Consider the following 55,020-nt stretch of genomic DNA (forward strand, 5'->3'; position numbering starts at 1 on the left):
GGGCAATACCGATTTACCGATGTGGGTTTGAGTGAATAGCCAAGTTAGACATTCATATCAGGAAATGGACCCGGCCAGGTGCCGGGATGACAGGGAAGGAGAGGGCTGTATGTTCAAGAGACTCGTAATGACTGGCCTGCTGGTGCTGACCGCCACCATGGCCGCCCCGGGTTGGGCCGAAGAGGTGGCTGCACAGGCTGATGTGGTGCAGACAGCGGCGACCGTGACCATCAACAAGGGAGACAATACCTGGCTGATGCTGGCGGCCATCCTGGTGATCCTGATGTCCGTCCCGGGCCTGGCCCTGTTCTACGGTGGCCTGGTGCGTGCCAAGAATATGCTGAGCGTGCTGATGCAGGTGTTCACCCTGTTCTGCCTCATCACCGTGCTCTGGGTGGTCTACGGCTATTCGCTGGCCTTCACCGAAGGGGGAGCCTTCTACGGCTCATTCGACAAGGTGCTGCTGGTCGGGGTCACCCCCGAGTCGATCGCCGCCACCTTCAGCAAAGGGGTGGGGATCAGCGAGCTCATCTATGTGGTGTTCCAGGGCGCCTTCGCGGCCATCACCTGCGGGCTCATCGTCGGTGGCTTTGCCGAGCGGATGAAGTTCTCGGCGGTGCTGCTGTTCGCCGTGATCTGGTTCACCTTCGCCTACATTCCGATGGCGCACATGGTGTGGTACTGGGCCGGTCCTGATGCCTACACCTCGGCCGACACGGCGGCCGCGGCGACGGCCACCGCCGGTTACCTGTTCCAGCATGGCGCGCTCGATTTCGCCGGTGGCACAGTGGTGCACATCAACGCGGCGGTTGCCGGTCTGGTCGGCGCCTACATGACCGGCAAGCGAGTGGGTTACGGTCGTGACCCCATGGCACCGCACAGCCTGACCATGACCATGATAGGGGCCGCCCTGCTCTGGTTCGGCTGGTTCGGCTTCAACGCCGGTTCCGCGCTGGAAGCGAACGGCACAGCCGCACTGGCACTGATCAACACCTGGCTGGCTCCGGCTGCGGCCGCCCTCTCCTGGACCTTTGCCGAATGGCTGATGAAGGGGCGTCCCTCCCTGCTGGGGGCGGTCTCGGGGGCGGTTGCCGGCCTGGTTGCCATCACCCCTGCCGCCGGTTTCGTCGGTGTTGGTGGTGCCCTCATCATCGGGATCCTGAGCGGGGTGGCCGGGCTGTGGGGTGTGCATGGTCTCAAGCGCCTGCTGAGGGCCGATGACAGCCTGGACGTATTCGGTCTGCACGGGGTGTGCGGGATCCTGGGGGCTATCCTGACCGGGGTCTTCGCCAGCCCGGATCTGGGCGGTACCGGGGTGTGGGATTATGTGACCAACCAGGTCGCCGAGGGCTATTCCATCCTGGCGCAGGTGAAGATCCAGATCATCGGCGTACTGGTGACGGTGGCATGGACCGCCGTGGTCTCCGCCGTGGCATACAAGGCGGTGGATCTGCTGATCGGCCTGCGGGTGAAGGAAGATGCGGAGCGGGAAGGGCTGGATGTCACCAGTCATGGCGAGAAGGCCTACAGCCTGTAACCGCATCGGGCTCCCATTAACAAGCTTGCCGCCGGCCCTGTCCGGCGGTTTTTTTATGGCTGCCATAGGTAGCCGGATCGCCATTCAATCTGGCTGGCCTGTTTTAGGCGGCGATTGATGCCTGCAACCTGCAACCGGATCGCCATTCAATCCTGCCGGCCTGTTTTAGGCGGTGATTTATGCCTGCAATTTGGACGGATCTCCGCTAAACTCTGCCACCCTTTATTTGGGGTAGCCGGGTTAGCCCGCTTCCATCCTTTTATCTATGCCTTCGGAGCCGCTCATGCCGTTAGTGGGACACCAACATCAGATCGATATTCTGGAACTGACCGACAAAGGGGACGGCAAGGGTCGCCTGTTCGATCGCCCTCTGTTTGTCGAGGGTCTGCTGCCCGGTGAGCAGGCGCTGGTCGAGCTGACCGAAGTCAAACCGAACTATCTGCACGGCAAGCTGGTCGAGCTGACCCAGGCCTCCGCCGATCGGGTCGCCGATTTCTGCCCGAACACCGAGTGCGGTGGCTGCCAGGTCAGGCCGCTGGCCTATCCGGCCCAGCTCAAGCTGAAGCAGTCCCTGGTGCAGAGCGCGCTGGATCAGGCCGGGCTGGCTACCCAGGTCAACCCCATCCTCGGCATGGATAGCCCCTTCGCCTATCGCAACAAGGCGCAGTATGCGGTGCGTAGCAGCGCGGCTGGTGCCGAGATCGGTTTCTATCGCAAGCACTCCCACGATCTCATCACCGCCGACGACTGCGCGGTGCAGGACTCCCTGCACGTGGAGCTCAATGCCCGGGTACGCAACTGGATGCGCACGCACGAGATCGCGGCCTATGACGAGGTCAACCACAGCGGTTGTGTCCGTAATCTGATGACCCGCAAGGGCTTCAAGAGCGGTGAGCTGATGGTGGTGCTGGTGACCCTGGGTGAAGCACTGCCATTCGAAGCCGAGTTGCTGGCGGCGCTGGCGGATCTGCCCATCACCACCCTGGTACAGAACGTCAACGACGAGCGCACCAACCGCATCCTGGGCGCGAGCAACCGGGTGCTGCTGGGGGAAGGTGTCATCCGCGACAAGATCCACGAACTCGAATTCGAGATCTCGCCGCTCTCCTTCTTCCAGAACAACCCGAGCCAGACCGATGTGCTCTACTCCAAGGCGCTCGAATACAGCGAGCTGACCGGCAACGAGACTGTGTTCGACATCTACTGCGGCATCGGCACCATCTCCCTGTTCCTGGCGGCCAAGGCTGCCAAGGTGGTTGGCATCGAGTCGGTGGAGAGCGCGATCTCGGATGCCCGCCGCAACGCGGCCCTCAATGGCATAGAGCACACCGAATTCCACGTGGGCAAGGCCGAGCAGTTGATGCCCGAGCTGCACGCCCAGGGCGTGAGCGCCGATGTGGTGGTGATGGATCCCCCCCGCAAGGGTTGTGACAAGGCGGTGCTGCAGACCCTGGTCGCCATGGCACCCCGTCGCCTGGTCTATGTCTCCTGCAACCCGCAGACCCTGGCCCGGGATCTGGCCTACCTGGTCAAGCAGGGCTTCGTGCTGGACGAGGTGCAGCCGGTGGACATGTTCCCCCACTCCATGCACGTGGAAGCCGTTGCCCGTCTGAGCCTGCCAGCCAAGGGTTGATCGGCGAGAGGTTGATTGATGTCCTGCCGGGCGCCTCCGTGCCGGGCATGTCCCTCAGGAATAGATGGAATTAGCCAGATGGCTCTGATAAAAACGACTCCAAATGGAGTCGTTTTTTTATGGCCGCCAAGGGGTGGCTGACTGGCAGGGAGCCTGATATGAGCATTCGTTTGGCCGGGGTGGAGGACGCCGCGGCGCTGGATCACTTCTTTCAACAGCTGGATCGGGAGACGCGTTTCATGCTGTTCGAGGCGGGGGAGCGCCCATCCGATATCCAGGGGCAGCGCCAGCGTCTGGCCGCCATGCAGGCCAGTGCCAATCAGCGCATGTGGCTATTGACCCTGGCCGACGAGGTGCAGGGGTTCGCGCTGATGATGGGTGGTGGCTTGCGGCGCAATCGACACTGCGCCCTGATCGTGATGGGGCTGCGCCAGGGCGCGCGGGGCCAGGGCTGGGGTGAGCGTTTGCTACGTACCCTGATCGCCGCCGCGCCGGGTTGTGGCATCAGCCGGCTGGAGTTGGGAGTGATGGCTCATAACGAGGCGGCTCATGGGCTCTATCGCAAGTGCGGCTTTATCGACGAAGGCATCCGGCGCAACGCCTATCGACTGGATGATCGCGATGTCGACGAGATCAGCATGGGCCTGCTGTTGCCGCAGGGGAAATCATGAGGTGGCGGGCCGCTGATGCCGGGTGACCAGTGTTACCGGTGCTGGCGATGATAAGGCCCTTATCGGAACAAGGAGCGGATCATGAAAGGTGTGTTGCTGCGTTGGCTGGCTCGCTACGATGCCTGGTGTCAGGAGTGGGGGCTGGTACCTGAGAACCGGCGCTGCTGCGCGCCGGTGCGTCATGATGAGCGGGAACCCGAGGCATCGGAGGAAGAGCCCTCGTCGCTCAATCGAAGTTGCGGACCACGGCCCCGCTGACGCTGTTGTACTCAAATCCCAACCCGTCCGGATAGGCGGGGAAGCGGCCGATGGAGTCGCGCAGGGTGTAGCGGCAGTTGTCGTGGCGCAGTTGCCCGTCGGTCTGCGCATCGGCCGGGACGAGCTGCGAGATGTAGTCGCTGTCGGCGTCGGTATGCAGCTCATCGGCCGCGGTCTGGTCGGTATCGAGCAGGCCGCCGAACAGGCTCTCGCAATCGTCCCGGCTGCTGACGGAGATCTGATCGCTGTCACCGCCAGGGAAGATGGTGTCGGGACCCTGGCCGCCCTGATCCTCCTTGGTGCCAACCGGCCAGCCATGGGAGTTGATGTCGAGATCCTGCTGCCCCATGCCGCTAAAGTTATAGAGTGCCAGCGGCTCTCCCTTCACCTTGACGGCCCAGCCTGCATGGGCCAGCTGGACGGCGCTGGCAAAGCCGCCGGCGGTCGCGGAGACGCTGCTCTTGAGCGCATCGTCCTGGATGTTGATGAAGCGGGGCATGGCGGTCACCGCCAGGACGGCCAGCACTATGATGACCAGCACCAGCTCTATCAGGGTAAAGCCGTGGGAAGCGCGTTTTAGCATTGAATAGACCCATCAGATACGACAAGCAGGTAAGAGTGATATGCAACTGATCGACACCCACTGCCATCTCGACTTTCCGATCTTCGATCCCGATCGGGAGGTGTTGCTGGCCCAGTGGCGTCAGCTGGGGGTGGGGGAGTATATCATCCCCGCCGTGGGAGAAGAAAACTGGACTCGGGTGATGGCGCTGGCCGACCGCCACCCAGGCATCCGCTATGGTCTTGGCATCCATCCCTGGTATGTGGGGGCCCAGACCGAGGGCGTGCTGGCACGGCTGGAGCGTCTGCTGGCGAGCCGGCCCAAGGGGCTGGTGGCCATCGGCGAGTGCGGGCTGGACTTGCGCAGCCATGTGCCGCAGGAGGGGCAGCTCGAGCTGTTCGAGGCGCAGATCAGGCTGGCCATGAGCTATGAGTTGCCGCTCATAGTCCACTCGGTGCGGGCCAATGACACCGTCGCCAAGACGTTGCGGCGCTTCAAGCCGGCCAGGGGCGGGGTGATCCACGCCTTCGGCGGCTCGCTGCAGCAGGCCAACGCCTTCTGGCAGCTGGGTTTCAGACTGGGGATCGGGGGCGTCATCAGCTATGAGCGAGCCAACAAGACCCGGGAGGCGATCCGCGATATGCCGCTGGAGGCGTTGCTGCTGGAGACGGACTCCCCCGACATGCCACTGCAGGGACAGGAGGGGCCCAATACCCCCGCCAGCCTGCCGCTGATTGCGCAACTCCTGGCCGAGCTGCGAGGAGAGTCGTTAGAGGATGTTATTTCGGTGTTACATGAATCCGCTTTGCAGACATTCCCATTCACCCCGAACGAATTTAACGCTTAGTTAACTATTGATATCGCTGTGATAAAAAATAGGGCGCATAAAAATCGTTTGCGGTCTAATTAAACGACGTCTAACGCGTTTCACACTTATAAAATGTGACCAGCATTCTACTTTGTCGCACCGTAATTAGTATAATGCGCACCCTTGATTAACGGCTTTAAGATACAAAACGTTAACAAGCTGGAAGGTGCTACTAAAGAGGAAGTGTTAATAATGAATCTAATAATGGGTCTGGTAGGGATGGCGACGCTCATCCTTATCGCGGTGCTGTTTTCCAGCAATCGCAAGGCAATCAAAATCCGCACCGTGGGTGGTGCCTTTGCAATTCAAGCCGGTCTGGGTGCATTCGTGCTGTACGTCCCAGTGGGCCGGGACATTCTGGTAGGTGTATCCGATGCCGTTTCCAGCGTCATCGGCTATGGCCAAAACGGTATCGAATTCCTGTTCGGTGGTCTGGTCAGCAACAAGATGTTTGAAGTGTTCGGCGGCGGCGGCTTTATCTTTGCCTTCCGCGTCCTGCCCGTCATCATCTTCTTCTCTTCCCTGATCGCGGTTCTTTATTACCTCGGCATCATGCAGTGGGTGATCAAGCTGCTGGGTGGTGGCCTGCAAAAGGTACTGGGCACTTCCCGTACCGAATCCCTGTCTGCGACTGCCAACATCTTCGTCGGTCAGACTGAAGCCCCGCTGGTGGTGCGTCCCTTCATCTCCAAGATGACAGATTCCGAGCTGTTCGCCGTCATGTGTGGTGGTCTGGCCTCCGTTGCCGGCTCCGTGCTGGCCGGTTATGCCTCCATGGGCGTCAAGATGGAATACCTGATCGCCGCCTCCTTCATGGCTGCCCCGGGTGGTCTGCTGTTCGCCAAGCTGCTGGTTCCGGAAACCGAGACCCCCAGCTATGACGAGAACTCCGCCGACGGCGATCTGGACGACAAGCCTGCCAACGTGATCGACGCCGCCGCCGCCGGTGCCTCCGCCGGTCTGCAACTGGCCCTGAACGTGGGTGCCATGCTGCTGGCGTTCATCGGCCTCATCGCCATGATCAACGGCATCTTCGCCGGTGTGGGTGGCTGGTTCGGTTACCCGCAACTGTCTCTGGAACTGCTGCTGGGCTGGTTGTTCTCCCCGCTGGCCTTCCTCATCGGTGTGCCTTGGAGCGAAGCCGTGGTGGCCGGTTCCTTCATCGGTCAGAAGCTGGTGGTGAACGAGTTCGTGGCTTACCTGAACTTCGCCCCCTACCTGAAAGATGAAGTGCTGATCAACGGCGTGGCCATGTCCGCCCACACCAAGGCCATCATCTCCTTCGCCCTGTGCGGCTTCGCCAACCTGTCCTCCGTTGCCATCCTGCTGGGTGGTCTGGGCTCCATGGCACCGAACCGTCGCGGCACCATAGCGCGCTTCGGTCTGAAGGCCGTACTGGCCGGCTCTCTGTCCAACCTGATGTCTGCCACCATCGCAGGCTTCTTCCTGGCACTGACAGCCATGTAATATTTGCCTGACACTCAGGTAAAGACGAACGCCACAGCGAAAAGCTGTGGCGTTCGCGTTTGGAGCGGTGACAACCGTTTTCCTTTCTAAACTAATAATAAAATTGAGTCGAATCGGAGGTTATATGAATGAAGTGCTACTGGCGATTGCAGCCGGCTTTATCGTTGGCTTGTTGTTTTCTTTCCTCAAATTGCCGATCCCGGCACCTCCCGTCTTGTCCGGGGTGATGGGGATCGTCGGGGTCTATCTGGGGGGGATTGCCTACTCCTGGATCCTGACCCGTTTCTTCTCTTAAGCGCTTTCCAGTGCCGGATTTGTCAGATGTGAGGTACCTCTGAAATTGGCAAATCCGGCTTGCAAACACGGGGTATCTCGGCTGAAATAGGCGATGCCAGCAGGGTGCTGGCATAGACTAATACCCGGACAAGCCGGGTGTTGGCGGTCAAATGGAATTGATTGGGAAGTTGGGTCAGCAGTTGTCGGCCTTTCTCAAGTCTTCATGGAACCAAGTCCGCACTTTTGTAAGAAAGTGACAGGGCTCTTGCCTTATTTGCAGCCGTATTGCCTGTGCATTTGCGCTGTAATTCCATCTCCCGTTTACCCGGGCCATCTTGCCGATCTCATCTCGAACGGCGAGTGCCAGACTCGGGTATTCAGGACTTATCGAGACTTTGGAGACATAGCATGACTGATCTGAAACTGGCCGCCCAACGCGCCCTGAACCTGATGGACCTGACCACCCTGAACGATGACGACACCGATCAGAAGGTGATCGATCTGTGCCGCAAGGCCAAGTCCCCGGCTGGCCTGACCGCCGCCGTCTGCATCTATCCCCGTTTCATCCCCATCGCGCGCAAGACCCTGCGTGAGATCGGCGCCGCCGATGTGCGCATCGCGACCGTGACCAACTTCCCCCATGGCAACGACGACATCGAGATCGCCGTGGCCGAGACCCGTGCCGCCGTCGCCTATGGTGCCGACGAGGTGGATGTGGTGTTCCCCTACCGTGCCTTCATGGCGGGCAATGAACAGGTCGGCTTCGATCTGGTCAAAGCTTGTAAGGAAGCCTGCGGCGCTGACGTACTGCTGAAGGTGATCATCGAGACCGGCGAGCTGAAGGATGCCGCGCTGATCCGTCGCGCCTCCGAGATCTGCATCGATGCCGGTGCCGACTTCATCAAGACCTCCACCGGCAAGGTGCCGGTCAATGCGACCCCGGAAGCGGCGCGCATCATGATGGAAGTGATCAAGGCCAAGAACCCGAAAGTCGGCTTCAAGCCGGCGGGTGGCGTGAAGGATGCGGCCGTAGCCGGTCAGTACCTCGCCATGGCCGAAGAGATCCTGGGCAAAGACTGGGTTTCCCCACGCACCTTCCGCTTCGGCGCTTCCAGCCTGCTGGCCAGCCTGCTGGCGACCCTGGGCCACGGCGACAAGCCGGCCAATACCAGCGGTTACTAAGCGGTGTCAGGGGGCGGCGAGCCGTCCCCTTTCGAGGAATCCTGTTCGGCCTGTATGCGTGCATGACGCGCGGAGGGAATGAAAGATGTTTTTGCCTCAAGAAATTATTCGCAAGAAGCGCAACGGTGAAGCGCTCAGTACCCAAGAGATTCAATTCTTCGTCCAGGGCATTACCAACAACAGCATCGGTGAAGGCCAGATCGCGGCACTCGCCATGGCGGTCTACTTCAAAGACATGACCATGGATGAGCGGGTGGCATTGACCTGTGCCATGCGCGACTCTGGCATGGTGCTGAACTGGGACCACCTCAACCTGGGTGGCCCCATCGTCGACAAGCACTCCACCGGTGGGGTAGGTGATGTCGTCTCCCTGATGCTCGGCCCCATGGTCGCCGCCTGCGGTGGCTTCGTGCCGATGATCTCCGGTCGTGGCCTGGGTCACACCGGCGGCACCCTGGACAAGCTGGACGCCATCCCCGGCTACCAGACCTCGGTCGACAACGATCGCTTCCTGAAAGTGGTGAAAGAAGCCGGCGTGGCCATCATCGGTCAGACCGGCGATCTGGCCCCGGCCGACAAGCGCATCTATGCGGTGCGTGATATCACCGCCACCGTCGAATCCATCGCCATGATCACCGGCTCCATCCTCTCCAAGAAGCTCGCCTCCGGGCTGGAAGCGCTGGTGATGGACGTCAAGGTGGGCTCCGGCGCCTTTATGCCGACGTTTGAAGCATCTGAGGAACTGGCGAAAAGCATAGTGGCGGTGGCCAACGGTGCCGGCTGCCGTACCTCGGCGCTCCTGACCGACATGAACCAGGTGCTGGCCTCCAGCGCAGGCAATGGGGTGGAAGTTCGTGAGGCGGTGCGCTACCTGACCGGTGAGTATCGCAACCCGCGCATCCACGAAGTGACCATGGCGCTCTGTGCCGAGATGCTGATCTCCGCCAACCTGGCGAGCGATGAACAGGACGCCCGTGCCAAGTTGCAGGCGGTGCTGGACAACGGCAAGGCCGCCGAGATCTTCGGTCGCATGGTCACCGGCCTCGGTGGCCCGGCGGACTTCATGGAGCGTTACGACAGCTACCTGCCCAAGGCCGGCATAGTGCGCCCCGTGTATGCGGCGCAGACCGGTTTCGTGACCGCCATGGATACCCGCGAACTGGGCCTGGCCGTGGTCGCCATGGGCGGTGGTCGCCGCGCCGCCGGGGACAAACTCGATTATGCGGTCGGTCTGACCGACTTTATCCGCCTGGGGCAGAGCGTCGAGGCTGACAAGCCGCTCGCGCTGATCCACGCTCAGACAGAAGCTCAATTTGCCGAGGCCGCCCGCATGGTGCAGGCAGCCGTCAAGATCGGTGACACCCGACCAGAGGCACTGCCCGAGGTTTACCGTCGCATCGGTCTGGCCGATTTGTAACAAGGGGAAGACCCATGAAACGTACCTTTATTCTGATGATGGACTCCTTCGGTATTGGCGCCGCCGCCGATGCCGAGAAGTTCGGAGATGTGGGCGCCAACACCCTTGGCCATATCGCCAAGGCCTGCGCCGCCGGTGAGATCGAAGGCCGTGGCGCCCTCCATCTGCCGAACCTCAACAAGCTGGGTCTGGGCCACGCAGGGGAGCAGGCTTCCGGCTACTTCCCGGCCGGCTTGCAGAAAGATATCGAGGTGGTCGGTGCTTACGGCTTCGCCCAGGAGCTCTCCTCCGGCAAGGACACTCCGTCCGGCCACTGGGAGATCGCCGGCGTGCCCGTGCTGTTCGAGTGGGGTTACTTCCACGATCACCACAATAGCTTCCCGCAGGAGCTGTTGGACGCCATCGTCGAGAAGGCGGGCCTGCCGGGCTACCTGGGCAACTGCCACGCCTCCGGCACCCAGGTGCTGGACGATCTGGGCGAGGAGCACATGCGCACCGGCAAGCCGATCCTCTACACCTCTGCCGACTCCGTGTTCCAGATCGCCTGCCACGAAGAGACCTATGGCCTCGAGAAGCTGTACGAGCTGTGCCACATAGTGCGTGAGCTGCTGGAGCCCTACAACATCGGCCGCGTCATCGCCCGTCCGTTCGTGGGCAGCGGCAAGGGCAACTTCAAGCGCACCGGCAACCGTCACGACTACTCGGTACTGCCGCCGGCGCCGACCGTGCTGGACTACATGAAAGAGGCGGGTGGCCAGGTGGTCTCCATCGGCAAGATCGCCGACATCTATGCCAACCAGGGCATCACCAAGCAGGTGAAAGGCACCGGCCTGACCGAGCTGTGGGACAGAACCTTGGAAGAGGTGAAGGCGGCCGGTGACAACACCATCGTCTTCACCAACTTCGTCGACTTCGACTCCTCCTACGGCCACCGTCGTGACGTCAAGGGCTACGCCGATGCACTGGAGTATTTCGACTCCCGTCTGCCGGAGCTGTTCGAGATACTGCAGGATGGCGACGTTGTGGTGCTGACCGCCGACCACGGCTGCGACCCGACCTGGAACGGTACCGATCACACCCGTGAGTACATTCCGGTGCTGTTCTACGGCAAGCCGGTCAAGGCGGGCAGTGTCGGTCGTCGCGAGACCTTTGCCGACATCGGTCAGAGCATCGCGGCCTACCACGGTCTGCCCAAGTTGCAGTACGGCACCAGCTTCCTGTGATGCCGATCCTGGGCAGCGCATCGTGGATACAGGGCCTGCCCAGGTTGCACAGCGGTACTCGCTTCTTGTAATTTACCCGCCCGTCGCCAAGGCGACGGGCAACCCAATAAAGACAATAAAACTCAACCTAGTGTGAAGGAATTAAGAGAATGGCAACTCCTCATATCAATGCAAAAGATGGCGCCTTTGCTGACACAGTGCTGATGCCGGGCGACCCCCTGCGTGCCAAGTACATCGCCGAAACCTTCCTGGAGAACGTCGAGCAGGTGTGTGACGTGCGCAGCATGCTCGGCTTCACCGGCACCTATAAGGGCCGTCGCATCTCCGTCATGGGCCACGGCATGGGCATCCCGTCCTGCTCCATCTACGCCAAAGAGCTGATCACCGACTACGGTGTGAAGACCCTGATCCGCGTGGGCTCCTGCGGTGCCGTGCGTGAAGACGTGAAACTGCGTGACGTGGTGATCGGCATGGGTGCCTGCACCGATTCCAAGGTCAACCGTCTGCGCTTCAAGGATCACGACTTCGCCGCCATCGCCGACTTCGACCTGGTTGCCAATGCCGTGCAAGCCGCCAAGAACAAGGGCGTCGCCGTGCGAGTGGGCAACATCTTCTCCGCCGACCTGTTCTACACCCCGGATCCCTCCATGTTCGACGTCATGGAAAAATACGGCATCCTGGGTGTCGAGATGGAAGCCGCCGGCATCTACGGCGTGGCCGCAGAGTACGGTGCCAAGGCGCTGACCATCTGCACCGTCTCCGACCATATCCGTACCGGTGAGCAGACTACCTCCGAAGAGCGTCAGCTGACCTTCAACGACATGATCGAAATCGCATTGGACTCCGTGCTGCTGGGTGACTGATCCCGCAGCTTCGGCTCCAGACAAAACGGCGACCTCGGGTCGCCGTTTTTTTATGGCCGATGGTCGGCCGTTTCCCCGGTTTTTGTCCCCGGCGGGGGCGTTGGCGAGACGATGATCATGTCGAACGACGATGGGAAGAGGAGCGCCAGATCGCCACCTATGCTCTCACCTAACCCCATATAGAGGTTCAGGTTATGAAAAGAGTGAATCTCCTCATTAAGGCAATACTTTCCCTCGTGCTGGCCGTGCCGATGGCCTGGCAGGAGCTGTTGGCGGCGGATGGCAGGAGGGCGCCGCAACAAACAGCATCACAACCTAGGGGTTGTCGTCATAAGATGGCAGCCCATAACGGTGCGCAACTAAGCGGCACAATTGCCACAAATGAGGCCGCGTTCTTCGCATACCTCGTGGCAATGCCTTGCCATTGCTTCAGGCGCAGAAAGACCTTTTCCACTCGATGCCTTGCCTTATAAATCTCCCTGTCGTGCTCCCGCTGTTCCTTACGATTACGCTTGGACGGGATCACCACCACCATTCTCCGAGACGCTGCCTGCGCTATCAGGGCATTGGTGTCATCACCACGGTCAGCCAGTAAATACGCGGCTTTCAGACCCTCAATCAAGGCCGACGCCTGGGTACAATCTACTGTCGTTCCAGAGGTGACGATGCATCTTGGCATTCCATGCGCATCCACTGCCAAATGGATCTTGCTGTTCAGCCCCCTTTTTGCCCAGCCAAGCAGAGTCCATGCATGGTCGGAGATATAGTGGCGGCGATGAGCAGGAATAGTCATCTGATAGTTGGATGCAGCTGTTAAGAGGGTGGGGTTGTACGCAATTCAACCAGCTAATGACGACAGCCCCTAAGGTGTTCAGGCGCAGCTTGAGACAGAAGCAAATGAATTTTTCACGCCTTTTCAGCCGGTTTTGGGTGTGATCTCGATTAGTGGTTTATGTTTTCGGTATGAGACGCCCGCATTGAATGCAATGAGATAAAACATTTGTGGAAATCATCAGGCAAGAGGTGCATCAGCCACTCCAGCAAAAGGAAGCAAGATCATGAAGCAACCCCTATTTCGCCGTAGCGCGTTGGCGGCCGTGCTCGCCCTCAGCACGGTATTGGCTGCCTGCAAAGAGGAGCCACCTTCCGTCACGCAAAGTGTTCAGCCCAACGTGGCTGCCAGCGTTGCCAGTGCTGCCAGTGCTGCCAGCGCTGCGGTCGCACCTCAAGGGCAGCCTATTAACACACAAGCATCGAAATATACCCCAGAGGCTCTCGAGACCCTGCTTGCCCCCGTAGCGCTTTACCCTGATGCGGTATTGGCTCAGGTGTTGGCCAGTGCCACCAATCCGCAAGAGGTGCTCGATGCCGGCAACTGGCTAGTCGCCCACCCCAATCTCAAAGGGAAAGAGCTGACCGCCGCCATTGCGCCGCTGGGCTTTACGCCGCCAACCATGTCGCTGATGCACTTCCCAACCGTCATGGACATGATGTGCTTGAAGATGGAGTGGACGACCGAGCTGGGCAGTGCCTTCCTGGCCGATGAACCGGGCGTACTGGCAGCCGTTCAGCGCCTGCGCCAACAGGCGATGGAGGTGGGCAACCTGAAAGACTCAGAGCAGATGAAAGTGGCCAAGGATGAACAGAACAATCAGCAGATCGTCACCATTGCACCGGCCAACCCTGACGTCGTTTACGTCCCGCAATACGACCCAACCGCCGTCTATAGCGCGCCAGCTGCCGGGCCAGCCCCAGCAGCGGTGACCACAGGAACCACGACAACGACCGCGCCTGCGACAACGACCACGACAGTGGTAGAAAATGATGATAACGACAACGATGACGAGGATGAATACGACCGCGATGATATGGTCTTGACGGGCTTGCTCGCCTTTGGTGCGGGCATGTTGGTCAACGAGGTCTTCAACGACGATGATGATGAGGGCGATTATTATTACCCGCGGTGGGGATCTGATTATCCCGGCGGTTACGCTCCCTATCGTTATAACCCCAACTATGGCAATGGTTTTCGTCCCGCCAATGGGTACAACCGTCCGGCCAACTATCAGCGGGGCTCTAACAACAATATCTATATCAACGCCAAGGGGGATGATTACTTCAATAAGTTTGAGCGCGGCCCCAATAACTACATGCGCCAAGCCGACAGCCCCATCACGGCGGCGCGCCCCCAGCGTGCTGAGCTGGCTAACCTGGAACAACGCTCGCGAAATAACGAGGCAGGGGGGCGCCAACGAGATGCCACACCGAAAGGGAGTTATGCGGGGGCCAATCGCCAATCTAACAGCGAATACGCCGGTGCACCACGTGCTGTCAATGAGGTGAACAGGGAGGCGCGCGCAACCACGCCGAAGGGGAGCTATGCGGGAGCCAACCGCCAACCCAAAAGCGGCAACGCCAACGCGACACGCGACGCGAGACAGGTGAGTAGGGAGGTGAATGTGGCCCAACGCACGCCGCGCCAGGGCAACTACGCAGGGGACAAGGTCAAGCGGCAGCAAATCACGCCACAGACCGCTGGAACGCGTGATCGCGGCTATGTCCAACCACGCGCCACTCACAGCAAGAGCGCAGCACAGACTGCAACACGCAGAGCACCTGCGGCCTCAACCTCAAAGAGTGCCTTCCAAGGGGTACAGAATACGGGCAGAACCGAGCGCGCCGCCAGCCAACGTGGGCGCGAAAGTGTGGCTAGTAGCGCGCGTACCGGGCGCACAACTCAACCCAGACGGAGTACGCGATAATGAAGCGTTTGTTGAAATGGAGTTGGGCCCCCTCATGGGGTTTGGCCCTGCTAGCCCTGACCTGCGCCAGCGACGCAAGCGCCATGGCACAGCGCACCTTCGCCACCCCGGATGAGGCGGTGCAGGCCCTGATCACGGTCTTGGAGCGAAACGATGTCACCGCACTGACGCTGTTACTCGGCGAAAAGAGTGAAGAGGCCATCACCTCGGGGGATGAGGTGGCCGATGCCAATGATCGCGCCGCCTTCGTCGCGAGCTTCAAGAGCAAGCACCAACTGGTGGCCGAAGGTAAGGATAAAATGATACTGGTCGTGGGGGAGTCGGATTGGCCACTGCCAATCCCCCTCGTGGCCGCAAATGGCAAGTGGTATCTCGATGGCGCCGCAGGTGCCAAAGAGATCGTCTATCGTCGCATCGGCCGAAATGAGTTGGGGGCGATTGCGGTGTGCCGTGGCTTTATCGACGCACAGATAGAATACGCCGCCGCGGGGCATGATGGCCAAACGGCAGGGATCTTTGCGGCAAAACTGCGCAGTGATGCAGGACAACAAAATGGACTCTATTGGCCTGTGGGCAAGGGTGAACCAGCAAGCCCGGCCGGAGAGGAGGTCGTCAGTGCCGCGGCAGAGGGCTACAAGGCCGTGGTCGGTCAACGCACACCCTATCATGGCTACTACTACCGTATCTTGTATGCCCAAGGCGCCGCTGCCAATGGGGGGAGGAAAGAGTACTTTGTCGAAGGGCAATTAAGAGACGGTGTCGCCCTGATCGCTTGGCCAGCCGATTATGCCAACAGTGGGGTGATGACCTTCATGGTGAATCACGAGGGGCGGGTTTATCAAAAGGATCTAGGGGCCGACACGGCAACTGTCGTTGAGGCGATCCAGCTGTTCGATCCCGATAAGAGCTGGTCGCTGGTGGTTAGCAAAGAGGGCGATTAGGGCTCTTTACCTACCATAGAATCTTGGCAAATAGCATGGGCCGAGAGCGGCATGATTGAGATCACAGGAGGTGATGCGGGGCCAGTCGGCCCCGCGTTGCGCTCTGGCGTTTAGGCCAGCCGGTCCCGTCGTCGGCCAACAGAAAAGTGTAGTGGTCAAGCAACAATGGCCGTTACTGCCGTGAGTTCCAGCAGATCGTCACGGTGAACGGCAAGAAAGGGGATGAGTACGGTGCTGCATGTCGAGGCTGGGATGGATCCTGTGAAGTCGTCTCGGACTGACGCTATTCGATCCCGGGCGGCGGGGCGTGCTCGTTGGGCGCCGCCGTCTGGGCGCTCTTTTTCTTGTGCTTGCGGACCCGCATGTAGTTGCGGCGCACCCCATAAGAGATGAGCAGACCCGCCAGCAGCATCACCAGCAGCATCAGGCGCTGTTTCTCCTGGCTCACCTTGAGGCGGATATCCTGCTGGGCCAGGAGTTTCTGCTCCTCCAGCGTGATGCGCAGGTAGCCGAGGGTCAGGTTGTCATCCTGGATCTCCTGCACGAACTGGATGCGGCCCTTGCCCTGCTCCGGCAGTGACTTGTTGTCGGCCCCGATGGGCAACAGGCTCTCCAGCGGTACGGCCTGATCCGACTGGGCGAGGGGAATGCCGCGCGCATCATAGAGGGTGACATCGAGGATCTCGGGCTCGGCGGCCAGATCCTGAGCCAGTCGTTCCAGCTCGCTCTCCTTGTCCTCCTTGATCCAGCGTTTCATGTCGCGGGCGGCGTAGGCCACCAGGGCCTGGGCCCGATCGCGGGCCTCGCTGTGCAGCGCAGCCTGGCTCTCCCCCTGCATGTGAATAAGCAGGCCCAGCACCCAGAGGCCGAGCAGGCTCCCGGCCGCCAGGCTGATAACACGTTTGATGGGGAGATGACGCAAAGCGCTGAGCCTCGTGGTGATGAGCAGTGGCCGGATCTTGGCGCTTGCCTGTACAAAAAGCAATACGCTACTCTGGGCCAGCACCCTAAACCCCCTGCTCTCCAAGGAAGGCGTCACCCCTATGTTGTTGTCCCAGCTTCCCCCCGCCCTGTCCGATTGGTCCGCCGCCCTGTGTGGCGCCCCATGCTGGCAGCTGACCGCCGAAGCCCTGCTGCCCGCGACCCGGTCCCATGATGGCGCCTGGATAGTCCTGTTTGGCCAGGATCTCGGGCCCCGCCATCTGAGTCGCCTGGCGACCTTGCTGGCGAACAAGGGGATCGAGACTAGCCTCTACCCCGCTGGGGAACAGGCCGGCATTCCCTTGCTGCTGCTCGGTACGGATCGTTTCTCCCCCGAGCTGGTACAGGCCCTCAAGGGGCAGGAGTGGGACATCGATCTCTGTCATCTGCCCGCGCTGCCCACCCTGAGCGAGCCGGGTCTGCTGGTGATGGACATGGACTCCACCGCCATCCGGATCGAATGCATCGACGAGATCGCCCGCCTGGCCGGGGTGGGAGAACAGGTCTCCGCCGTGACCGCTGCAGCCATGCAGGGCAAGCTGGAGTTTGCCGACAGCCTGCGCAGCCGGGTCGCCCTGCTCGAGGGTGCCCCGGTCGCCATTCTCGATGAGGTGGCCGCGGCTATGCCCTGGATGCCGGGCCTGCAGCTGATGGTCGACACCCTCAAGCAGGCGGGCTGGAAGGTGGCGATCGCCTCCGGCGGTTTCACCCGCTTCGCCGGCGAATTGCAGCAGGCACTGGGACTGGATGCCATCTTCGCCAACGAGCTGGCCACCGAGGACGATCGTCTGACCGGGCGAGTGAGTGGTCGCATAGTGGACGCCGCCGTCAAGGCCGAGGTGTTGCAACGGCTGGCGACAGATCATGGCATCCGGCCGGCCCAGACGGTGGCCGTCGGCGACGGGGCCAACGATCTCAAGATGATGGCCGTCGCCGGACTCGGCATCGCCATCCACGCCAAGCCGCTGGTGCGGGCCCAGGCGGCCGCCACCCTCAATCATCATGATCTGGAAGGGGTGCTCTGCCTGCTCGGGGCCATTGCCTGTCGCGAGCGCCGCTGGAATTGAACCAGGGTCAAGGAGGACCTGACAACAAGATGGAACTGTTACAACAATCCCTGTTCATCCCCTGCGGCGAGCATCGGCTGCATGTGCGCCACATCCAACCGGGCGTGGCGGTGCATGCCGAGCCCATCCTGATGGTGCACGGCGCCATCGAGAACGGCCGCATCTTCTATACCGAATCGGGCAAGGGGCTGGCCTGTTTCCTGGCCAGGCACGGTTATCAGGTCTATGTGGCCGATCTGCGCGGCCGGGGTCTGAGTACCCCGGCCATCGCCGAGCAGGCAGGGCACGGCCAGCATGAATTGATCACCGAGGATCTGCCCGCGCTGCAGCACTGGGTGGCGGCCCGTCATGCCGGTGCCAGGGTGCACTGGATGGCGCACTCCTGGGGCGGGGTCCTCATGGCCTCGACTCTGGCGCGTTTCCCGGCGCTGGCCGATCAGATCGCCAGCCTGGTGTTCTTTGGCACCAAGCGGGGCGTGTCGGTGCAAAATCCGGAGCGCTGGCTGAAGGTGGATCTGATCTGGAACAGGCTGGCACCCTGGCTGGCGCGTAACACCGGCTTCCTGGCGGCGCGCAAGCTGAAGATGGGGGCGGATGACGAGCCCCTGCGCTACCTGCAGGAGACTATCCCCTGGGTGAAGTGCGGGCCCTGGCAGGATCCCCACGATGGCTTCGCCTATGACGAGGCGGCGAGCCGGGTGCAGTGGCCACCGCTCTGGATGATCTCGGCCCGGGCCGACAAGGTGTTGGGTCACCCGATCGATGTGCGCCGTTTCAGCACCGAGATGGGCTCGGCTACCCGTCACACCCGGCTTGGCCTGGACAATGGCAACCGGCTCGATTATGACCACATCAACATGCTGACGGCCCCCCAGGCACAGGAGGATCACTTCCTGCAGATCCTCGCCTGGCTGAGCAACCCGCAGGCGGCCTGAGATGGGACAGGAACAAAAAGGGCGGCCCTCTGGGGCCGCCCTCTTCTCATCCCGCCGGCGGCGTGATGCCAAGCCGGAACAGGGTGGCCTGACTGGTATCGGTCAGCTCGCCCACCCCCATCACGCTCCACAGCTCCTCTTCCAGCTTCTTGGCCTTGTGAATGGCGAACTTGGCGATGTAGTCCAGTTCGTTGGCGATGAAGCTGGTGTCCGGGCGGCCGGTGCGGGAGATGCCGACCAGCACCGAATAGAACTCCCCCTGCTGCAGCGCCAGCTCGACGAAGCGGTGCTTCTCCTCCGCCGACGGGAAGCTGCTGGCCAGCCGGCTACGAAACAGGGGGGCGCCCCCCTGCGAGCGCAGGCAGGCGATGTAGACTTCCGCCTCCTTTGGCTTGTCTTCCCGCTCGATGGTGCGCAACGGCTCGAGCAGCAGGGTCTTGAGCAGCCCCCCCTGGAACAGGGGATAGAGGTTGGCCTGCTCGTCTTGCTCGGCGCAGGCGTGCAACAGCCTGGACAGGCTGCGTGGCCGGGGTGCCAGGCCCACCGCCGCCGGCCTGGGCGCTCCCTTGAGCTTATTGATATAGACCGGCGTGTCGAAGATGTGGTGGGTGAAGATATTGCGCAGCGCCCGCGCCATGCCGCGGTAGCGCCTGTGCTCCCTGGTGGCCTTGAGTTTGTTCTGGTTGCTCTCGATAAGCAGGCTGAAGAAGTGATGGCCAATGTGGCGCGCCGGCTCCCCTTCGATGCACAGGTGCAGCACGGTGCGGCTCAAATTGAGGCTGACCAGCCGGTAGGGGAGGCGCTGCAGATCCATGCTCTTGGCCAGATCCTGCAGCCGCGGCAGGGCGACCTGGATGATATCCCCCTTCTCCCCGACGAAGGGCGCCTCCAGCTCGACTTGCATGCCATGGGCCGAGATGTCGCGGGTCCAGCCAATCCAGCCCCGCTCCTGGTGGCGGATCACGATCGCCGTCTTGTGGACGTAGCGTGCCTCCTTGCGCAGCTGTACGTAGTGCAGCGTCTCTATCTCGAAGGGCGCGGCGCTGACGTCGTGACCGAAGCGCTGCAGATCGTTGGCGTTGTGGGATTGGCTGGCGTCGTAGCGAAACTCTTCGCGCTGCTGGTCGAGGCCGATCTCCTGCAGCAGGCCAACATGGCCGATCTGCTGGAGCCGCTCGCGCAGCAGCAGATCTTGCAACTGATGCGGCTCCCCGGCCTGCTGGTTGTCGAGATCGGCCTCATGCAGGGCGCACGCCTCCAGGCTGAACTTGTAGACGCGCCAGCTCGGGCGACGTGCCCCGACCTGGAAGAACAGGGTGGTCAGGCCGCTTTGCAGCAGCTCCTCCCGGGTGGCCGAGAAGAAGTAGAGGTGGCTGCGGACCGAATGGGTGAAGCTGTAGATCAGGGTCTCGCGCAGTCCCCCTTTGGCCGGCAACAGCGCCTGCATGCGGGTCGCGCCGAACAGGCTGGCGAGCATGTCGCGGTTCTTGGCATCCCGCCAGTACTCGAGCACGTGCTGGTTGTTCTCGGTGCGCAGGGCTATCTCCAGGGCGGGGCTCTGTCCCGTGCCAAAGAAGAGCGGCATGCCGGTCATACGTGGCAGGTAGAACTGCTCATACCCCTTGATGACGGCAGCCGACAGCAGGTAGTCGACGCTGACCCGGTAACGGCTGCGGTTATGCTCGATGAACTCGCCGAGGAAGCGGTCAAAGGCGGGGTGCTCGCCGCTCTTCACCAGTCGCAGCCAGAACTTGCCCTCCTTTCGCTCCTCCCCCAGGATCTGGTAGCTGATGGGCTGGCGCAGCATGGGGTTGGCATGCTCGCGCTCCAGGCCGGTGAAGAGGACCTCGATCTGCTCGCCGGTCTGGTAGCTGGGTAGATAGGGCACCGAGACCCGGATCCCGCCGAGCGAGATATCCGAGCTCTTGGCGAGCAGCGTCTCTCCGTCGGCCAGCCTGAGCTGCATGGGGGAGCTGAAATGCATCCGCTCCTCCTGCCGGCCGTAGTGGCTGGCAAAGGGGATGGCGCTGACATCGAAGGGACTGAACGGGCTGGCGGGCAGGGCGAGGCTCTCGCCCTTGCCCTGATGATGCTTGTACCAGTCGTGCAGTGTCTCGTAGACCCCCAGGGTATAGCTGTCGCGGTAGAGGTAGCACTGGGACTGAAACAGCTCGATGGCCTCGGCAGGCATGAAGTGGGTGACCCCCTCGAACTCGTACACCACACAGAGTTCGCTCAGCTCATTGCGCATGTCGATCACCCGCCGGCAGGGGGTGCACTTGCGCTTGATCTCCATCTTGAGCAGGAAACGGCTGTTGGTGTTTTCGTTCTGGGTCAGGCGGGTGAAGAGCTCATCGAAGTCCTTTTCTCTGAGCAGGGGGACGAGTTGTTCTATCAGGTGTAGTGGTTGTTCTGAATCCATGTATTCCTGCCGCGGAAAGTCACTTTTCCGATTCTGGGTTTGATCTGTCGGTCGCAAACAAGTATATCAAGCAGGAATTCATCCTGTCCCCGAGTTATCCATGGCCAAAAACAAAACTGCCTATGTTTGTACCGAATGTGGAGCCGACTTCTCTCGCTGGCAAGGTCAGTGTGGCGAGTGCAAGGAGTGGAACACCATCACCGAGGTCCGGCTGGGCGTCACTACCCCTGGCAAGAGTGCCCGCTACACCGGCTATGCCGGCGCCATCGGCAGCCAGGTACAGACCCTGGCCGAGGTCGCGACCACCGAGATCCCCCGCTTCGGCTCGGGCTTCAAGGAGCTGGATCGGGTGCTGGGCGGCGGTGTGGTGCCCGGTTCGGCGATCCTGATCGGCGGCAACCCGGGGGCAGGCAAATCGACGCTGCTGCTGCAGACCATGTGTGGCCTGGCCGAGCGGATGAAGACCCTGTATGTGACCGGGGAGGAGTCCCTGCAGCAGGTGGCGATGCGTGCCAGCCGGCTGGGGTTGCCCACCGACAAGCTGCGCATGCTGTCCGAGACCAGCGTGGAGCAGATCTGCATCATCGCCCAGCAGGAACAGCCGCAGATCATGGTCATCGACTCCATCCAGGTGATGCATGTGGCGGATGTGCAGTCATCCCCCGGCTCCGTCTCCCAGGTGCGGGAGTCGGCGGCCCTGCTCACCCGCTATGCCAAGCAGAACCACGTCGCCATCTTCATGGTGGGCCATGTCACCAAGGACGGCACCCTGGCCGGTCCCAAGGTGCTGGAACACTGCGTCGACTGCTCTGTGCTGCTGGATGGGGCCCATGACTCGCGCTTTCGGACCCTGCGTTCCCACAAGAACCGGTTCGGCGCGGTCAACGAGCTCGGCGTGTTCGCCATGACGGGGCAGGGGATGAAGGAGGTGAGCAACCCCTCCGCCATCTTCCTGAGCCGCGGTGACGAGCAGGCCCCGGGCTCCATCGTCATGGTGATCTGGGAGGGCACCCGCCCGCTGCTGGTGGAGCTGCAGGCGCTGGTGGACTACTCCCAGGTTTCCAACCCGCGGCGGGTGGCGGTGGGGATGGATCACAACCGCCTCGCCATGCTGCTGGCGGTGCTGCACCGTCACGGCGGCCTGCAGATGGCGGATCAGGACGTCTTCATCAACGTGGTCGGCGGGGTCAAGGTCGAGGAGACCAGTGCGGATCTGGCGTTGCTGCTGGCCATGGTCTCCAGCTTCCGGGATCAGGCCCTGCCCAAGGATCTGGTGGTGTTCGGCGAGGTGGGGCTGTCTGGCGAGATCCGGCCGGTACCGTCCGGTCAGGAGCGGCTGCAAGAAGCTGCCAAGCATGGCTTCCGCCGTGCCATAGTCCCCTATGCCAACGCCCCCAAGCATCCCATCGAAGGGATGGAGGTGGTGCCGGTGAAGAAGCTGGCGGATGCGCTGGAAGCCCTCTAGAAAGAGTACGAGCCATCGAGTGGCAAGCAGACAACAAAAAGGAGCGCATCGGCGCTCCTTTTTCATGGCGAATCTCTGGCTAGGGCTGAGCGTGCTCCTGGTGCTCTTCCAGCAGTTGCTCCAGCTCGCGATACAGCAACTGCTCCTCCCCCACGTTCAGCTCTATCATCCGCTTCAGGTGGCTGGCGCTGTCGATGTCGATGTGGTGGCAGTAGAATCCCAGCTTCTTGCTGGCCTCGTGGGTCAGCTCTACCTGCATCCTGATCACTATGTCACTGCCGCTCAGCACGAAGCTGAGCTCATACTCCTTGTCGTCGCTGCCAGACCAGGCTTCGGGTCTGAGCAGCAGGGCGCCTTGCAGGGACACGTCGATCAGCTGGGTCGGCCATTGGCGCTGGCCCTGCACCAGGCTGGCCGCGGTCAAATAGAAGATCCTGGTAAAGTGGCGGCGCTCGGGCATGCTCATCTCCGGTCTGCGTTTGGACGCAGTGCTAACAAATCATGCTCCAAAGTGTAATGCAGCTTGTTCATCAGGACCTTGAGGTGGCTCCGGTATTGAGCATCAGGGTTGCGGGTGGCTGAGGGACTCAACCACTTGCAATGCCTTGACCAGCCGGTCTTCCTGCTTGAACCTGTCCTCCAGCACTGGGCCCAGCTGGTTCAGATCCTCATCGAGCAGCAGTAACTGGGCCTCGTCGGCGTTGCTGTATTTATCGTTGAATTCCAGGGCGAACTCGGTGCAGGCCCGGATGTGGGGATAGATACGCTTGGCCAGCTCCAGTTTGTCGCCGCTGGCCTGCTCGAAGGCGGTGACCACGTGGTTGTAGATCTCGAAGTGACCGGCGCTGACATAGTCGACCAGCTGCTCGCAGAAGCGCTGCAAGTCGACGTGACCGGGGAGGGATCGCTGCTTGGATCTGGCGGGCATGAGCCCGGCCAATCGCATGTACTCGACCAGCAACGCCTGCCTGGCATCCAGCCAGTCATCGATCGCCCTGTGCTTGCCTGCCAACGCGCGCTTGGTTTGTTCCAGTTCAGTTAACATAGTCCCTCCATGGGCATGGACATGCGGCGCGATGGCTGCATGCCTCCGGTCATTCTCATCGACTGACGACACCCCTATAACTAGGGAAAATACGGTTGACCGTCAATAGGAGTGTGGGGATATTGTTACATCAGATGGGGCTTCGGGTACAAGCCCTCATCACTTGCTCGCCGCTTTCTGGTCATGAATGATGATGAGAGGGCGAGATATGTGACTATTTCCGCAGATCTTGATGAAAACCCCAGCATTCAAGCCAATCCGGCTGATAAAGCCTTTGCCTGAGTGTTTTTTTTTGAATAGAGTGGCCCGGTGCTAAATGCCCGATCATAAAGGAAATGTTATGAACAAAGCTCAACTTGTCGATGCAATTGCCGCCAAAGCAGACCTGAGCAAAGCTCAGGCCAAAGTGGCTCTGGAAGAGATCATCAATGGTATTACCCAGAGTCTGAAAGAGGGCGATGCCGTTCAGTTGGTGGGTTTTGGTACCTTCAAGGTAAACCATCGCGCAGGCCGCACCGGCCGCAACCCGCAAACTGGTAAAGAGATCCAGATTGCAGCCGCCAATGTGCCGTCCTTTGTGGCAGGCAAGGCGCTGAAAGACGCCGTAAAGTAAGGGCGTAAAGTTATCGAATGAAACCCGGCTCCCGCCGGGTTTTTTCTTGCCATCGTCAGCCTAATTTGTTTCGGATACACTCAGAATATGGCATGCGCTGTAGTGAGGTGGATGATGGAACAGAAGAATGCCATTCGGCAGGTGGCCGTGCCCTGGGCACCGTCCCGCCAGCTCCCCCCCGGCCTGGTCGTGGCCGAACTGCATCAGGATATCTGGAGTGACACCCTGACCGTCATGCTGGGCCGCGCGCGCAGTATCGACCTGCCACCGCAGCCGCTCTGCCGGGTCAGTTTCCGCCACATCTTCGCCGTGCGGGTGATGGAGGATTGCGACCTGGCGGAAGGCCGGGACAGTCATACCATAGAGGAGCAGATCCAGCTGATCATCCCGTCCCGCTTCGCCAGCTGGTTCCATCAGGAATCTGATGGCCTGCATCTGGACGAGGATCTGCAGCACTATCGCATCTCGACCTGGGACTACTGCGCCGACGTGCTGACCTCGTCGCCCCCCGAGCTGCAGTTTGTGGACCTGAGCGAGTAATCAGGGCGCCGCGATCCCTATAAAACCGATATGAAAAAGCCGGAGCACCAAGTGCTCCGGCTTTTTTATGGCTCATCGGCATGAGTGTGGTGGCGGCTAGCCCAGCAGCTGATCCTTGTGCAGTCCCAGCACGAGCACCAGCCCGAGCAGGTAGAAGGCGCTGAGCTTGATGCCGAGGATGGCGAGCAGGCCGGCGCAGAGGCGGACCAGCGCCTTGTGCAGCCAGGAGCCGGTGAAGCGATACATGGCTTACTCCACCGTCAGCGGGCTGGCAAACTCGGGCACCTTGGCCATGGCATCCAGCACCACCTGGATATCGGCCCCCGGTTTGCAGGCGTTCTCGCTCAGGTGGCGACGCCAGGCGCGGGCGCCCTGCATGTTCTGGAACAGCCCCAGCATGTGACGGGTCATGTGGGAGAGGTAGTTGCCCTTGGCCAGCTCGGATACTATGTAGGGCAGCATCATCCGTACCACCTCGTGGCGGCTCGGCAGCTCACCGCCCAGGCCGAATACCTGGCTGTCCACTTGGGCTAGCAGATAGGGATTCTGATAGGCCTCACGCCCCATCATGACCCCGTCCACATGCTGCAGGTGATCCAGGGTCTGCTCCAGGCTGGTCACACCCCCGTTGAGGGCTATGGTCAGGTCGGCATAATCCTGCTTGACCCGATAGACGCGCGGGTAGTCGAGCGGCGGGATCTCGCGGTTCTCCCGCGGGCTCAGGCCGCTCAGCCAGGCCTTGCGGGCGTGGACGATGAAGGTCTCGCAGCCGGCGTCGCGCACCTGCTCGATGAAGGCTTGCAAGAATTCGTAGGAATCCTGCTCGTCGATGCCGATCCGGGTCTTGACCGTCACCGGAATGCTCACCACATCGCGCATCGCCTTGACGCAATCGGCGACCAGGGTCGGTTCACCCATCAGGCAGGCGCCGAAGCGGCCGTTCTGGACCCGATCGGACGGGCAGCCCACGTTGAGGTTGATCTCGTCATAACCGCGCTCTTCCGCCAGCTTGGCGCAGCGGGCCAGATCGGCCGGGTTGCTGCCCCCGAGCTGCAGGGCGATGGGGTGCTCCTGCTCGCTGTAACCCAGATAATCGCCCTTGCCATGGATGATGGCACCCGTGGTCACCATCTCGGTGTAGAGCAGTGTCTGGCGGGTCATCAGACGGTGGAAATAACGGCAATGCCGATCGGTCCAGTCCAGCATGGGGGCGATGGAAAAGCGCTGCGCCTGCATAAAAATCATCCGGGTTGGCAAAACAAGGGGCCGGATTCTACCACAACGTGAGACGGCCCCAGAAAATGAATTTTGTCGCCGCGCCACCTGGGGCCCTGTGATAGTATCCGGCTAATTGACAGGGTGACTGTGTGATCATGAATCAAGACCAACTTTTACAACGAGCGGAACGCCTCTGCGAGCAACGCGGGATCCGGTTTACCCCGACCCGGCGCCAGGTTCTGCGGCTGCTTGCCGCCCACGGCAACGCCATCAGCGCCTACGATCTGCTGGCCCAGCTGCAGCAGACCGAGGCCCATGCCAAGCCCCCGACCGTCTACCGGGCGCTCGACTTTCTGCTCGAGCAGGGTTTCGCCCACAAGGTCGAGTCCCTCAACGCCTTCATCTTCTGCTGCCATTTCGACCATGCCCATCCCATGCAGTTGCTGATCTGCGATCGCTGCGGGGAGGTGGTTGAGCTGCATGATCCGGCCATCGACGGCGCCTTTTCCGAGCAGGCTCACCTGCATGGTTTTACTATTACCAACAAGACCATAGAGGCTCATGGTCAATGCGCTCGCTGTTCGTCCACCGTAGGAAGTCAAGATGAAGGCTGATTTTGTAAACCCGTTCCTGCTCTCCCTGCTCAACGTGCTCTCCACCATGGCACAGCTGGAACTCAAGCCGGGCGCCCCCAAGCGCAAGACGGATGAGCTGGCACGAGGGGATGTCTCCGGTCTCATCGGCATGGTGGGTCCGCAGACCAGGGGTTCGCTCTCCATCAGCTTCGAGAAGGGGCTGGCGCTCGAGATCATGCGCCGCATGCTGGGGGAGGCACCGGCCACCCTCAATGAGGAGGTGACCGACATGGTGGGCGAGATCACCAACATGGTGACCGGCGGCGCCAAGCGCATGCTGGGGGAGAAGGGCTACGAGTTTGACATGGCGACCCCGATCATCGTCTCGGGTCCCAACCACACCATCACCCACAGGGCAGATGGTGCCAAGATCATGATGCCGTTCGATTCTGACTACGGCCGTGCCACCATCGAAATCTGCTTCGAGTAACCATCATGTGGAAAGCGCTGAAATGGAGTTTCATCGGTGGCGTCCTGCTGCTGATCCTGTCCGATATCCAGATCAACACCTCGATCTACAAGTATGAAGACAACAGCGTGCTGATCAGCTTCCCGCGCTGGCAGGCAGACAGGCCCTGGGGCACCTTCCAGTGGCATGCCGGTCGGGTGGAGCAGCATTGGTATGGGCTGGAGGGCAGACCCAAGCCGGCATCCGTGCTCTAGCTCCCTATCCAGTACCAGGGCAGCGCCCCGGCAATCACACAAAAACAGAGAGGCCAGCAGATGCTGGCCTCTCTTGTATCGGTATGACGGACGATCAGGCGGCTTCGGCGGCCAGCTTGTCGCCGGTGCGGACCAGCACGCCGAGGCCACAGGCCAGCAGGGTCGGCAGCAACCAGGCCAGGCCCTTGTCAAACAGCGGCAGGAAGGCGAACGCATCCATCTTCATGCCGGCAGCGCCGAGGCCATCCAGGCAGCCGAACAGGAAGGCGACCAGCAGCACGGAGCGGAACACCAGGCGGGGACGACCGAAGTAGCCCTTCAGGAAGGTGACCAGCACCAGCGCCACGGCAACCGGATAGATGGCAACCAGCACCGGAATGGAGAGGCTGATGAGCTGGCTCAGGCCCACGTTGGCGACCACGGCACAGATGCTCCCCAGCAGCACGACCAGCTTCTGATAGCTGATGCCGGTGAGATTGTGGAAGAAGTCGGAGCAGGCGGAGATCAGGCCCACGGCGGTGGTGAAGCAGGCCAGGGTGATGATGCCCGCCAGGATGAACTGGCCCGGCTGACCGAACAGGCTCAGCACATAGGCGTTCACGATGGCGCCGCCATTGCTGACGTCGGAGGCCACGCCGGCAGCGGTGTTACCCAGCTGGAACAGGGAGACATAGACCACGGACAGACCGATGGCGGAGATGACGCCCGCGATGGCCAGGTACTTGAACTGGCTCTGGTAGTCGTTGATGCCTTTCTTGCGCAGCAGATCGACGATCAGGGCGCCAAACATCAGGGACGCCAGGGTGTCCATGGTGTTGTAGCCTTCCAGGATCCCTTTCACCAGGGGGCTGTGCTGATAGTCGCCGGACGCGGCGGGCATGGTGCCCTGGGGTGCGACGAAGACGCCGACGGCCAGGGTCAGCAGCAGGATCATCAGCACCGGGGTCAGATACTTGCCGATGGCATCCATCAGCTTGCCCTGGTTGAGGGAGACCAGCATGGCGACCCCGAAGAAGAACAGGGTGTAGACGACCAGACCGGCCTGTCCCATGTCACCGATGAAGGGCTTGAGGCCCATCTCGTAGGCTACCAGGCCGGTACGGGGTGCGGCGAAGGCCGGGCCTATGATGATGTAGATGGCGACGGCCAGGGTGGTGGCCACACCGGCGGGCAGCAGCTTGGTCATGCCGGCCCAGCCGTTGCCGGCCTTGGCAACGGCGAGGATGGTGATGAGCGGCAGGCCCACCGCGGTAACCAGGAAGCCCAGCATGGCAAGGGAAAGGTTCTCGCCTGCCATGTAACCGGCCAGCGGCGGGAAGATGATGTTACCGGCGCCCAAATAGAAGGCAAAGGTCATGAAGCCCAATCCGAGTACGTCGGATAATGTGAGTGATTTCGTCAAGTTCAACCTCGTCTGTCTTGTAAACTATTGCTTGTTATAGTTTTTTATTGGTCGATGACCGGTGTTGTTCAGGGGTAAAAAAAAGGAGCCCCGCTGCTTTTTTCATCGCGACCAGTGGTTTGAGCTGGTCTTGAGCGGGTGCTCGTTTGCCAGTCAGCATAATGATGTGAAAAAATAGTTCAAGGCGAAATTTACATCTTCAAATAGAAGGGGTGGGTTAGTTGGATGTATCTGTCGGAATAGCCTCCAGCAGTAGAATGGATCACAATCTCACCCCGCTCACACCTGCTTAATCCTCTGCCAAGTAGCAATAAAACGCGATTTGCCGCTTTACCTGCTCTGGTGATAACAGCTGTATAACAAACGCCGTACAGATCATAATCTGCCGAGATGCATAAAATTTCATCCGCCATGGCGGTCGGCAGCACCAGCGCCACCCGCCCGTCGGCGGTCAGCAAACGAGCGCACGCCGCCAGCAGATCCCGGCTGCCGAGGGCGCCGGTGTGGCGAGCCAGCGCCCTGGCCGGATCGCTAAACGACTGACCTGCCACGAAATAGGGGGGGTTGGAGACGATGAGATCGTAGGGCGCTGCCTGATAGTCCTGAATCGCACTTTCGATGATGCCGACCCGGGTGGGCCAGGGGGAGGCCGCCACGTTCGCTCTGGCCTGGGCGACTGCATCCTTATCCAGCTCCACCCCGTCGATGTGACAGTCGGCATGGCTGCGCTGGGCCAGCATCAGCGCGATGAGGCCGCTGCCGGTGCCTATGTCCAGCACCCGACGCGCCGCGGCGATGGGCGCCCAGGCTCCCAGCAGTATGCCGTCGGTGCCGACTTTCATGGCGCAGCGATCGTGATCGATGTGAAATTGTTTGAAGGTAAAACCGCTGTTTCGTCCCATCTGACCCCCGCCATCTCTCTGCCATATCCAAAATGGTCGGCGATTATAGCGGCTAAGCCATAGTCGCCATAGGAGCCGGCGGCATAATCGCCTATAATCTGCCGTTTCCTTAATGACCGAGTATTGCCATGAGCCAGTCCTTTGATGATTTCGACCTGAATCCAGCCCTCAACCGGGCCCTGGCCGAGATGGGATTCACCCGCCCCACTACCATTCAGCAGATGGTGCTGGAGCCAGCCCTGGACGGCCGCGATATTCTGGCATCCGCTCCGACCGGTACCGGCAAGACGGCCGCCTTCCTGCTGCCCGCCATGCAACACCTGCTGGATTTCCCGCGCCGCAAGCCGGGCCCGTGCCGCATGCTGATCCTGACCCCGACCCGCGAGCTGGCGCTGCAGGTCAGTGCCCACGCCAAGGCGCTGGCGGTGCACACCCACCTCAGCATCGAGACCATCATCGGCGGTGTCAGCCACGAAGAGCAGCTGCCGGCCTTGACCAAGACCACCGACATCGTAGTGGCGACCCCGGGCCGTTTGCTGGAATACATCGACAAAGAAGAGTTCGAGAGCCACGACATCGAAGTACTGGTGTTGGATGAAGCCGATCGCATGCTGGACATGGGCTTCGTCAAGGACGTGAACCGCATCGTGGCCGAGGCGCGTTACCGCAAGCACACCATGCTGTTCTCCGCGACCCTGGAAGGGGCCGGGCTGGAGAAGTTCGCCAACGAGATCCTCAAGGAGCCGGTCGAGCTGCACGCCGAGCCCCCCCGCAGCGAGCGTCGCCCTATCACCCAGTGGGTGCACCTGGCCGACGATGCCGCCCACAAGCTGGCGCTGCTGATCCACATCCTGAAGGATCCGGAAACCCAGAAGGCCATCGTCTTCGTCAAGACCCGTGAGCGGCTGGCTGAGCTCTCCGGCCAGTTGCAGGCGGCCGGTGTCTCCTGCGCCTGGATCCGTGGCGAGATGGAGCAGAGCAAGCGCATCGAGTCGATCCGCAAGTTCCACGCCGGTGAAGTGCCCTTCCTCATCGCCACCGACGTGGCCGCCCGTGGTATCGACTTGCCCAACGTCAGCCATGTCATCAACTACGACATGCCCTACGGCACCGACGTCTATGTGCACCGCATCGGCCGCACCGGTCGAGCCGGCAACCGTGGCTGCGCCATCAGCCTGGTGGAGGCCCACGATATGGCCATGGTCTCCAAGATCGAGCGTTACACCGAAGAGCGCCTCAAGCGCCGGGTGATCGACGTGCTGCGTCCCAAGCATAAGGAAGCGCGGGTGCCGGTGAAGAAGAAGAAACCTAAGGATGGCAAGAAGAAGTCGGCCAAGAAAAAGAAGTAATACTCAATGCAAAACGGCCATCCTCGGATGGCCGTTTTGTTTGCTGCCACCGGCGCCCTGCCGGCGGGTGGAAAGACGCGCAGAAAAAAGCCGACGCATAAACGTCGGCTAACAAAAAGTGCTTACAACAGAGGATTCACGTATTCAGACCCGGGGATCCTGAACTTGGTTCCCTCATTTTGTAATTAATTTTCAGCACGCTTGAACATCAGGGTGTGCGCATCAGACTCTTCTGGCACGAAATAGTAGCCACCGGCATTGAAACCGATCAGCTGCTCCACCTCGGTCAACCTGTGCTTGATGATGTGGCGCGCCATCATGCCGCGAGCCTTCTTGGCGTAGAAGCTGATGATCTTGAATTGACCATTCTTCTCGTCCTTGAACACAGGCGTCACTATCCGGCCCTTCAGTGCCCGCGGGCGCACCGACTTGAAGTATTCGTCGGACGCCAGATTGACCAGTACCTCGCTCCCCTGTGCGGCCAGCGCCTGGTTGAGGTGTTCGGTGATGATGTCGCCCCAGAACTGATACAGATCCTTGCCGCGCTCGTTGTCGAGACGGATCCCCATCTCCAGCCGGTAGGGCATCATCAGGTCGAGCGGGCGCAGCACGCCATAGAGGCCGGACAGCATGCGCAGGTGTGCCTGGGCAAAGTCGAGGTCCGCCTCGCTGAAATCTTCCACGGCAAGACCCGTGTAGACATCCCCCTTGAAGGCCAGCAGCGCCTGGCGGGCGTTGCTCGGGGTGAAATCCGGTTGCCACTGCGCGAAGCGTGCCGCGTTCAGTCCCGCCAGCTTGTCGCTGATCTTCATCAGGCTGGCGATCTGATCCGGGGCCAGTTGCCGGGCCCGGGTGATCAGCCGGGCGGAGTGATCCAGCAACGCGGGCAGGGTGAAACGGGAAGTCACCAGCGGCGACTCGTAATCCAGCGTCTTGGCCGGGGAAACCACAATCAGCATAACTATCCTTTCTAGCGGTGACGCACGCCCCTCATTCGTCCAGGGTGACGTTGTCCAATGAACCTGCGCCCAGCTGCTCACGACCGGACAGCTTGATCAGCAGCCGCAGGTCGTTGGCGGAGTCAGCGTGGGCAAGGGCCTCACTGTAGCCAATTTGGCCGGCGCAGAACAGGGCGAACAGCGCCTGATCGAAGGTCTGCATGCCGAGCTCGCTGGATTTGGTCATCACCTCCTTGAGCCGATGCATCTCGCCCTTGCGGATGATGTCGGTGATGAGCGGGGTGTTGAGCAGGATCTCGAAGGCGGCGACCCGGCGGCTGCCATCGGTGCAGGGCAGCAGTTGCTGCGCGACGATGGCGCGCAGGTTGAAGGAGAGATCGAACAGGAACTGGCGGTGTTTCGCCTCTGGCACCAGATGGAGGATGCGATCCAGCGCCTGGTTGGCGTTGTTGGCGTGCAGGGTGGCGAGACAGAGGTGGCCCGTCTCGGCAAACTGGATGGCCAGCTCCATGGTCTCCTGGTTGCGGATCTCGCCGATGAGGATGACATCCGGCGCCTGGCGCATGGAGTTCTTGAGCGCCACATCGAAGGATTCGGTATCGATGCCGACCTCCCGCTGGGTGATCAGGCAGCGACCGTGCTGATGCACGAACTCCACCGGATCTTCCACCGTCAGTATGTGACCGTCCCCGTGCTGGTTGCGATAACCAATCATGGCCGCCTGGGTGGTGGACTTGCCGGCGCCGGTGGCACCGACAAACAGCACCAGCCCGCGCTTGGCCATGGCCACCTCCTGCAGGATGGGGGGCAGCACCAGCTCGCCGAAGCTGGGGATATGGGTCTCGATGCGGCGCAGCACCATGCCCGGCATATCCTGCTGCCAGAAGGCGCTGACCCGGAACCGTCCCAGCGCCTCGCGATGGATGGCGTAGTTCGCCTCCCGGCTATGCAGGTAGCGCTCGAAGTGCTCCGCGTCCAGGCTCTCCCTGACCAGGGCCAGCGCAGCCGGCCTGTCCAGCGGTTTATCGCCGAGCGACACCAGGCGCCCATTGACCTTGAGGGTGGGCGGGGCATCGACCGTGATGAACAGATCCGAGCCCTTTTGGGCAACCAGTTCAGCCAGCAGAACATCCATGTTCATAGTGTCTCCTTGGGGTGAGCTTGTCCTAGATACTATTGGGATCGGCCGCCTTGGCCTTGGCGTCGAGGGCGGCGACTATGCCCCGGTTGACCAACTGCTTGAGGCTCTGATCCATGGTCTGCATGCCGTGGGTCATCCCGGTCTGGATGACAGAATAAAGCTGGGCAATCTTGTCTTCCCGGATGAGGTTTCGCACCGCGGGAATACCCATCATAATCTCGTGGGCCGCCACCCGACCCCCGCCGATCCGCTTGAGCAGGGTCTGGGAGATGACGGCGCGCAGGGATTCGGACAGCATGGAGCGTACCATGTCCTTCTCCGAGCCGGGGAAGACGTCGATGATCCTGTCTATGGTCTTGGCGGCCGACGAGGTGTGCAGGGTGCCAAACACCAGATGGCCGGTCTCGGCGGCGGTCATGGCGAGACGTATGGTCTCCAGATCGCGCATCTCCCCCACCAGTATGATGTCCGGATCTTCCCGCAGCGCCGAGCGCAGGGCGTTGGCGAAACTCCTGGTGTCGCGGTGCACCTCGCGCTGGTTGACCAGGCAGCGCTTGTTTTCGTGCACGAATTCGATGGGATCCTCGATGGTGAGGATGTGGTGGTGGAAGTTGTCATTGATGTAATCGACCATGGCCGCCAGGGTGGTGGACTTGCCCGAGCCGGTCGGGCCTGTGACCAGCACCAGGCCGCGGGGGAATTCGGCGATCTTGCGAAACATCTCCGGGGCCCCCAGATCCTCCAGGCTCAGCACTGTACTGGGGATGGTGCGGAACACGGCGCCCGAGCCGCGCGCCTGCTGGAAGGCGTTGACCCGGAAGCGGGCCAGGTTGGGCACCTCGAAGGAGAAATCCACCTCGAAGTTCTCTTCCAGCTCCTTGCGCTGGTGGTCGTTCATGATGTCGTAGATGAGGGCGTGCACTTCCCGGTGTTCCAGGGCGGGCAAATTGATCTTGCGAACCTCCCCATCAACCCTGATCATCGGGGGAACCCCGGCCGAGAGGTGTAGATCCGAGGCCTTATGCTTTACACTGAAAGCCAATAACTCTGTGATATCCATAGACTTGTTATTCTCCCATCACAAGATCACGAACGAAATATGAACCAGATTGCCCAGCACCTGCTTCAGGTAAAGGAACGTATTGTACAGGCTGCCCGGCGGGTTGGCCGCGGAGCCGAACATATCCAGCTGCTCGCGGTCAGCAAGACCAAGCCGCTGGAGGACATTCAGGCCGCCTATGCCGCGGGTCAGCGCCGATTCGGCGAATCCTATGCCCAGGAGGCGGCGGCCAAGATCGACACCCTGCGCGCCCAGGCCGACTGCGCAGACATAGAGTGGCACTTTATCGGCCCGCTGCAATCAAACAAATCCAGACTGGTGGCGGAGCGATTCGACTGGGTACAAAGTGTCGATCGTGACAAGCTGATCGAGCGCCTCAACAGCCAACGTCCGGCCGGGCTGGCTCCGCTAAATGTCTGTCTGCAAATCAATATTAGCGGAGAGAGCAGCAAATCCGGTACGTCGGAGCAAGAGATTTTCCGTCTGGCCGCGCTGGTCGCCCGGAGTGAACGGTTGGTGCTGCGTGGCCTGATGGCCATTCCCGAGCATACCAGTGACGAGGCGGTATTGGCCGCTCAGATGCGGCGCATGCAGGCTCTGTTCACCGAGCTTGCGCAGCAATACCCGAGTGTCGATACCCTCTCGATGGGCATGACCGAGGATCTCGAGCCGGCGATCGCCCATGGCAGCACCATGGTACGAGTCGGCACCGCCATCTTCGGTGCCCGCGATTATTCATAAACAGCAGCACGGGGTGCCGCCTGTCCTCGCCTTCGTCGGCGCAGGCGAACCGCCGTGTTGGCAGCCAATAACAGGAGTGTTTGATGCAACATAGAACCCTCGCCTTTATCGGGGCGGGCAACATGAGCGGCAGCATCATTGCCGGCCTGATCCAGGCGGGTTATCCGGCCGAGCGCATCATCGCCGCCAACCCCAGCCGTCCCAAGCTGGATGCGCTGGCGAGCGACTATGGCATTCGCATCACCCAGGACAACGCCGAGGCGGCCCGGGCGGCCGAGGTCATAGTGCTGGCGGTCAAGCCGCAGCTGATGGCCACCATGCTGGGCGCACTGGTCGCCGAGCTGGGGTCGCTGACCGGCAAGCTGCTCGTCTCCATCGCCGCCGGTATCAAGGTGGCGCGCCTTGGCGAGATGGCGGGGGGCCACACTCGCATCATCCGCACCATGCCCAATACCCCCTCCCTGCTGGGACTGGGGATGACGGGCCTCTATGCCCCGGCGGGCATCGAGCAGGGGGATCGCGACTTTGCCGAACAGATGATGCAGGCCGTGGGCAAGACCCTCTGGGTGGAGCAGGAGAGCGGCATCAACGGCGTCATCGCGGCGGCGGGCAGTGCGCCTGCCTACTTCTTCCTGTTTATGCAGGCGATCGCCGAGCAGGCGGAGGCGATGGGCTTCTCGCCCGAGCAGGCCCGCCTGCTGGTGCAGCAGACCGCCCTCGGCGCCGCCGCCATGGTGGAGCAGAATCCTCAGCTCTCCTTGCAGACCCTGCGCGAGCAGGTGACCAGCAAGGGCGGCACCACGGCCGAGGCCGTCAAGACATTCCAGGAGCAGGGGCTGATGCCGCTGACCGCTCACGCCATGCAGGCGGCCGTCACCCGGGCCGCCGAGATGGAAACCCTTTTCTGATCACGCTTACGGCTTAACAAGGAGCCCGGATGAACACGGCTTACTTTCTGATTAATACGGTTTTTGATATTTACCTCATGGTGGTGTTGCTGCGCGTCTGGTTGCAGTGGGCCCGCGCCGACTTCTACAACCCCATGAGCCAGACGGTGGTCAAGCTGACCAACCCGCTGGTGGTGCCGCTGCGTCGCATTATCCCCGGCTTTGGCGGCCTGGACATGGCCTCGGTGCTGCTGGCCCTGATCATCGCTTTCGCCAAGCTGGCGCTGCTCAAGAGCATGAACGTGCTGCTGACCGACTGGCTCACCCTCAGCCTGTTCGCCGCGCTCACCGTGCTGAAGAAGGCGGGCGCCATGATCTTCTGGGTGCTGCTGATCCGCGCCATCCTGAGCTGGGTCAGCCAGGGTCGCAACCCCATCGAATACGTGATGCATCAGCTGACCGAACCCTTCCTGGCTCCGATCCGCCGCATCCTGCCGGCACTGGGTGGCCTGGATCTCTCGGTGTTGGTCGCCTTTATCGGCTTGCAGGCCATAAACTATCTGTTAGGGGATCTGTTCGGCCAACTGTGGTTGATGATCTGATGCCGGCCGTCCTGCGAGAAGGGGACGGGCTGATACTGCATCTGTTGATCCAGCCCAAGGCGAGCCGGGATCAGATCGTCGGGTTGCACGGCGAGGAGTTGAAAGTGGCCATCACGGCGCCGCCGGTGGATGGCCAGGCCAATGGCCATCTGATCAAGTACCTGGCCAAGCAGTTCAAGGTGGCCAAGGGGCAGGTCCGCATAGTGCGGGGGGAGCTGGGACGGCACAAGACGGTCGCCATCGAGGCGCCAAGGCAGATCCCCGCCGAGATCAGTGCCCTGCTGGAGTCGTAAACACGAGAAGGATGACATCATGAAAACAGCCTGGATTAGCTGCCTGTTGGCACTGTTGATGACGCTGCCACTGCGGGCCGAACAGATGAAGGAGCTGGGTCCCTGGCAGGTGCATTACAACGCCTTCAACTCCAGCTTCCTCACCCCCGAGGTGGCCAAGGCCTATGGTCTGGAGCGCAGCCGCTACAACGGCATCGTCAACATAGCGGTGCAGAACAAGCAAGGGGTGGCTCAGGCGGTTGGCATCAGCGGGGAGGCCAAGAACCTCACCGGCACCATCCGTACCCTGACCTTCCAGGAGGTGAAGGAGGGGGACTCCATCTACTATCTGGCGGTGCTGCCCTACCGCAACGAAGATACCTATCAGTTCACCCTGAAGATCATGGGCGAGGGGCAGCAGCAGACCCTGACCTTCCAGCAGACCTTCTACGTCGACTGAGCCGGGTCGATGAAAAATGCCCCGAACCTGTGTTCGGGGCATTTTTTTGTCCGTCGTTCGCTCAAGAGGCGATGCCAGTGGCCTCAGCGGCTGGCCAGCGGGTAGGTGAACAGGGCCAGGTGGGCGAAGTTGAACAAAAAATGCAGCAGGATGGCGACGCTCAGCCGTCCGCTGAGCTGGAACGCCAGCCCGTAGCAGGCCCCCGCCAGGGCGGCAAACAGCATCAGCAGCGGGCCTCCGGCCAGATGCGCCGCCCCGAACAGAAGGCTGGAGACCAGGAGACCGAACCAGGGCTTGCTTCGCTTCGCCACCCCTTGCTGGATCAGGCCCCGAAACAGCGCCTCCTCCGCCACACAGGTGAACAGCAGGTTGTTGAGGGCAAACAGCCACCACCAGTGGGGCAGCCCCGGCTCGGGCCTGAGGGCGCCGAGCTGCCAGGCCGCCAGCAACAGGGCCGCCAGTGGCAGTATGAGCAGGGCCAGTGGTCGCCAGCGGATGGGGCCTCCCTGGCCGAGCAGGGTGGGCCAGGCCAGCAGCAGGCCGAAGAAGATCAGTGGCTTGTCCAGATTGAGATACAGGCTGAAGGGCACGCTGGCGGGGCCGGCCTGCACCCGATCCAGTGCCCTGAGATTGTCAAATCCCGGCACCAGATGCAGCGTCAGGGCGATGGCCCACAGCAGCACCAGCGTCAGTGCGATGCCACGCCAGGGTTGGGGCAGGCAGGGGGTTTGCCAGGCCAGCAACAGGCCGGCGAGACTGACCAGCGCGGCGAAGGGGCTGAGGCGCCCCAGCCAGAGGGCGGTCAGCAGGGCGATCCCCAGCAGGATCAGGCCGGGTCTCGGCTGGCGGGCCAGGCAGAGCAGCACGGCCAGCGCCAGCACTCCCCAGATCAAGGCATCGGGTAGTGGTAACATTGAGTCTCCTTGCGAGTGCGAAGGGGCGCACCTTAACGATCCCTTCCCCCTGGCACAAGGCTCGATAGACTGGTCGGATCCCTGCCGCGGTCTGTTGTGCCGCCTGTCGGCCGCTGTCTGGCCAATAAAAAAGCCGGAGCAGAGGCTCCGGCTTTGGTGAGAGGTTGTGGCGCGACTTAACGCACCCAAGCCGTATTAACGGCCGGATTCGGCAATCACGCGGGCGATGATATCGGCACGCTTGGTCGCTTCCAGCTCACCCAGGGCGATGAGGCCGGCCTTGAAGATGACGTTCTTCGGCAGGCTGACGTCGTCCAGGGTGGTGATGGCTTCCACGTGCAGGCCGTTCAGGCGGCTGGCATCGCGCGGGCTCAGGTTGACCTGAGTGTTCATCACCTGCTTGCCCTTCTTCTTGGCGGGCACGGCGGCTTTCTGGCTGGATTCCTGTTCTTCGTCTTCCGGCAGTTCGTCATCAAAATCGTAAATAGACATAGTCAATCCTGTTGGGTTGCAGCGGGCATGCTTGCCCGATAATAGAGGGTGATCAGCCCATATCCTCATTGCGGATAAAGGCGCGCCAGGAGCCGAGCACCTGGGCAAAGTCTTCCAGTCCGCACATGGCCAGCTGCTCATCATCGTAGTAGGCGAGATCGTCGAGATCCTCATCCTGCTCGATATTGAGGACGTTGGCCTTCACCTCCGCCTCCTCATGGGTGAGCAGCAGCGAATAGTCGCCGCCGAGCAGACGGTATTCGACACGGCTGCGGTTGGACAGCTGGTCGATGATGGAGAACAGCTCGTCGAGCTTCTCCTCATCCTTTCCCACCTCGTCGATCAGCCATTGACCTATGGCTTCATGGCCCATGGAGAACCGGGCGCGATAGCCACCGAACGGGTCGCGGCGAAATTCATAGTCCATAACGGGATCCATATCGAAAGGACGGGGCCATCACCAGGGGACTGGGCCTGCGCCAAATCCGTGATCCATGGTGGGCACACCTGGGGTAAAGTGGCCTATTCTAGCGATCCCCCCCTCGCTTGTCTTGATGATGTGGCATCTTTGCGCGGCCACCTCAGCTTTTTGCCCGGAGAGACCATGCAGTTAAATGACCCCCTGGCCCGGCAGATCGTCAGCCGGGCGATGAAGATCCTCTCGTTTTCGGTCAACCTGATGGATGAATACGCCGTCTCAGCATCGCCTGCGGCTACCTCAGCTTTTTACCCGGAGAGCCCATGCAGCTAAATGATACCCTGGCCCGGCAGATCGTCAGCCGGGCGATGAAGATCCTCTCGTTCTCGGTCAACGTGATGGATGAACGCGGCCTCATCATCGCCTCAGGCAATCCGGAGCGGTTGCACCAGCGCCACGAGGGGGCCGTGCTGGCGCTGACCGAGAACCGGGTGGTGGAGATCAGCGAGGCCACCGCCCAGCAGCTCAAGGGGGTGCGGCCCGGCATCAACCTGCCTATCGCCTATCAGGGGGAGCTGCTCGGGGTCATCGGCATCTCGGGGGATCCGGAGGAAGTGCGCGCTTACGCCGAGCTGGTGCGGATGACCGCCGAGCTGATCCTGGAGCAGGCGGCGCTGACCGAGCAACTGCAGTGGGACAAGCGCCACAAGGAGGAGCTGGTGCTGCAGCTCATCCGCGGCGAGGGGCGGGTCGATCAGCTGCAGCAGGCGGCCCGCTTCCTCGAGCTGGATCTGGCCCAGCCTCGGGTGGTGGCCGTGCTGACGCTGGAGGAGGCCGATCCCGCCCGGCTACGGGAGCTGGTGCATCTGCTGGAGTACCCGGAGCGGGACAACCTGGTGGCCATCAACGGCCTGGACGAGATAGTGGTGCTCAAGCCGGCCCAGCTCAGCGACGGCGTCTGGCAATCGGCGCAGGAGCGCAGCCGCATCAAGCAGCTGCTGGCCCGCATTCCCCATTTCAAGGTGCGCATCGGGGTGGGTGATTACTTCGCCGGGATCGACGGCCTGGCCCGCTCCTACCAGACCGCCCGCGACACCCTGCGCCGTGGCATGCGCCAGGCGCCGCGCAAACAGGTCTACTTCTTCGAGGATTACCGGCTACCGGTGCTGCTCGGCAGTCTGGCGGACTCCTGGCAGGCTGATCAGCTGCGGGCTCCCCTGCTCAGGCTGGCGCAAGAGGATGCAAAGGGAACGCTGCAAAAGACGCTGCGCCAATATTTCTTGCAGGATTGTGATCTGCATCCCTGTGCCGATGCCTTGTTCATTCATCCCAATACCCTGCGTTACCGGCTGACCCGGATAGAGCAGATAACAGGGTTAAATTTCAACAAGTTAGATGACAAGTTCCTGCTCTATCTCGGGCTCAATCTCGACGGTTGATTTGTTCATATGAACAAAAAGTGACGATATGAAAACGAAAGCTTTGGCTTTTCGGCCAAAGCTTTCCGACCCGGGATCACCATAATGGCCACCACTTACTCCCACTCAAGGTGCCCGTCATGATCCCTGTATCCGCGCTCGGTGCTCTCGCTGCGCTCTCCATCGCCATCTTCCTCATCCTGAAGAAGGTGCCGCCCGCTTACGGCATGATCGTCGGTGCCCTGGCCGGTGGCCTGATCGGCGGAGCCGACCTGACCCAGACCGTCGCCCTGATGATCGGCGGCGCCCAGGGGATCACCACCGCCGTGATGCGGATCCTGGCGGCCGGCGTGCTGGCCGGCGTGCTGATCGAATCCGGTGCGGCCACCACCATCGCCGAGACCATCGTCAAGAAGCTCGGTGAGACCCGCGCCCTGCTGGCGCTGGCGCTGGCCACCCTGATCCTGACCGCGGTCGGCGTGTTCGTGGACGTGGCCGTCATCACTGTCGCCCCCATCGCCCTGGCCATCGCTCGCCGTGCCGACCTCTCCAAGGCCGCCATCCTGCTGGCCATGATAGGTGGCGGCAAGGCGGGCAACGTCATGTCCCCCAACCCGAACGCCATCGCCGCGTCCGACGCCTTCCACCTGCCGCTCACCTCGGTGATGGCGGCCGGCATCATCCCGGGCCTGTTCGGTCTGGTGATGGCCTACTGGCTGGCCAAGCGCCTCAACAACAAGGGCAGCAAGGTCGCCGCCGACGAGGTGGTGAGCTTTGACGGTGCCCAGCTGCCCGGCTTCCTGGCCGCCATCAGCGCGCCCCTGGTCGCCATCCTGCTGCTGGCCCTGCGCCCGCTGGCCGGCATAGTCGTGGACCCGCTCATCGCCCTGCCGCTCGGCGGCCTGGTCGGCGCCCTGATGATGGGCAAGTTCAGCAAGGTGAACCAGTTTGCGGTCTCCGGTCTGGCCCGCATGGCGCCGGTGGCCATCATGCTGCTGGGCACCGGTACCCTGGCGGGCATCATCGCCAACTCCGGTCTGAAGGATGTGCTGATCAGCGGCCTGACCGCCTCCGGTCTGCCCTCCTACCTGCTGGCCCCCATCTCCGGCGCCCTGATGTCGCTGGCGACCGCCTCGACCACAGCCGGTACCGTGGTGGCCTCCAACGTGTTCAGCTCGACCCTGATCGAACTCGGCATCACCAGCCTGGCCGGCGCCGCCATGATCCACGCCGGTGCCACCGTGTTTGACCACATGCCGCACGGCTCCTTCTTCCATGCCACCGGGGGCAGCGTCCACATGGGCGTGAGCGAGCGTCTGAAGCTCATCCCCTACGAAACTGCCGTCGGTCTGACCATTGCAGCCGTCTCCACCCTGATGTTTGGCGTGTTTGGTCTCGCCTAAGGAACTGATATGAAAATTGTTATCGCACCAGATTCATTCAAGGAGAGCCTGAGCGCCATGGCGGTGGCCGATGCCATCGAGGCCGGTTTCAAGCAGATATTGCCCGATGCCACCTACATCAAGCTGCCCATGGCCGATGGCGGCGAGGGTACGGTACAGTCGCTGATCGACGCCACCGGTGGTCGCATCCTGCCGGTCGAAGTGACGGCACCGCTCGGCAACAAGGTACAGGGCTTCGTCGGCCTGCTGGGGGATGGCGAGCGGGCCATCATCGAGATGGCGGCGGCCTCCGGCCTGCACCTGGTGGCACCGGAGCGGCGCAACCCGCTGCTCACCTCCAGCTGGGGCACGGGTGAGCTGATCCTGGCGGCGCTGGAGATGGGGGTGACCCACCTCATCCTCGGCATCGGTGGCAGCGCCACCAATGACGGCGGTGCCGGCATGATCCAGGCGCTCGGCGGCCAGCTGCTCAAGGCCGATGGCAGCCCCATCGCCCTGGGCGGCGGGGCCTTGAGTGAGTTGGCGCGCATCGATCTGAGCGGGCTGGATCCGCGCCTGGCCGGTCTCACCATAGAGGTGGCCTGTGACGTGGACAACCCGCTGTGCGGCCCGAAAGGCGCCTCCGCCGTGTTCGGCCCGCAGAAGGGGGCGACCCCGGAGATGGTGGCCCAGCTGGACGCCAATCTGGCCCACTATGCGGACTGCATCGAGCAGGCCCTCGGCAAACAGGTGAAGGCCATTCCGGGGGCGGGCGCCGCCGGTGGCATGGGCGCCGCCCTGGTGGGGCTGCTGGGCGCCGAGCTCAAGCCCGGCATCCAGATCGTCATCGAGGCGTTGAAGCTGGCCGAGGCGGTGGCCGATGCGGATCTGGTCATCACCGGCGAGGGGCGGATCGACAGCCAGACCATCCACGGCAAGACTCCCATCGGGGTGGCGCGCTGCGCCAAGCAGTTCGGCAAGCCGGTGATCGGCATATCCGGTTGTATCACCGACGATTACGGCGTGGTGCACGAGCACGGCCTGGACGCGGTGTTTGCCGTGGTCAACCGCGCCATGTCCCTGCCGGAGGCGCTGGCGACCGCCACCACCAACCTGCAGCTCACGGCCCGCAACGTCGCGGCCCTCTATATGCTGCGCAACTAACCCCTCTTCTGGCCGGTGCAGGGCACCGGCCACCCTCTGCCCCGTGTAGCGGATGTGGTTGCTTGCCTGCTGGCAGACCCTCTGACGCACCTTGCCGATCCCTGGATCGGCTTTTTTCATTTTCATTATCTCGCTGTCTTTTATATGGTTCTTGTATTCTGCCCGTCTGCTTTACGGCATAGTGATCCCCCCCATACTGAGGGGCAACGTGCGAGGAGCAACCCATGATCTTGCTGACCCTGGGGGTAGTGCTATTTACCCTGATCCACCTCTATCCCTGCTTCGCCGTGGCCCACCGTGCCCGCCTGCGCGACCGGCTGGGAGTGCAGCGCTACAAGGGACTCTTCTCGCTGCTGGTGTTCGTCGCCATCGCCTGCATCCTCGCTGGCTGGCGCAGCGCCAGCCCCATGCCACTCTATTTTCTGCCCGCCTGGGGCCCGGCCCTGGCGATGGGGCTGATGCCCGTCGCACTGATCCTGCTCTGTGCCGGGCAGGGGGCCAACTACTTCCGGCGCTGGCTGGTGCACCCCCAGCTCATCGGTACCCTGCTGTGGGCTGGGGCTCATTTGACTGTGAACAGCGAGGCGCGCTCCCTGGTGCTGTTCGGAGGCGTGGGAATATGGGCCCTGGTCAGCATCGTCTGGATTTCGGTGCGGGACTGGCAGCAGAAACTGCGCCCGGCGGCGAGCTGGCAGGGAACGGGGATCTGCGTGGGGGTGGGGCTGGCGCTCACGGCGTTGCTCATCTTCTGGGGCCACGGTTGGCTGACGGGCATAGCGCTGCACTGAGCATGAAATGAACCGGAGCCGCGGCGGATACGTATGCTATTCATCTGTTCAAAAGGAGTTGCCCGATGAAATGGTTCACTCTGTTGTTATTGCTCGGCGCAGGCCAGGCGCTGGCCGCCTGCCCCGACTACTTCAATGTGGAGCAACGGGAGCTCAACAGCACCCAGCGCCATAACCTCTGCCAGCTGACCGAGGGCAAGGTGGTGCTGGTGGTCAACACCGCCTCCTACTGCGGCTATCGCGGCCAGTTCCGGGATCTGGAGTCGCTCTACCAGAGCTACAAGGATAAGGGGCTGATCATCCTGGGTTTTCCATCCAATGACTTCTGGCAGGAGGCGGGGGATGAGGGCAAGACCGCCACTGTCTGCCGCCGTGACTACGGCGTGACCTTTCCCATGTTCAACCGGATCGCCGTGCGCGGATCCGATGCCAGCCCCCTGTATAAGGGGCTCGCGGCCGCCGCCGGTGGCGACGCTCCCGGCTGGAACTTCCACAAGTACCTGATCGGGCGTGATGGCAAGCTGATCGCGAGCTATGGCGCCAGCCAGAATCCGGGTGCGGATCCCCTGCTCGCCGCGGTGAAGCAGGCGCTCGGCCGCTAGGCCTCACCGGACTACTCTGGAATAATGGCGGCAGGCCCCTCTATCTGGTAACCCCGTGCTGCAACGCCTCCCCCAAATGCTGATCTTCGATGCCCTGGTCCGTGAACAGGGCATCTCCGCCGCCGCGCGCCGGCTCGGCGTCTCCAAGTCCCACATCAGCAAGCAACTGGCGCTGCTGGAGGCCGCGCTCGGTGCCCAGCTGGTGCAGCGCACCACCCGCCGCTTCTCCCTGACCGAACTCGGCCAGGAGTATGCCCGCCACTGCCGCGCCCTGGTGGCGGTGGCGCAGGAGGCGGATTCCATGGTGGCGGAGCGGCGTGGCAAGGTGAGTGGCGTCCTGCACCTGGGGGTTGGTCAGTCCTTTGGCCGGCTGCACGTGATCCCGCGCCTCAAGGCGTTCCAGGATCGCTACCCCGAGCTGGAGCTGGAGGTCTCCCTGTTCGATCACCGCACCAACCTGGTGGATGAGGGGCTGGATCTCTGGATCACCACCTATGAGGACAAGCCGGAGGCGCTGGTGGGGCAGCGGCTGGCAGACATCGGCTTCGTGCTGGTGGCCTCGCCGGACTATCTGCTGAGCCACGGTACCCCGCTGCACCCGAAGGAGCTGGCCCAGCACAACTGCATCACCTACCAGAGCCGGGAGCGGCGCTACCACGAGTGGTCGTTCCGTCAGGGCAAGGAGCGCCAGACGGTGCAGGTGGCGGGCAACTACCGGGTGGATCTGGCGGAGGCGGTGCGGGATGCGGCCTTGGCCGGGCTCGGCATCGCCTATGTCGCCAACTACCTGCTGGACAAGGAGTTGCAGTCCGGCCAGCTCATCCCCCTGCTGCCCCAATGGCGGCCGAACCAGAAGATGGCGGTGCACGCCGTCTATGTCAGGCGCGAGCATCTGGATCCGAAGATCCGGCTGTTCATCGACTTTCTCAAGGAGAGCTTCGGCCCAGACCCCTATTGGGAGCAGCGGCTTGCTCCCTGGCTCGGCGGTAAATTGTCCGGCACAAGGGAATGATCGTTTCTGTATAAAAACACTGGCTTTCCGCTGATACTAAAATCTAGCCAAATCAGCCAGTTGCCGCAACCGGTGTCGTGCAAACGTTTTTGCTAACAGGGTCGTAACCAAGTGGGCTTGCAGTGACGGGGCAGGGAGCGCAGAATCCGCGCCCATCTTCTGCCTCACCTGATGGAATCCCCATGATCGCCCTGCTCGGCATCCTCTGTATCCTGGCTCTGGCCGCACTCTGTTCTGATAATCGTCGTCGTATCTCGTTGCGAACAGTGGGTTTCGCCCTCTGCCTGCAAGTGCTCTTCGCCGGCCTGGTACTCTGGTTGCCCGCCGGCCAGCATGTGCTGAACGGGGTCAGCGAGAGCGTCAGCAGCGTGATCGGCTACGGTCAGGAGGGGATCGCCTTCCTGTTCGGCGATCTGGCCAAGTTCAAGCTGGGCTTCATCTTTGCCTTCAACGTGCTGCCGGTCATCATCTTCTTCTCCGCCCTTATCGCCATCCTTTACCACATCGGCCTGATGCCGCGGATCATCGCCCTGCTCGGCGGTGGCCTGCAGAAGCTGCTGGGCACGGGTCGGGCCGAGAGCCTCTCCGCCACCGCCAACATCTTCGTCGGCATGGTGGAGGCGCCGCTGGTGGTCAAGCCCTACCTCTCCAAGATGTCTGACTCCCAGTTCTTCGCGGTGATGAGCTGCGGTCTGGCCTCGGTGGCCGGCGGCACCCTGGTGGGCTATGCCAGCATCGGGGTCGAGCTGAAATACCTGATCGCGGCGGCCTTCATGTCGGCCCCAGCCGGTCTGGCCATGGCCAAGATCCTGGTACCGCCTGCCGCAGATGAGGTGGACAACCATCAGGACGTGGAGATCCCGCGCGCGACCAACGTCATCGAGGCGGCAGCCGACGGCGCCATGGCGGGGCTGAACATAGCTGTGGCAGTCGGCGCCACCCTGCTGGCCTTCGTCGGGGTGATCGCCCTGCTCAACGGTCTGCTGGGCTGGGTGGGTGATCTGGCCGGGCTGGAGCTGAGCTTCCAGATCATCCTGGGATGGCTGTTCGCCCCCGTCTCTTGGCTGATCGGGGTACCCTGGGATCAGGCCCAGGCCGCCGGCGCCCTGATCGGGACCAAGATCGTCATCAACGAGTTCGTCGCCTTCATCGCCCTGGTGCAGGATCAGACCCTGAACGAGTCGAGCAAGGCCATAGTCACCTTCGCCCTGTGCGGTTTCGCCAACATCTCCTCCATGGCGATCCTCATCGGTGGCCTGGGCTCCATGGTGCCGGAGCGCAAGGCTTTCATCGCCCGTTACGGCATGCGTGCCATCCTGGCGGGGGTGCTGGCGAACCTGATGAGCGCCTCACTGGCGGGCCTGTTCCTCGCCCTCTGATGAGCCCAGAATCAGCTACTTTCGGTCAAGGCCCGCTTCGGCGGGCCTTTTCGTGGCCGTTTTCGGGCACAAAAAAAGCGCCTCAGAGGAGGCGCGGGGAAAAGACAGATTGGAAGCGTCACATGGGTGCCACTTGAATGAGGGATGAGCCATACCATCCAAGTGTCAGGTCATCATGCCAGCCCCTGTCTGAAGCCCTTCTGAGGCGATTCTTCATACTATGTTCATTTTGCTAAACGCCGGGCGGGGTCAGTTCAAAGCCGCTGCCCTCCTGCTCCAGCGCCAATAGCCAGCGCTTGATGGGAATGCCGCCGCCGTAGCCGGTCAGCTCGCCGTTGCGGCCTATGACCCTGTGGCAGGGCACTATGATGCTCAAGGGGTTCTGGCCGTTGGCGGCCCCCACCGCGCGCACCGCCTTGGGATTGCCGATGGCCCGGGCGATGTCGAGGTAGCTGACGGTCTCGCCATAGGGGATGTCGCACAGGGCGTGCCACACAGATTGCTGGAAGGGGGTGCCCCTGGCGGCGAGCGGCAGCGTGAAGCGCCGCAAGCGGCCGGCGAAGTAGGCCTCGAATTGTTCGACGAAGGGGGCGAGCGCGACATCGTCCCGCTGCCACTCGGGGGCCGGCATCACGGGCCGCTCACCCCGCACAAACTCCACATAACGCAGTCCGTCCTTGTCGATGGCGACGAGCAGGGGACCCTGGGCGCTGTCGCAGAAGCTGTATCTCATCTGTGTTGATTCCTTGGCGTGGGCAGTCGGGGTCATTCCAGCACGGGTTTGCCGCGGGCCGACTTGATGTCCCCCTTGCGCTTCTTGGCGTCGACCCGCTTGCGCTGGGAGCTGCGGGTCGGCTTGGTGGCGTGGCGGGCCTTGGGGCGCCACGCGGCCTTCTTCAGCAGCTCGGTCAGCCGGCTCATGGCCTCCTTGCGGTTCATGTCCTGGCTGCGATGGGTCTCGACCCTGATCTGGATGAAGCCGTCATGGACCCGGCTGTCGCTCAGCTTCTCCAGCCCCTCCTTGTAGAGGTCCGGCAGACTGGGGGAGTCGCGGTAATCGAAGCGCAACCAGACGGCGGAGTCCGTCTTGTTGACATGCTGACCGCCGGCGCCCTGGGCGCGCATGGTCTGGAACTGCAGCTCGTGCCAGGGAATGATCACGCTGTTGGAGATGACTAACATGGGGTGATGCTCTCATTTGGTGCATCAAGGGAGTCTGGTGCAGCTTGGTGCCTCATTATGGGGCGAGATGCGCTTCCTTGGTGATCCTGGGCCTTAGCAGCCCAAGGGTTAAAGCCTATCTTTATGAAAATAAACAATAAAAATACTTGGCACAAGAATTGATGACCAATCCATGACATACCATGGATTGGGAGCAACCAGATGAAGCTGATTACTGCGATTATCAAACCCTTCAAGTTGGACGACGTGCGCGAGGCCATCGCCAACCTGGGGGTCGAAGGCCTGACCGTGTCCGAGGTCAAGGGATTTGGCCGCCAGAAGGGGCACACCGAATTATACCGGGGAGCCGAGTATCAGGTCGACTTCCTGCCTAAGGTGAAGCTGGAAATCGCCACCGCCGACGACAACGTGGAGGGGGTGATAGAGGCTATCTGCAAGGCGGCCTACACCGGCAAGATCGGCGACGGCAAGATCTTCGTCTATGACCTGCTGCAGGCGGTGCGGATCCGCACCGGCGAGAGCGACGACGAGGCGCTCTGATCCCGCATCCTCTTCCCGGAGCAGGCATGGGCCCAGGCCGGACATCAGCCAAGGCAGGCTGACGCCATGCCTTGATGGCCAATCAGACCGTGACTCTAAGTCATCGAGAGGCTGGGTGGGATTCCATCCGGTCTTTTTCTTCGGTCAACGGTTAAATATGTGATCCTACCTCTGTAAACCACCTTGATCCCGCCGTCGTGCCTCATGCAGAATGCAAACGCAAATTGTTATCACTCGATGCACAACTCAAGGAACGGATGATGAAAATGAAGATGCTGGCACTGGCTTTCTCTACCCTGGTTGCCCAGTCGGCATTTGCCGCCGCTGAAGTGAACGTCTACTCCAACCGGCAGGATGAGCTGATCAAGCCCATCATCCAGCAGTTCGAGAAAGAATCCGGGATCAAGGTCAACGTGGTGTTCGCCAAAGAGGGGCTGAACGAGCGTCTGGAGCGGGAAGGCAAGCTCTCCCCGGCCGATCTGATGCTGACCGTCGACATCAGCCGCCTGACCGATCTGGTGGACAAGGATCTGGTGCAGTCGGTGGACAGCAAGATCCTGCAGGAGAACATCCCGTCCATCTATCGGGATCCGGACAACAAGTGGTTCGCCCTGACCACCCGGGTACGCGCCATCTACTCCAGCAAGGATCGTCTCGGCAAGCTCGACACCATCAGCTACGAAGATCTGGTCAAGCCTGAATACAAAGGGAAAATTTGTACCCGCAGCGGCAAGCATGAGTACAATGTGGCGCTGGTCTCCTCCATGATCGCCCATCACGGCATGGCGGACGCCAAGACCTGGCTGGAAGGGGTCAAGGCCAACCTGGCGCGCAAGCCGCAGGGCAACGATCGGGATCAGGTCAAGGCCATCAAGGACGGCATCTGCGATCTGTCGCTGGGTAACAGCTACTACCTGGGCGCCATGCTCAAGGATCCCGCCCAGAAGTCCTGGGCCGATGCGGTCTACATCAACTTCCCGAATCAGGCCGACCGCGGTGCCCACGTCAACGTGAGTGGCGTGGCCATGACCAAGTATGCCAAGAACAAGGAAGCCGCCCAGAAGCTGATGGAGTTTCTCTCCGGCGACACCGCCCAGCACCTCTATGCGGACGTGAATGCCGAGTATCCGGTCAAGGCCGGGGTCGAGCCTTCCGCCATGGTCAAGTCCTGGGGCAGTTTCAAGTCTGACGCCATGCCGGTCAGCGAATACGCCAAGTACCGCAAGGATGCCTTGCAGTTGCTGGATGAAGTGAAGTTCGACTTGTAATCAGATGGGGCCAAAGGCCCCATCAATCACTGTGGTCCCATGAAAAATTTTGGTTGGATTGCCGGCAGCTGGGCCACCGCCCTGCTGCTGGGTTTGCCCGTTATCGCCCTGATCTTCTCTGCCCTGTCGGCGGACGGGGAGCTGTTTCGCCACCTCGCCGATACTGTGCTGCTCGACTACATCGCCAACACCTCGGCCCTGGTGCTGGGGGTGGTGCTGCTCAGCCTGCTGTTCGGGGTCCCCACCGCCTGGCTGGTGGCCATGTGCCAGGTGCCGGGGCGCCGCGCCCTGCAGTGGGCGCTGATGCTGCCCATGGCCATGCCCTCCTACATAGTGGCCTACGTCTATACCGACCTGCTGGATTACTCGGGTCCGTTGCAGGCGGGGCTGCGAATTTTGTTTGATTGGAACACCCCCACCGATTACTGGTTCCCGGCCATCCGCTCCCTCGGCGGGGCCGCCTGGGTGCTGGCGCTGGTGCTGTTCCCCTATGTCTACCTGCTGGCCCGTGCTTCGTTTTTGGAGCAGTCGGTCAGCCTCATTCACTCCAGCCGATTGCTCGGCTGCACTCCATGGCAGAGTTTTCGCCGCCTCAGCCTGCCGCTGGCCCGCCCCGCCATCATGGTCGCCGTTTCTCTGGTGGCGATGGAGACCCTGGCGGACTTCGCCACCGTCCACTTCTTCGCCATCAACACGCTCACGACCGCCATTTACGATACCTGGCTCGGCTACGGCAGCCTGGCCACCGCCGCTAGGCTCTCCTGCCTGATGCTGCTGGCGGTGGTGCTGCTGATCGCCGTCGAGCGCCGCTCCCGCCAGCGCCAGCAGGTGTTCCAGAAGTCCATGGGCCATGAGCCGCCGCTGCGTTATCCGCTCAGGGGGCTGCCTCGCCTGCTGGCCGGGCTCTGGTGCTGGGGACTGGTGGTGGCGGGCTTCGCGCTACCGTTCGCCATCCTGCTCGATTACGGGGTACGCTACTTCGAGCTCTCCTGGACCCCGGAGTTCGTCCGCTTCGCCGGCAACAGCCTGACCATTTCGACGCTGACCGCCCTGCTCGCCATGGGGATAGCCCTGTTGCTCGGCTTCTTCCGGCGCCTCGATGGGGGCGTTCGCAGCCTGTTGCCGCTGCGCATCGCCGCCATGGGCTATGCCATGCCGGGCACCGTGCTCGCCATAGGGGTATTGGTGCCGCTGACGGCGCTCGATTTTGGCATCAACGATCTGGCCGAGTGGCTCGGGCAGCAGGGCCCCGGCCTGCTGTTGACCGGCACCCTCACCGCCATCGTGTTCGGCTACCTGGTGCGCTTCGTGGCCATCGCCATCGGCTCGGTGGAGAGCAGCATGGGCAAGATCTCCCCCAGCCTCGACATGGCGGCCCGCTCCCTGGGGCAGGGCTCTGGCGGCATGCTGCGCCGGGTTCATCTGCCACTGGTGCGGCGCGGCCTGTTCGCCGGCGCCATGCTGGTATTCATCGAATCCATGAAGGAGCTGCCCGCCGCCCTGCTGCTGCGGCCGTTCAACTTCGATACCCTGGCGACCCACGTCTATCAGTTCGTCTCGGACGAGATGCTGGAGCGGGGGGCGCTCGGCGCCATCGTCATAGTGCTGGTGGGGCTGCTGCCGCTGATCTGGGTCAACCGCAGCCTGGACAGCCCGGGCCACTAGGCCTGCCACCACAATATGTGAACGCGTCCCGGCCATCGGCGGGGGAGGCCACGAAACGAGAGGAACTGAGTCTTGTCTTGCTTGCAAGTAGAGAAGGTAAGCTGCCGTTATAACGGCCAGAACGTGCTGGAGCAGCTCTCCCTGCAGGTGGCCGACAACGAGATCGTCTGCCTGCTGGGTGCCAGTGGCTGCGGCAAGACCACGCTGCTCAAGGCCATCGCCGGCCTGCTGCCGCTGGCCGAGGGCCGCATCCGGCTCGGCGACAGCCTGCTGGACGAACCCGGCCTGAGCGTGCCGCCCGAGGCGCGTAACATCGGCATGATCTTCCAGGATTACGCCCTGTTCCCGCACCTGACGGTGGCCGAGAATGTCGGCTTCGGGCTGGCGAACCAGCGCCGCACGGCGCGTCAGCAGCAGGTGGACGAGGCGCTGGCGCTGGTCAATCTGCAGGGGCTGGGGGATCGCTACCCCCATCAGCTCTCCGGTGGTCAGCAGCAGCGGGTCGCCATCGCCCGCGCCCTGGTGTGCAAGCCGCGGCTGATGCTGCTGGACGAGCCCTTCTCCAACATCGATACCCAGGTACGGATGAAGCTGATCCTCGAGATCCGCACCCTGCTCAAACAACAGGGGATAGGGGCCATCTTCGTCAGCCACAGCAAGGAGGAGGCGTTCGCCTTCGCCGATCGGCTGGCGCTGTTTCGCACCGGCCACATCGAACAGGTCGGTCAGCCGGAGCAGCTCTATCGCCGCCCGCAGAACCGCTTCGTGGCGGAGTTTCTCGGCGGGGTGAACTACCTGGACGCAGAGGTGGTGGACGGCCACTGCGTGCGGACCGCGCTGGGGCTGGTGCGTGGCAGCGAACCCCACGGCCGCGCGGTGGGCGAGCGGCTGCAGCTGATGCTCAGGCCCCAGCAACTGGTGCTGGCGGCGGCCGAGGATGGCGAGCTGAGGGTGCGGGAGCAGCAGTTCCTCGGCCATCACTGCCGGGTGCAGGTCGAGTGTGCGGGCCAGGTGCTGGAGGCTAGCATAGGCGAGCCCCTCGAGGGCGCGCGGGCGCGGGTCGAGGTCGCGCCCCATGCGCTGGTGCTGTTCTCGTCCTGATAGCGATGTGAAATCAAGGAATTGGACTCGCTCTGGTTTATAATCGCGCCATGCCTTTACCCATGCCTTTGGAGAGAGAAATGAAAGCCCAAGCCGGGATCTGTGCAGAGCCGAATCTGCATGCCCTCTATCTGATGTTCAATCGCACCGGCGATGCAACCGAGCTGGCCGCCCGCCTGGCCAAGCTGCCCACCCTGTGGGATGCGGTGAGTGCCGATTTTCCCGCCGCCGGTTTCTCCGGTCTGGTCGCCGTGGGTGCCGATGGCTGGGATGCGCTCTATCCGGTCGCCCGGCCGCCCCAGTTCCGCGGCTTTATGGCTCAGGAAGCCAATGGTAACAAGGCGCCCAATACCCCCTTCGATCTGTTCGTGCAGCTGCGCGCCGACCGGGTCGATGTGCTGCACCATGCCGGGCAGCGCGTGATGGCGCTGTTAGCCGGTCTGGTGGAGCTGGCCGAGGAGGTCAATGGCTTCCGCAACCAGGATTGCCGGGATCTGACTGGCTTCGTCGATGGCACCGAGAACCCCCAAGGTGAGCACAGGGCCGAGGTGGCGCTGCTCGAGGGCGGTGAGTTCGCCGGCGGCTCCTACATCCACGTGCAGCGCTGGGTCCATGCCCTGAGCGACTGGGAGAAGCTGGCGCTGAAGGAGCAGGAAGACATCATAGGCCGCACCAAGATCGACAACATCGAGTACGAGTCGGCCGACAAGCCGCTGACCTCCCACATCAAGCGGGTCAACCTCAAGACCCCCAAGGGCGAGTCCATGGAGATACTGCGCCAGAGCATGCCCTGGGGCACCATGCGCGAGCAGGGGCTCTACTTCATCTCCTGCTGCCGCACCCCGCAGCACTTCAATGCCATGCTGGCCAGCATGTACAAGGGGGAGGGCAGCCACTTCGATCACCTGCTGCGCTTCACCAGGGCGGTGACCGGGGCGGCCTTCTTCGCACCCTCGATAGACTTTCTGGTCGCACAGGGCAAATAAGCCCTTTGCCCATAACAAAAATCCCGGCCTAGGCCGGGATTTTTCGTTCAGGTTGCGCCGCAGGGGCGGCGCCCCTGATTAAGGGGTCTGCTCGAACAGCTCGAGCGCCGAGAGGTAAAGTTCTTCGATGTCGGTATCGCTGGTCGGGGTGATGAAGATGGTATCGTCACCGGCGATGGTGCCGAGGATGCCTTCGGCCTTGCCGAGGGAATCCAGCAGGCGGGCGATCAGCTGGGCCGCCCCCGGGCTGGTGTGGATCACCACCAGGGCGCCGTTGTGGTCGACATCCAGTACCAGGTTCTTGAGCGGGCTGGAGGTGGTGGGGACACCCAGTTCCACCGGCAGGCAGTAGACCATTTCCATCTTGGCGTTGCGGGTGCGAACGGCGCCGAAGCGGCTCAGCATGCGCGAGACCTTGGATTGGTTGATGTTCTCGAAGCCCATCTCTTGCAGGGCAGTGACTATCTCTGCCTGGGAGCCGAATCGCTCTTCTTTCAGCAAGGCTTTAAAGGCCTTGGCCAGTTTTTCTTGCTTATCGTTATGTTTCATCTTGGACTCACGAATGAGGGGTGTGACCGCCTGTCACGCTCAGGCGGCAGATACGAACAGCGCTGCTATTTTGCATTCATATGCCTATTTTGGCAAGGAAGCGGCGCTTGTTCTGCATATCGATTCAAATTTAGCTTGCATCCACCCATGTTGCAGCTAAAATCGGGACGAAATTTTGAAAACTTATTCAATTAGGTCGTATGGGTATTGAATTAATCGGCATCGAAAAATCCTGGCACAAGGTGCCGGTACTGCAACAGGTCAGCTTTCGGACCGCACCCGGCGAAACCTTGGTATTGCTGGGCCCGAGCGGTGCGGGCAAGAGTTCGCTGCTGCGCATGATGAACCTGCTGGACACCCCGGATGCCGGTGTTCTGCGCATTGGCGACAGTGAATTTTCTTTCCCGTCCTCCCTGTCGACCGCGGAATTCAACCGTCAGGCGCAGGCGCTGCGCCGCAAGGTGGGCATGGTGTTCCAGCAGTACAATCTCTGGCCCCATCTGACCGTGATGGAGAACCTGATCGAGGCCCCCGTCAAGGTGCTCGGCATGAGCCGTGAGGCCGCCATCGAGAAGGGCGCCTACCTGCTGGCCCAGCTGCAGTTGGCCGACAAACGGGACGCCTGGCCCGCCCGGCTCTCCGGTGGTCAGCAGCAGCGGGTCGCCATCGCGCGTACCCTGATGATGGATCCGCAGGTGCTGCTGTTTGACGAGCCGACGGCGGCGCTCGATCCTGAAATAACCAAGGAGGTGGCGGAGATCATCCGTACCCTCAGCCAGACCGGCATCACCCAGGTGGTGGTCACCCACGAGGTGGAGTTTGCCCGCAAGGTCGCCAGTCAGGTCATTTATCTGGAAAAGGGGCGGATCATCGAATCCGGTAGTGCCGCCATCTTCCAGGCCCCGCAAACCAGCCGGTTTGCCGAATTCTTGATGCATTGATACTGAATCGATAAGGAAGCTGTCATGAAAAAGAGTCTGTTGTTGGTTGCGGCCATGGGCCTGCTGAGCACCACGGTGCTGGCCAAAGAGATCAAGTTCGCCACCGAGGCCACCTATGCGCCGTTCGAATACCTTGATGACAAGAACGAGTTCCAGGGCTTCGATATCGATCTGGCCCGCGCCATCTGTACCCAGGTCAA

58 protein-coding genes and 1 pseudogene (1 of these 59 cut by a window edge) are annotated in these 55,020 nt (G+C 61.9%); 40 read left to right on the top strand and 19 right to left on the bottom strand.

The features are described from left to right. The first annotated feature begins 109 nt into the window (after window positions 1-109). The 3 genes from amt to EL255_RS02650 all read left to right on the top strand — a co-directional run bounded on the left by amt (window position 110) and on the right by EL255_RS02650 (window position 3,841). A complete protein-coding gene (gene amt / locus EL255_RS02640; RefSeq protein WP_042652060.1) occupies window positions 110-1,537 on the top strand; it encodes an ammonium transporter in 1,428 nt (475 codons plus the stop codon). Between the two features lie 283 nt (window positions 1,538-1,820). Continuing rightward, window positions 1,821-3,170, top strand: a complete 1,350-nt coding sequence (rlmD, locus tag EL255_RS02645; protein WP_042652061.1) for a 23S rRNA (uracil(1939)-C(5))-methyltransferase RlmD — start codon at window positions 1,821-1,823, stop codon at window positions 3,168-3,170. Window positions 3,171-3,328: 158 nt separating this feature from the next. Continuing rightward, window positions 3,329-3,841: a GNAT family N-acetyltransferase gene (locus EL255_RS02650; protein ID WP_042652196.1), complete on the top strand. Its 513-nt coding sequence runs from the start codon at window positions 3,329-3,331 to the stop codon at window positions 3,839-3,841. Between the two features lie 226 nt (window positions 3,842-4,067). Here the strand turns inward: EL255_RS02650 and tppF are convergent, their stop codons facing one another. Next, window positions 4,068-4,682, bottom strand: coding sequence for a type IVa pilus pseudopilin TppF (gene tppF, locus EL255_RS02655; RefSeq protein WP_042652062.1), 615 nt, complete (start codon window positions 4,680-4,682; stop codon window positions 4,068-4,070). A 40-nt stretch (window positions 4,683-4,722) separates the two neighbouring features. Between tppF and EL255_RS02660 the strand changes: the two genes are divergently transcribed. The 7 genes from EL255_RS02660 (at window position 4,723) to deoD (ending at window position 11,957) form a co-directional block, all read left to right on the top strand. Continuing rightward, complete coding sequence (locus EL255_RS02660; protein ID WP_042652063.1) at window positions 4,723-5,508, top strand: TatD family hydrolase; 786 nt, start codon at window positions 4,723-4,725, stop codon at window positions 5,506-5,508. A 213-nt stretch (window positions 5,509-5,721) separates the two neighbouring features. Then, entirely contained in the window at window positions 5,722-6,996 is a 1,275-nt protein-coding gene (locus tag EL255_RS02665; protein ID WP_042652064.1) for a NupC/NupG family nucleoside CNT transporter, read from the top strand. A 124-nt stretch (window positions 6,997-7,120) separates the two neighbouring features. Then, window positions 7,121-7,291 (top strand): XapX domain-containing protein, encoded by a 171-nt coding sequence (locus EL255_RS02670; protein WP_042652065.1) that lies wholly within the window; start codon window positions 7,121-7,123, stop codon window positions 7,289-7,291. A gap of 389 nt (window positions 7,292-7,680) precedes the next feature. Beyond that, entirely contained in the window at window positions 7,681-8,454 is a 774-nt protein-coding gene (gene deoC, locus EL255_RS02675) for a deoxyribose-phosphate aldolase (RefSeq protein WP_042652066.1), read from the top strand. Between the two features lie 85 nt (window positions 8,455-8,539). Beyond that, entirely contained in the window at window positions 8,540-9,871 is a 1,332-nt protein-coding gene (gene deoA / locus EL255_RS02680; protein WP_042652067.1) for a thymidine phosphorylase, read from the top strand. A 14-nt stretch (window positions 9,872-9,885) separates the two neighbouring features. Further along, window positions 9,886-11,094, top strand: coding sequence for a phosphopentomutase (locus EL255_RS02685; protein ID WP_042652068.1), 1,209 nt, complete (start codon window positions 9,886-9,888; stop codon window positions 11,092-11,094). 149 nt (window positions 11,095-11,243) lie between these two features. Next, window positions 11,244-11,957, top strand: a complete 714-nt coding sequence (gene deoD, locus EL255_RS02690; protein WP_042652069.1) for a purine-nucleoside phosphorylase — start codon at window positions 11,244-11,246, stop codon at window positions 11,955-11,957. Window positions 11,958-12,285: 328 nt separating this feature from the next. Here deoD and EL255_RS02695 read toward each other — a convergent pair. Beyond that, window positions 12,286-12,696, bottom strand: a pseudogene (locus tag EL255_RS02695) (IS5 family transposase); the annotation flags it as partial. A gap of 319 nt (window positions 12,697-13,015) precedes the next feature. Here EL255_RS02695 and EL255_RS02700 point away from each other — a divergent pair. Together EL255_RS02700 and EL255_RS02705 are read left to right on the top strand one after the other, a co-directional pair. Continuing rightward, window positions 13,016-14,719 (top strand): DUF3300 domain-containing protein, encoded by a 1,704-nt coding sequence (locus EL255_RS02700; protein ID WP_048823070.1) that lies wholly within the window; start codon window positions 13,016-13,018, stop codon window positions 14,717-14,719. Continuing rightward, window positions 14,719-15,660 carry a DUF2950 domain-containing protein gene (locus EL255_RS02705; protein ID WP_042652071.1) on the top strand — a complete coding sequence of 314 codons (942 nt, stop codon included), beginning with the start codon at window positions 14,719-14,721 and terminating at the stop codon, window positions 15,658-15,660. The genes EL255_RS02700 and EL255_RS02705 overlap by 1 nt, the downstream gene beginning before the upstream one ends. Before the next feature lie 283 nt (window positions 15,661-15,943). Here EL255_RS02705 and EL255_RS02710 read toward each other — a convergent pair whose 3' ends face one another. Continuing rightward, a complete protein-coding gene (locus EL255_RS02710) occupies window positions 15,944-16,582 on the bottom strand; it encodes an AhpA/YtjB family protein (RefSeq protein ID WP_042652072.1) in 639 nt (212 codons plus the stop codon). Between the two features lie 121 nt (window positions 16,583-16,703). Between EL255_RS02710 and serB the strand changes: the two genes are divergently transcribed. Together serB and EL255_RS02720 are read left to right on the top strand one after the other, a co-directional pair. Next, entirely contained in the window at window positions 16,704-17,708 is a 1,005-nt protein-coding gene (serB, locus tag EL255_RS02715; RefSeq protein WP_042652073.1) for a phosphoserine phosphatase SerB, read from the top strand. Window positions 17,709-17,737: 29 nt separating this feature from the next. Then, window positions 17,738-18,643 carry an alpha/beta fold hydrolase gene (locus EL255_RS02720; RefSeq protein WP_042652074.1) on the top strand — a complete coding sequence of 302 codons (906 nt, stop codon included), beginning with the start codon at window positions 17,738-17,740 and terminating at the stop codon, window positions 18,641-18,643. Window positions 18,644-18,689: 46 nt separating this feature from the next. On the opposite strand, the gene EL255_RS02725 is transcribed toward EL255_RS02720, so the two are convergent. Continuing rightward, a complete protein-coding gene (locus EL255_RS02725) occupies window positions 18,690-21,065 on the bottom strand; it encodes a PilZ domain-containing protein (RefSeq protein ID WP_042652075.1) in 2,376 nt (791 codons plus the stop codon). A 100-nt stretch (window positions 21,066-21,165) separates the two neighbouring features. Here EL255_RS02725 and radA point away from each other — a divergent pair, with 100 nt between their 5' ends. Continuing rightward, a complete protein-coding gene (gene radA, locus EL255_RS02730) occupies window positions 21,166-22,530 on the top strand; it encodes a DNA repair protein RadA (RefSeq protein WP_042652076.1) in 1,365 nt (454 codons plus the stop codon). A 79-nt stretch (window positions 22,531-22,609) separates the two neighbouring features. On the opposite strand, the gene EL255_RS02735 is transcribed toward radA, so the two are convergent. Beyond that, window positions 22,610-22,990, bottom strand: a complete 381-nt coding sequence (locus EL255_RS02735) for a PilZ domain-containing protein (RefSeq protein ID WP_042652198.1) — start codon at window positions 22,988-22,990, stop codon at window positions 22,610-22,612. 102 nt (window positions 22,991-23,092) lie between these two features. Further along, window positions 23,093-23,575, bottom strand: coding sequence for an Rsd/AlgQ family anti-sigma factor (locus EL255_RS02740; RefSeq protein ID WP_042652077.1), 483 nt, complete (start codon window positions 23,573-23,575; stop codon window positions 23,093-23,095). A 340-nt stretch (window positions 23,576-23,915) separates the two neighbouring features. On the opposite strand from EL255_RS02740, the gene hupA reads away from it, so the two are divergent. Both hupA and EL255_RS02750 read left to right on the top strand, forming a co-directional pair. Beyond that, the gene (hupA, locus tag EL255_RS02745) at window positions 23,916-24,188 is read left to right on the top strand and encodes a nucleoid-associated protein HU-alpha (RefSeq protein WP_005305063.1); all 273 of its coding nucleotides are present in this window, start codon (window positions 23,916-23,918) and stop codon (window positions 24,186-24,188) included. Window positions 24,189-24,302: 114 nt separating this feature from the next. Next, window positions 24,303-24,728, top strand: a complete 426-nt coding sequence (locus tag EL255_RS02750; RefSeq protein ID WP_042652078.1) for a hypothetical protein — start codon at window positions 24,303-24,305, stop codon at window positions 24,726-24,728. A gap of 96 nt (window positions 24,729-24,824) precedes the next feature. On the opposite strand, the gene EL255_RS02755 is transcribed toward EL255_RS02750, so the two are convergent. Together EL255_RS02755 and dusA are read right to left on the bottom strand one after the other, a co-directional pair. Next, window positions 24,825-24,974 carry a hypothetical protein gene (locus EL255_RS02755; RefSeq protein WP_126623249.1) on the bottom strand — a complete coding sequence of 50 codons (150 nt, stop codon included), beginning with the start codon at window positions 24,972-24,974 and terminating at the stop codon, window positions 24,825-24,827. A 3-nt stretch (window positions 24,975-24,977) separates the two neighbouring features. Beyond that, window positions 24,978-25,964, bottom strand: coding sequence for a tRNA dihydrouridine(20/20a) synthase DusA (gene dusA / locus EL255_RS02760; protein ID WP_042652079.1), 987 nt, complete (start codon window positions 25,962-25,964; stop codon window positions 24,978-24,980). Between the two features lie 137 nt (window positions 25,965-26,101). Between dusA and zur the strand changes: the two genes are divergently transcribed. Genes zur through EL255_RS02775 form a run of 3 tightly spaced genes read left to right on the top strand, consistent with a single transcriptional unit; the run spans window position 26,102 to window position 27,244 of the window. Then, a complete protein-coding gene (zur, locus tag EL255_RS02765) occupies window positions 26,102-26,560 on the top strand; it encodes a zinc uptake transcriptional repressor Zur (RefSeq protein ID WP_042652080.1) in 459 nt (152 codons plus the stop codon). Beyond that, window positions 26,550-27,011: a chemotaxis protein CheX gene (locus EL255_RS02770; RefSeq protein WP_042652081.1), complete on the top strand. Its 462-nt coding sequence runs from the start codon at window positions 26,550-26,552 to the stop codon at window positions 27,009-27,011. Before zur ends, EL255_RS02770 begins: the two co-directional genes overlap by 11 nt. 5 nt (window positions 27,012-27,016) lie before the next feature. Then, window positions 27,017-27,244: a hypothetical protein gene (locus EL255_RS02775; protein ID WP_042652082.1), complete on the top strand. Its 228-nt coding sequence runs from the start codon at window positions 27,017-27,019 to the stop codon at window positions 27,242-27,244. A 94-nt stretch (window positions 27,245-27,338) separates the two neighbouring features. On the opposite strand, the gene brnQ is transcribed toward EL255_RS02775, so the two are convergent. After that, the gene (gene brnQ / locus EL255_RS02780) at window positions 27,339-28,601 is read right to left on the bottom strand and encodes a branched-chain amino acid transport system II carrier protein (RefSeq protein WP_042652199.1); all 1,263 of its coding nucleotides are present in this window, start codon (window positions 28,599-28,601) and stop codon (window positions 27,339-27,341) included. 236 nt (window positions 28,602-28,837) lie between these two features. Continuing rightward, entirely contained in the window at window positions 28,838-29,548 is a 711-nt protein-coding gene (locus EL255_RS02785) for a tRNA1(Val) (adenine(37)-N6)-methyltransferase (protein WP_042652083.1), read from the bottom strand. 128 nt (window positions 29,549-29,676) lie between these two features. Here EL255_RS02785 and srmB point away from each other — a divergent pair, with 128 nt between their 5' ends. Further along, window positions 29,677-30,897 carry an ATP-dependent RNA helicase SrmB gene (srmB, locus tag EL255_RS02790; RefSeq protein ID WP_042652084.1) on the top strand — a complete coding sequence of 407 codons (1,221 nt, stop codon included), beginning with the start codon at window positions 29,677-29,679 and terminating at the stop codon, window positions 30,895-30,897. Between the two features lie 185 nt (window positions 30,898-31,082). On the opposite strand, the gene yaaA is transcribed toward srmB, so the two are convergent. From yaaA to tapT, 3 genes are read right to left on the bottom strand one after another with little or no spacing between them, the layout of a single operon-like run. After that, window positions 31,083-31,856 carry a peroxide stress protein YaaA gene (gene yaaA / locus EL255_RS02795; RefSeq protein ID WP_042652085.1) on the bottom strand — a complete coding sequence of 258 codons (774 nt, stop codon included), beginning with the start codon at window positions 31,854-31,856 and terminating at the stop codon, window positions 31,083-31,085. A gap of 31 nt (window positions 31,857-31,887) precedes the next feature. Further along, window positions 31,888-32,997 carry a PilT/PilU family type 4a pilus ATPase gene (locus EL255_RS02800; protein ID WP_042652086.1) on the bottom strand — a complete coding sequence of 370 codons (1,110 nt, stop codon included), beginning with the start codon at window positions 32,995-32,997 and terminating at the stop codon, window positions 31,888-31,890. A 25-nt stretch (window positions 32,998-33,022) separates the two neighbouring features. Continuing rightward, window positions 33,023-34,057 carry a type IVa pilus ATPase TapT gene (gene tapT, locus EL255_RS02805; RefSeq protein ID WP_042652087.1) on the bottom strand — a complete coding sequence of 345 codons (1,035 nt, stop codon included), beginning with the start codon at window positions 34,055-34,057 and terminating at the stop codon, window positions 33,023-33,025. Window positions 34,058-34,096: 39 nt separating this feature from the next. Between tapT and EL255_RS02810 the strand changes: the two genes are divergently transcribed. From EL255_RS02810 to EL255_RS02830, 5 genes are all read left to right on the top strand, one after another. Beyond that, the gene (locus tag EL255_RS02810; protein WP_042652088.1) at window positions 34,097-34,798 is read left to right on the top strand and encodes a YggS family pyridoxal phosphate-dependent enzyme; all 702 of its coding nucleotides are present in this window, start codon (window positions 34,097-34,099) and stop codon (window positions 34,796-34,798) included. Window positions 34,799-34,881: 83 nt separating this feature from the next. Continuing rightward, window positions 34,882-35,706 carry a pyrroline-5-carboxylate reductase gene (proC, locus tag EL255_RS02815; RefSeq protein WP_042652089.1) on the top strand — a complete coding sequence of 275 codons (825 nt, stop codon included), beginning with the start codon at window positions 34,882-34,884 and terminating at the stop codon, window positions 35,704-35,706. A gap of 29 nt (window positions 35,707-35,735) precedes the next feature. Next, the gene (locus EL255_RS02820) at window positions 35,736-36,287 is read left to right on the top strand and encodes a YggT family protein (protein WP_042652090.1); all 552 of its coding nucleotides are present in this window, start codon (window positions 35,736-35,738) and stop codon (window positions 36,285-36,287) included. Next, window positions 36,287-36,580 (top strand): DUF167 family protein YggU, encoded by a 294-nt coding sequence (yggU, locus tag EL255_RS02825; protein ID WP_042652091.1) that lies wholly within the window; start codon window positions 36,287-36,289, stop codon window positions 36,578-36,580. Before EL255_RS02820 ends, yggU begins: the two co-directional genes overlap by 1 nt. Window positions 36,581-36,599: 19 nt before the next feature. Then, window positions 36,600-37,019, top strand: coding sequence for a DUF4426 domain-containing protein (locus tag EL255_RS02830; RefSeq protein ID WP_042652092.1), 420 nt, complete (start codon window positions 36,600-36,602; stop codon window positions 37,017-37,019). Between the two features lie 83 nt (window positions 37,020-37,102). Here the strand turns inward: EL255_RS02830 and EL255_RS02835 are convergent, their stop codons facing one another. The 3 genes from EL255_RS02835 to EL255_RS02845 form a co-directional block, all read right to left on the bottom strand. Further along, window positions 37,103-37,933 carry a CPBP family intramembrane glutamic endopeptidase gene (locus EL255_RS02835; RefSeq protein WP_042652093.1) on the bottom strand — a complete coding sequence of 277 codons (831 nt, stop codon included), beginning with the start codon at window positions 37,931-37,933 and terminating at the stop codon, window positions 37,103-37,105. Window positions 37,934-38,128: 195 nt separating this feature from the next. Continuing rightward, entirely contained in the window at window positions 38,129-38,425 is a 297-nt protein-coding gene (locus tag EL255_RS02840; RefSeq protein WP_005332293.1) for a hypothetical protein, read from the bottom strand. Between the two features lie 52 nt (window positions 38,426-38,477). Beyond that, window positions 38,478-38,852 (bottom strand): YacL family protein, encoded by a 375-nt coding sequence (locus tag EL255_RS02845; protein ID WP_042652094.1) that lies wholly within the window; start codon window positions 38,850-38,852, stop codon window positions 38,478-38,480. A 314-nt stretch (window positions 38,853-39,166) separates the two neighbouring features. Here EL255_RS02845 and EL255_RS02850 point away from each other — a divergent pair, with 314 nt between their 5' ends. The 7 genes from EL255_RS02850 (at window position 39,167) to EL255_RS02880 (ending at window position 46,588) form a co-directional block, all read left to right on the top strand. Further along, the gene (locus tag EL255_RS02850; protein ID WP_042652096.1) at window positions 39,167-40,282 is read left to right on the top strand and encodes a sugar diacid recognition domain-containing protein; all 1,116 of its coding nucleotides are present in this window, start codon (window positions 39,167-39,169) and stop codon (window positions 40,280-40,282) included. A 119-nt stretch (window positions 40,283-40,401) separates the two neighbouring features. After that, on the top strand, window positions 40,402-41,664 hold the full coding sequence (locus EL255_RS02855) for a GntP family permease (protein WP_033129222.1): 1,263 nt from the start codon (window positions 40,402-40,404) through the stop codon (window positions 41,662-41,664). A 9-nt stretch (window positions 41,665-41,673) separates the two neighbouring features. Continuing rightward, window positions 41,674-42,807 (top strand): glycerate kinase, encoded by a 1,134-nt coding sequence (locus EL255_RS02860; RefSeq protein WP_042652097.1) that lies wholly within the window; start codon window positions 41,674-41,676, stop codon window positions 42,805-42,807. A 224-nt stretch (window positions 42,808-43,031) separates the two neighbouring features. Then, the gene (locus tag EL255_RS02865) at window positions 43,032-43,595 is read left to right on the top strand and encodes an NnrU family protein (protein ID WP_042652098.1); all 564 of its coding nucleotides are present in this window, start codon (window positions 43,032-43,034) and stop codon (window positions 43,593-43,595) included. Window positions 43,596-43,660: 65 nt separating this feature from the next. Then, complete coding sequence (locus EL255_RS02870; RefSeq protein ID WP_042652099.1) at window positions 43,661-44,197, top strand: glutathione peroxidase; 537 nt, start codon at window positions 43,661-43,663, stop codon at window positions 44,195-44,197. Window positions 44,198-44,273: 76 nt separating this feature from the next. Continuing rightward, the gene (locus EL255_RS02875) at window positions 44,274-45,209 is read left to right on the top strand and encodes a LysR family transcriptional regulator (RefSeq protein ID WP_042652200.1); all 936 of its coding nucleotides are present in this window, start codon (window positions 44,274-44,276) and stop codon (window positions 45,207-45,209) included. Window positions 45,210-45,391: 182 nt separating this feature from the next. Continuing rightward, window positions 45,392-46,588 (top strand): NupC/NupG family nucleoside CNT transporter, encoded by a 1,197-nt coding sequence (locus EL255_RS02880; protein WP_042652100.1) that lies wholly within the window; start codon window positions 45,392-45,394, stop codon window positions 46,586-46,588. 232 nt (window positions 46,589-46,820) lie between these two features. Here the strand turns inward: EL255_RS02880 and EL255_RS02885 are convergent, their stop codons facing one another. Both EL255_RS02885 and arfB read right to left on the bottom strand, forming a co-directional pair. Beyond that, complete coding sequence (locus EL255_RS02885; protein WP_042652101.1) at window positions 46,821-47,321, bottom strand: methylated-DNA--[protein]-cysteine S-methyltransferase; 501 nt, start codon at window positions 47,319-47,321, stop codon at window positions 46,821-46,823. A 32-nt stretch (window positions 47,322-47,353) separates the two neighbouring features. Beyond that, on the bottom strand, window positions 47,354-47,770 hold the full coding sequence (gene arfB / locus EL255_RS02890; RefSeq protein WP_042652102.1) for an alternative ribosome rescue aminoacyl-tRNA hydrolase ArfB: 417 nt from the start codon (window positions 47,768-47,770) through the stop codon (window positions 47,354-47,356). Window positions 47,771-47,971: 201 nt separating this feature from the next. Here arfB and glnK point away from each other — a divergent pair, with 201 nt between their 5' ends. The 5 genes from glnK (at window position 47,972) to EL255_RS02915 (ending at window position 53,330) form a co-directional block, all read left to right on the top strand. Further along, window positions 47,972-48,310, top strand: coding sequence for a P-II family nitrogen regulator (gene glnK / locus EL255_RS02895; protein WP_011704615.1), 339 nt, complete (start codon window positions 47,972-47,974; stop codon window positions 48,308-48,310). 260 nt (window positions 48,311-48,570) lie between these two features. Continuing rightward, entirely contained in the window at window positions 48,571-49,578 is a 1,008-nt protein-coding gene (locus EL255_RS02900) for a Fe(3+) ABC transporter substrate-binding protein (protein ID WP_042652103.1), read from the top strand. A gap of 39 nt (window positions 49,579-49,617) precedes the next feature. Then, window positions 49,618-51,243 (top strand): ABC transporter permease, encoded by a 1,626-nt coding sequence (locus EL255_RS02905; protein ID WP_042652104.1) that lies wholly within the window; start codon window positions 49,618-49,620, stop codon window positions 51,241-51,243. A 72-nt stretch (window positions 51,244-51,315) separates the two neighbouring features. Beyond that, a complete protein-coding gene (locus tag EL255_RS02910) occupies window positions 51,316-52,344 on the top strand; it encodes an ABC transporter ATP-binding protein (RefSeq protein ID WP_042652105.1) in 1,029 nt (342 codons plus the stop codon). An 80-nt stretch (window positions 52,345-52,424) separates the two neighbouring features. Continuing rightward, window positions 52,425-53,330, top strand: a complete 906-nt coding sequence (locus EL255_RS02915) for a Dyp-type peroxidase (protein WP_042652106.1) — start codon at window positions 52,425-52,427, stop codon at window positions 53,328-53,330. A gap of 78 nt (window positions 53,331-53,408) precedes the next feature. Here EL255_RS02915 and argR read toward each other — a convergent pair whose 3' ends face one another. After that, window positions 53,409-53,879, bottom strand: coding sequence for a transcriptional regulator ArgR (gene argR / locus EL255_RS02920; protein ID WP_005308670.1), 471 nt, complete (start codon window positions 53,877-53,879; stop codon window positions 53,409-53,411). A 200-nt stretch (window positions 53,880-54,079) separates the two neighbouring features. On the opposite strand from argR, the gene EL255_RS02925 reads away from it, so the two are divergent. Both EL255_RS02925 and EL255_RS02930 read left to right on the top strand, forming a co-directional pair. Continuing rightward, entirely contained in the window at window positions 54,080-54,820 is a 741-nt protein-coding gene (locus EL255_RS02925; RefSeq protein WP_042652107.1) for an ATP-binding cassette domain-containing protein, read from the top strand. A gap of 24 nt (window positions 54,821-54,844) precedes the next feature. Beyond that, window positions 54,845-55,020 carry the beginning of a transporter substrate-binding domain-containing protein gene (locus tag EL255_RS02930; protein WP_042652108.1) on the top strand. 562 nt of this gene lie beyond the right edge of the window, so the window shows 176 of its 738 coding nt (coding positions 1-176); it begins with the start codon at window positions 54,845-54,847; its stop codon lies beyond the right edge, outside the window.

It is taken from the genome of Aeromonas encheleia, assembly GCF_900637545.1.
In the GTDB taxonomy this organism is placed as follows: domain Bacteria; phylum Pseudomonadota; class Gammaproteobacteria; order Enterobacterales; family Aeromonadaceae; genus Aeromonas; species Aeromonas encheleia.

Coding starts and splice junctions, on each gene's coding strand:
- amt (WP_042652060.1), top strand. CDS start 110: ATGTTCAAGAGACTCGTAATGACTGGCCTGCTGGTGCTGACCGCCACC.
- rlmD (WP_042652061.1), top strand. CDS start 1,821: ATGCCGTTAGTGGGACACCAACATCAGATCGATATTCTGGAACTGACC.
- EL255_RS02650 (WP_042652196.1), top strand. CDS start 3,329: ATGAGCATTCGTTTGGCCGGGGTGGAGGACGCCGCGGCGCTGGATCAC.
- tppF (WP_042652062.1), bottom strand. CDS start 4,682: ATGCTAAAACGCGCTTCCCACGGCTTTACCCTGATAGAGCTGGTGCTG.
- EL255_RS02660 (WP_042652063.1), top strand. CDS start 4,723: ATGCAACTGATCGACACCCACTGCCATCTCGACTTTCCGATCTTCGAT.
- EL255_RS02665 (WP_042652064.1), top strand. CDS start 5,722: ATGAATCTAATAATGGGTCTGGTAGGGATGGCGACGCTCATCCTTATC.
- EL255_RS02670 (WP_042652065.1), top strand. CDS start 7,121: ATGAATGAAGTGCTACTGGCGATTGCAGCCGGCTTTATCGTTGGCTTG.
- deoC (WP_042652066.1), top strand. CDS start 7,681: ATGACTGATCTGAAACTGGCCGCCCAACGCGCCCTGAACCTGATGGAC.
- deoA (WP_042652067.1), top strand. CDS start 8,540: ATGTTTTTGCCTCAAGAAATTATTCGCAAGAAGCGCAACGGTGAAGCG.
- EL255_RS02685 (WP_042652068.1), top strand. CDS start 9,886: ATGAAACGTACCTTTATTCTGATGATGGACTCCTTCGGTATTGGCGCC.
- deoD (WP_042652069.1), top strand. CDS start 11,244: ATGGCAACTCCTCATATCAATGCAAAAGATGGCGCCTTTGCTGACACA.
- EL255_RS02700 (WP_048823070.1), top strand. CDS start 13,016: ATGAAGCAACCCCTATTTCGCCGTAGCGCGTTGGCGGCCGTGCTCGCC.
- EL255_RS02705 (WP_042652071.1), top strand. CDS start 14,719: ATGAAGCGTTTGTTGAAATGGAGTTGGGCCCCCTCATGGGGTTTGGCC.
- serB (WP_042652073.1), top strand. CDS start 16,704: ATGTTGTTGTCCCAGCTTCCCCCCGCCCTGTCCGATTGGTCCGCCGCC.
- EL255_RS02720 (WP_042652074.1), top strand. CDS start 17,738: ATGGAACTGTTACAACAATCCCTGTTCATCCCCTGCGGCGAGCATCGG.
- EL255_RS02725 (WP_042652075.1), bottom strand. CDS start 21,065: ATGGATTCAGAACAACCACTACACCTGATAGAACAACTCGTCCCCCTG.
- radA (WP_042652076.1), top strand. CDS start 21,166: ATGGCCAAAAACAAAACTGCCTATGTTTGTACCGAATGTGGAGCCGAC.
- EL255_RS02735 (WP_042652198.1), bottom strand. CDS start 22,990: ATGCCCGAGCGCCGCCACTTTACCAGGATCTTCTATTTGACCGCGGCC.
- EL255_RS02740 (WP_042652077.1), bottom strand. CDS start 23,575: ATGTTAACTGAACTGGAACAAACCAAGCGCGCGTTGGCAGGCAAGCAC.
- hupA (WP_005305063.1), top strand. CDS start 23,916: ATGAACAAAGCTCAACTTGTCGATGCAATTGCCGCCAAAGCAGACCTG.
- EL255_RS02750 (WP_042652078.1), top strand. CDS start 24,303: ATGGAACAGAAGAATGCCATTCGGCAGGTGGCCGTGCCCTGGGCACCG.
- EL255_RS02755 (WP_126623249.1), bottom strand. CDS start 24,974: ATGTATCGCTTCACCGGCTCCTGGCTGCACAAGGCGCTGGTCCGCCTC.
- dusA (WP_042652079.1), bottom strand. CDS start 25,964: ATGCAGGCGCAGCGCTTTTCCATCGCCCCCATGCTGGACTGGACCGAT.
- zur (WP_042652080.1), top strand. CDS start 26,102: ATGAATCAAGACCAACTTTTACAACGAGCGGAACGCCTCTGCGAGCAA.
- EL255_RS02770 (WP_042652081.1), top strand. CDS start 26,550: ATGAAGGCTGATTTTGTAAACCCGTTCCTGCTCTCCCTGCTCAACGTG.
- EL255_RS02775 (WP_042652082.1), top strand. CDS start 27,017: ATGTGGAAAGCGCTGAAATGGAGTTTCATCGGTGGCGTCCTGCTGCTG.
- brnQ (WP_042652199.1), bottom strand. CDS start 28,601: ATGACCTTTGCCTTCTATTTGGGCGCCGGTAACATCATCTTCCCGCCG.
- EL255_RS02785 (WP_042652083.1), bottom strand. CDS start 29,548: ATGGGACGAAACAGCGGTTTTACCTTCAAACAATTTCACATCGATCAC.
- srmB (WP_042652084.1), top strand. CDS start 29,677: ATGAGCCAGTCCTTTGATGATTTCGACCTGAATCCAGCCCTCAACCGG.
- yaaA (WP_042652085.1), bottom strand. CDS start 31,856: ATGCTGATTGTGGTTTCCCCGGCCAAGACGCTGGATTACGAGTCGCCG.
- EL255_RS02800 (WP_042652086.1), bottom strand. CDS start 32,997: ATGAACATGGATGTTCTGCTGGCTGAACTGGTTGCCCAAAAGGGCTCG.
- tapT (WP_042652087.1), bottom strand. CDS start 34,057: ATGGATATCACAGAGTTATTGGCTTTCAGTGTAAAGCATAAGGCCTCG.
- EL255_RS02810 (WP_042652088.1), top strand. CDS start 34,097: ATGAACCAGATTGCCCAGCACCTGCTTCAGGTAAAGGAACGTATTGTA.
- proC (WP_042652089.1), top strand. CDS start 34,882: ATGCAACATAGAACCCTCGCCTTTATCGGGGCGGGCAACATGAGCGGC.
- EL255_RS02820 (WP_042652090.1), top strand. CDS start 35,736: ATGAACACGGCTTACTTTCTGATTAATACGGTTTTTGATATTTACCTC.
- yggU (WP_042652091.1), top strand. CDS start 36,287: ATGCCGGCCGTCCTGCGAGAAGGGGACGGGCTGATACTGCATCTGTTG.
- EL255_RS02830 (WP_042652092.1), top strand. CDS start 36,600: ATGAAAACAGCCTGGATTAGCTGCCTGTTGGCACTGTTGATGACGCTG.
- EL255_RS02835 (WP_042652093.1), bottom strand. CDS start 37,933: ATGTTACCACTACCCGATGCCTTGATCTGGGGAGTGCTGGCGCTGGCC.
- EL255_RS02840 (WP_005332293.1), bottom strand. CDS start 38,425: ATGTCTATTTACGATTTTGATGACGAACTGCCGGAAGACGAAGAACAG.
- EL255_RS02845 (WP_042652094.1), bottom strand. CDS start 38,852: ATGGACTATGAATTTCGCCGCGACCCGTTCGGTGGCTATCGCGCCCGG.
- EL255_RS02850 (WP_042652096.1), top strand. CDS start 39,167: ATGCAGCTAAATGATACCCTGGCCCGGCAGATCGTCAGCCGGGCGATG.
- EL255_RS02855 (WP_033129222.1), top strand. CDS start 40,402: ATGATCCCTGTATCCGCGCTCGGTGCTCTCGCTGCGCTCTCCATCGCC.
- EL255_RS02860 (WP_042652097.1), top strand. CDS start 41,674: ATGAAAATTGTTATCGCACCAGATTCATTCAAGGAGAGCCTGAGCGCC.
- EL255_RS02865 (WP_042652098.1), top strand. CDS start 43,032: ATGATCTTGCTGACCCTGGGGGTAGTGCTATTTACCCTGATCCACCTC.
- EL255_RS02870 (WP_042652099.1), top strand. CDS start 43,661: ATGAAATGGTTCACTCTGTTGTTATTGCTCGGCGCAGGCCAGGCGCTG.
- EL255_RS02875 (WP_042652200.1), top strand. CDS start 44,274: ATGCTGATCTTCGATGCCCTGGTCCGTGAACAGGGCATCTCCGCCGCC.
- EL255_RS02880 (WP_042652100.1), top strand. CDS start 45,392: ATGATCGCCCTGCTCGGCATCCTCTGTATCCTGGCTCTGGCCGCACTC.
- EL255_RS02885 (WP_042652101.1), bottom strand. CDS start 47,321: ATGAGATACAGCTTCTGCGACAGCGCCCAGGGTCCCCTGCTCGTCGCC.
- arfB (WP_042652102.1), bottom strand. CDS start 47,770: ATGTTAGTCATCTCCAACAGCGTGATCATTCCCTGGCACGAGCTGCAG.
- glnK (WP_011704615.1), top strand. CDS start 47,972: ATGAAGCTGATTACTGCGATTATCAAACCCTTCAAGTTGGACGACGTG.
- EL255_RS02900 (WP_042652103.1), top strand. CDS start 48,571: ATGAAAATGAAGATGCTGGCACTGGCTTTCTCTACCCTGGTTGCCCAG.
- EL255_RS02905 (WP_042652104.1), top strand. CDS start 49,618: ATGAAAAATTTTGGTTGGATTGCCGGCAGCTGGGCCACCGCCCTGCTG.
- EL255_RS02915 (WP_042652106.1), top strand. CDS start 52,425: ATGAAAGCCCAAGCCGGGATCTGTGCAGAGCCGAATCTGCATGCCCTC.
- argR (WP_005308670.1), bottom strand. CDS start 53,879: ATGAAACATAACGATAAGCAAGAAAAACTGGCCAAGGCCTTTAAAGCC.
- EL255_RS02925 (WP_042652107.1), top strand. CDS start 54,080: ATGGGTATTGAATTAATCGGCATCGAAAAATCCTGGCACAAGGTGCCG.